Genomic DNA, 53512 nt, shown 5'->3' with positions numbered 1-53512 from the left:
GTTTTAAAACAAGAATATTAGCAAAAATTACAGCATTAACTTTAGTTCAATATATCAATAAATTCATCTTTGATAGACCAATAAATAATATTAAAAATCAAATAATTTAATTACACCCAACGGGTTAATATATAAAAATTATAATTCTGTTTTTATTAAATGTCAACAAAAGGGCTACTTTAAAGAAGATTTACACGCTATAGCTTATAGCGCATCAATATGGCGTTCAAAAAACAAAATTTGATGTAAAGTTTTTTTGAAAAGTTTGTCATCTATAAAGGCCAAGCCTATTTTTTTTGTAAATAAAAAAAGACTTTACATTTCTGTAAAGTCTTTCTAATAAAGCTCCCCCTCTTGGGCTCGAACCAAGGACCCTCTGATTAACAGTCCCTTCAAGTTATGTTGTGTATACTTGCTTTTTGTTTCTTTTTATCTGAATATCAGTTAAATAACAATTTTCCATTTTCTTTTGTTTTCTGATTTTTAGCTTTTATAATGACAAATGTTTTACAAATGTTTTACAAGGATTTAATCAAATTACTGATTGAACTTTATGTAGAATTCATTTTCAGGGTAAATTTCCATATTCCAAAGTAAATCCCAAAACAAACTTGATAGCTGTAAAGCTCCTTTAAAATCTTCACGCCGAATAAAGATGTGTATATCATCCCAAAAATAAATGACAATATCATTTTGGGGAATATTTATGTAATTAGTAGTATGCCAATTTATTGCAATAAGCTCTTCTTGCTCAAAATAAACAGCAACTTTATCCAGCCATTTTTTGACTTTTTTTACAGAATTTGAAATGGTATCAAACTCCTCAACTTCATCAATATAAAATGATTCTAGTATTTGGAGATCAACTATTCGTTTCATGTACTTATACCTATCAATAAACTCAATTTCTTTTTTATATCTTCCGCTTAAGTCAGCATACGTTAGAGGTTCCAACATTCCTTTTCCATTATCAAATTCCTCAATACAATATTTTATTGCTCTTTGATATAAGGCTTCATTATTTATTAAAAAATCTCTGATTTCATTTACATTTGAAATATAGGGGTACGCAAATTTGGATAATTGAATTTCGTAATCTTTTATTTCATTCAAAATTAAAATCTTTTCCAAGTCCATTTTAGGCGGTAATTTTTTGAATATAGGTGTTGTCTTTTACTCTTTAATATTGTGGTATTCCAACATGGTTTGCAATCTAGTATTGAAAGGCTGTAATTCCTCAGTACAAAATTTGTTTTTATACTTAGTTATTAAAGGATTAAAAGTTTCTTCTAATACAATAAATTCTTTGAAATCACTAAGTTCAATTTTAATTCCTAATTCTTTTGACACAACTATTTTATCTCCTTCAATTTTGCCTTCTTCCCATTCAAAATGGGAGCAATAAAAATGTTCTGCATATTGATAGACGTTTTCATAATCAAGCAGCCATTCTATGACCTCTTCATCATTTTCTTGGTCTAAGAGTTTGTATCTGTTATTGGCTTCAATTATGGTTTGTTCATGTTCTAAAAAACTAACTAAACTTTTAAATTCATGAAAAACCCAAATCAACTCTTGCATACAAAAATCATTATATGACTGTTGCGCTATAGTTTTATAGTGGTTTTTGTACCAAGAGACATATTCCGCTTTTTTAGGAATATAGTTTGATGATGGGGTTATTTCATTAAGAATTTGAAGGTAAATATTGGTTATTATAGTCATGCTCATTAATCTTTACTTTTTAGTGAAATTTTAATATTTTAGTTCAGTATACCTTCGATAGTGGTATTGTTAAAATTTTCTGAAATTTCATCAAAAATCAAGTTGTCTAATCCATGAATTCTATTGGTAAATTTAAAAATATAATCAAGATTCCATTTTATTGATTTATTATAGCTTAAACGATGCCAACCCCATTTATCTTCAAATCGTTCTATTAATTCAATACTCCAAGGCAACGAAGGATTAGAGCTTAAATCATCCCAATTCCATCTGTCTTCATATTTTTCTAAAAGTTCTACACTCCATGGTAATGATAGATTTTCACTTAAACCAAATATAATAGCTTCAAAATATTCATTATTATCGTTAATACCAAAAATCCATTTATCTTCAAATCGTTCTATTAATTCAATACTCCAAGGCAATGAAGGATTAGAGCTTAAAGAATACCATTCAATATATTTTTCATAACGTTCAATTAATTCTATAGTCCAAGGGAAATTAGTGAGTTTACAGAAGTAATGTATACGATATTTAAATTTCCATGTTTTATTATTCTCAAATATTTCAATCAATTGGTTGCTCCATGGCAAAAAAGGATTTTCTGCCAAATGTTGCCAATCCCATTTATTTTTATATTTTTCAATTAATTCAATACTCCAAGGTAATGCACTATTTCTAGTTAACATTCGCCAATCCCATCTATCTTTATAAAGCTCTATCAAATCAATGGTCCAAGGTAATAACTTATTAGAGCTTAAAGTAGACCAAGCCCATTTGTTTTCATATCGTTCAATTAATTCTAAACTCCATTCAAAAAAACTACTTCTGCTCAAATTTATCCAATTCCAGTTATTTTTAAATTCGTCAATTAATTTAATACTCCATGGAATAACACTATTTTTACTTAAACTCTCCCAATCCCATTTATCTTTATATTGTTCTATTAATTCAATACCCCAAGGTAATGATAGGTTAGAACTTAAATTATGCCAATCAGTATTACCAAATCCCCATTTCCAATTATTTTTAAATTGTTCTATTAATTCAATACTCCAAGGTATTGAAGTGTTCTTACTTAATATATTCCAGTTCCATTTATCTTCAAATCGTTCTATTAATTCAATACTCCAAGGCAATGAAGGATTAGAGCTTAAAGAATACCAAGTCAATTTATCTTCATATCGTTCTATTAATTCAATACTCCAAGGTAATGAAGTGTTTTCGCTTAATGTGTACCAAGCCCATTTGTTTTCATATCGTTCTATTAATTTGTATTCCCAAAATAAAGACTTATTATCAATTAAACATTTTAAAAAAAACTCACACCTAAAATGCCATAATATACTTTTTTCAAAAAGTTCAATTAATTTTAAATTCCAAGAAATAGCATTATTCCGCGCCAAAGTATACCAATCACAATTGTTGATCAAAAACTCAATAATTTCAACTTCTGATGGTAATGAAGTATTGTTGGCTAATAATTCCCAATTCCATTTATCTTTATAATACTTTAATAGTTGAATACTCCAAGGCAACGAAGGATTAGAGCTTAAATCATCCCAATTCCATTTATTATTGAATGTTTCAATAATTTCAAAATTCCAAATAATAGAGGAATTTGAACTTAAATTTTTAAAATTTAACCTTTCACAATTTTTGATTATTTGATCTATGTTTAAAGGATAATATTTTGAAATTAAATCAAATAATTTTAGCGGATTATTTTTAAATAATTTGACTATTTTTTCATCTTTGTCTTTAAGATCAAAAGAATAATTTGATAAAAAATCGTGATTTAAAAAATTATTTAGAATAGTTAATCGATAAAGAATGAATTTGTCCCCAATAGAATTTTCTTTAACAATAGGTTTACTTAAAACAAGATTATCTATTTCAGGATTTATATTTATCTTTTTTAAAGTTTCAACTTCAGCTCCAATACAAATAAGATTTTTTTCTTTGCCTTTAACCCATGCATAAGCCCAAAACCTCCCGTCTAAATAAGGAATATCATTATTAATAAAGTCAATAGTAGAACTTGTTGTAACATCTACTAATAATTCTTTTAAAGTTGCCATTTAATAATATTTATACAAACTATTAACAATTAATTTAGCAGATATATAATTAATATTGACTATTCTCTAGACTAAAAAGGAATATTATCAATTTCATCCTCTTCTATTTTTTTTGTGATATAACTATATTCCGAATTTGGATTGGCATCATACATTGCAATGGCTTCTTCTTTTGAAAATCCTTGTTTAATGTATTTCACATATTCTTCACCTACACAATCACAAACTGCTTTGTTATCAGTTTTTAAGAAAGAAAAACAGAATTGTATTCTGTGAATTTTTCCATTATGAGAATCAAGCATCAATCCGGCTTTGGTTTTATCTGTAAATTCTTGTGGCATTCTAGGAAATGTTCCAAGGTTTAATATTACAATATTTTTTCCAAAACTACATCCAATGCATTGATCATAAATAACATCATTAATCTTTGTAGTTTTGATTTTTGTATGATACCATTTTAAAAAGTCTATTTTAGACGCTTCAATAATTTCTAAATTATCATCTTCAATTTCAAATATTCCTTTTTCTTCTAATAGATTTTCAAGCGCGAATATATCTGAATTTTTACTAGCCAATGTAAATTGCTTTATCAATTCTATCGTATCCTGTATAAAAGTAATTTGGTTCATATTATGATTTAAAAAGGAACATTATTAGGTGAACCTGGTTCATTGTATTCATGAAGATAAATTCTTTTGTTCAAACCCTCAATTTTGTTTGCAGTTTTTAAATCAGCACATTCTGCTACTCCAATAATTTTGTCTACATCATTTTCAAATAATAGGTTCATGTAATTTTTACTATTATTACCAACAAGAATATGCCCATAGCAACCTTTATTACATCTATTACAAATACCTAAATTAGGTTTAAGAGAAGTATCTCCTTGTTCTATGAATTTATTGAATGCAATTGCCATGTCTTTCAATAAAAATAATCGTTTGGACTGTTTATAATCCTCCGTATAAATATAAAATTCTTTGAACATTTCTATGTCAAGTCGCATTGTTGCCTCTAATAGCACTTTTTCCAATTCAATCATAGAAATAGACATGAGTTCATTTTCTTCTTTATTCAACATAGTTTTGCTTAGGATTACTTTTCCCTTTTAAAAATCTTTCTCCTTGTTCATTGTCTAAAAATTCAAATGAAAATCCACCAAACCTTGGATATTGTTTAATATAATACGTTTTACCTGGCTTTGCATTTATGACAAATATATCTTCATTGTGGGCAGCTCCTAATGTAGCTCCTGCATGAATAAGTTGAGTATTTCCTATGGTATGTTTGCCTTCTTCTACATCCCAACATAGAAAACCATTGCCCCCTGTTTTTCCAATTAAAACATCATCGCAAAATAATGAAGTTGATACAGCTCCACCAGAAAATCCGGTTCTAATAACATAAATTCTTGCTTTATTATTTTCTAGTGTTTTATTATGGGTGAAGTTTTGAAATTGCTTTGTAGAGGCACAAGAGCATGCAATAAGAATTAATAAAAATAAAATTATTTTTTTCATTTTATAAATGTATTATGTGGTTGTTAAAAATTACTTATAGTTATCATAAATGATAACCAAATAGACAAAAATAGAACAAATTTTGAGTTATCAAATAATACAACTCGAAAAGTTTAATGTCAGACAATTCTCTTCAAATAAATATTGGTCAACAAATCCAAAAACTCAGAGAGTTGAAAGGGCTATCACAACAAGATTTGGCTGCAAAATGCAATTTTGAGAAGAGTAATATGTCTAGATTGGAAGCAGGAAGAGTTAATCCTACACTTTCTACCTTAGAAAAAGTTGCCAAAGCACTTGACGTTTCCTTAGTTGAACTTTTTAACTTCTAAGAGTAACAAAAATTCCCCTTAAAATATCGCAGTTGTAGGCTAATACAATCTCTTTTACTTTATCATTTGTCAATAACTTACCTGTATATTTAAAATAGTCATAATCTATTCCGCTTTTGTCTGTTTTGGTTTCCATATACTCCAACTCAAATTCATGTAAAGCAAACTCTTCCCCAATACAAAATTGGTTTAAAATAAAATCTTCCATTGTAAATAAGTTGATTTATGCCCTATCAATATTGATATGACAAATGTAGTTATGAATTATAAGAGTTTAGGAGAGTTGCAAATTTGCAAGAGGAGTTTTAAAACATTTCTGGAGTTAATCGGTCAAAATTATTCCAAATGATGTCTTTTGTATTGAACAGAACAACTCTTTCTTCTTCTCCAGAACCCGATACAATGTAATATTTGGCAAAAGAAGCATCCATAATTTTATAAAATGCAGATTTAATTCTGGATAGGTGGGTGTAAATAGCTTTTGTTTCTATATTAATGACATCATCTATACTCTTAGACATTTTATCATAATCCAATTGGTTTGAAACTGAAGTGTAAATAGTAAGCAACTCTTTTCTGTAGTTGCTTAGTTCTTTTAAGTTAATGCCTTCAGGATGCTTTAGAAACAAGAAATAGATTGCTTTGGTTAAATGGCTCATCTCTACTTCTTTTTTAAAATATGGGAGTTGAATTTTATTTTGATAATCAATTTCTATTTTACTAATGCTATTAAAATCAATCTTTTGTGATTGTTTATTAAGTAAGTCTTTTAACACCGGAATTAGAAATAACAACTGACCACTATCTTTTAGGTCCGCTAATTTATTTTCTAACTCTTGAACAACTTCTTTAGCATCATCATCTAGCTGTTCTGTATAATCTATAGCCGGAAGGAAACTGGCAATCATATTATCCCCAAGACTATAGTCTACCCAATTATCAGTCACTATATACTTTATTGCTTCCTCAAAAAACAATTCATAGTCATGATTTGAGTTAGAATAGAAATAATCAGAAACTCCAATAACTCCTTTGTCATATTTAAAAAAAAGCAAACCTGAATTAATGTTACTTTTAAAATCAAGTAGATTTAAAAATTCCTCTGACTTTATTTGTGATGGAACATATTCATTTTTATCACTAATAAAGTTAATCTCCTCCTGAAAATTATTAAATACTTGACTTAACATTTTTTCATTGAAGTGTTCAGTAACTCTCTCAGGAAGTAGATAGTAGTTAAGTTGAGGGAAGTAATAAGAGATGAGCTCTTGTATATTAGTAGAGGAGCTTGAAATTAATGGAAAATAAATGAAATTAAGGTCATTTGCTGCAAACTTAGATTTAAGCATTTTGAAATTTCTCCTGATATACAGACTAAGCTCTTTGTTTTGCTCCTTTTCAAAATAAATAACATAATTGTCAGGGATTGTGAATTTATCCCCTAATCCAAGATTTCCAAATAATCCAGATTGTTCAACAACTATGTTTTTATTTTCCTGCATTTAAAATTATCATTTAAAGCAACTAATATAAAAAAGCTATTAATAATATATGGCTTTATAAATGAAAAATTGAAAATCATTCAAATTAAGGGCTATTTAAACAACCTTACGCTTTCAACTTAACTTTCCTTCATTAGAAAAGCTATAAAAACCATTTTTTGTTATAATCAAATGGTCTAATAAGTTTATCTCTAGTAAATCCGAACATTTAGCAATACTCTTGGTCAAAGTAATATCAGCTTCACTTGGCAGCAGTTTGCCGCTTGGGTGATTATGACACATTATAATTCCAGAAGCATTGCATTTTAAAGCTACTGCAAAAATTAATCTTTGGTCAACTATAGTTCCAGTAATGCCTCCTTTAGATAAAGGATAAATACCTAGCACTTCATTGGCTCTGTTTAATAACAATATTTTAAACTCTTCTTGCAATTCTATTGTGTCTAAATTCCATGAAGCTAATAAAACGTCATAAGCCTCTTCCCCTGATTTAATTTTTACTTTAGGAGTATCACTAGTGCTATAGGCTACTTTTATTTCAGACACATTTAATAGCGTTTTTTTCATTTCTGGTTGTAATTAGGTTAAAAAATTAAAAAAGTAAATAACCTATGCCTGATTATAGACATAGGTTATCTTTCTAATGCACTAATTGACCATTAGTTGAGAAGGAATTACCTTTTGGGGCATTGCTCATAAACTCCTCAATGGTAGTTTTGCTTTTCTCTGCAGTTTGAATAGGAGCTTCTTGCTCAACGTATTCAAATCTGTGTGATAGAGTAATGACTTCACCTGTGGCTTTGATGGTGTACTCATACGCTTCACATTCTACTTTTCTAACAGATCCCGGAAGTTCTGTTCCAATTAATGATTGACAGGTTAGCTCATCAAATGTGCAAGACATATTTGCTTTTCTTGCAGTCATGTACAATTTACCTGTTTCTTGGGATTTTACTACTTCAATCCCACCTTGAAGTTCTAGAGTGAAGAATACTTTTCCTTCCTCTGTTGTTCTTTTTTGATAGTTTACAATTCTTACCATCTTTTCTAGTTTTTGAGTTAAACATTAAGATTTTGCACAACACTTTTCCAGATAAAAACTCTTGGCTTTCAACTCAAGATAAATATACCTGCAGAAAAATTTTGTACTTGACACAACACCAGGGGGGTATTGTAATCACTCAGAATTGGTGGGGGTTTTGAGACAGGGAAGGTTGTGCGAAAAAATTTTATAAAAATTTTTGAATAACTCTACAAAAATATTTATTAGGATATTCAATTATTTTTTATATCTTTGTAAAAAATTTGAAACATTCTACAAAATAGTATAGATGCAGAAACAGTTAAAAGATATTGCTAATATAAAGTTTGGACTTTATGTAAAACCACTAGAAAAGGGTTTTGCTAAATACCTGCAAGCTAAAAACTTTGATGATTTTGGCAATCTTCAAAGTGATATAGATGCATTTGTAAATATAGACAATAAAAATGAAAGTCACCTTTTAGAGGATGGTGATGTGCTTTTTGTGGGTAAAGGTTTTAGAAACTTTGCTTGGACTTACAACAAATCTATGGGACCAGCAATTGCTTCTTCTATATTCTATGTAATTAGAATAAACAAGGAAAATGTAAATCCCGATTATATTACAACATTGTTTAATTCTCAAAAATACCAAAGTCAGTTTCAAAGTATGGGTGCTGGTAGTTCTATTCCATCTATTAGAAAAGGTGAACTAGAAAGTATTATGATTGACATACCAAAATTAGAAATACAAAATAATATTGCTACAATTAGTGCCTTACATTCAGAAGAAATCAAATTATCAAATCAAATTATAGAACATAAAAAAGCCTTGTTTCAAGGTATAATTAATAAAATCGTAAAATAGATTACTATGGAAAATAAAATCACACAAAAAGAAATTAATCAAATCGTTTGGAAAGCTTGTGACACTTTTAGAGGTGTGCTTAACAGTAATCAATACAAAGATTATGTATTAACTATGTTGTTTGTAAAGTATGTATCTGATGTATGGAAAGACAAAAAGAGTTTCTATGCTACAAAATACAACGGTGACGAAACTCGTATGGAACGAGCTTTGTCTAATGAGCGCTTCAAACTTCCAGAGAACGCAACCTTTGAATTTCTTTTTGAAAACAGAAACGAACCTAATTTAGGTGAGCTAATCAACACTTCATTAGAACGTATAGAAGATGCTAACAGAAGTAAATTAGATAGAGTTTTTAGAAGCATCGATTTTAATTCCGAAAATAATCTAGGGCAAACTAAAGATAGAAACAGAAGACTTAAAAATTTGTTGGTTGATTTTGCAGCAATGGATTTACAGCCTTCTCATTTAGATGGTAACGATATTATTGGTGATGCTTATGAATATCTAATTTCGATGTTTGCAGGTGAAGAAGGCAAGAAATCGGGCGAGTTCTACACACCTAGCGAAGTATCTACCCTATTAGCAAAATTATTAAATCCACAACCAGGAGACCGTATCTGTGATCCAGCGTGTGGAAGTGCATCGTTGTTGATAAAAATGGCTAAAGAAGTAGGAAGTAACAACTTTGCCTTGTACGGTCAAGAAGTAAACGGAAGCACTTGGGCATTGGCTCGTATGAATATGTTTTTGCACGAAATTGACGATGCTACTATCGAATGGGGAGATACTTTAAATAATCCTCGTTTACTTGAAGGAGACAATTTAATGAAGTTCAACATCGTTACCGCAAATCCTCCATTTTCATTAGACAAATGGGGTGCTGAAGCAGCAGTTACAGACCTACACAACCGTTATCATAGAGGAGTTCCTCCAAAAAGTAAAGGCGATTACGCTTTTATTAGCCACATGATTGAAACTACTTATGAAGACACAGGACGTGTTGGGGTTATTATGCCCCATGGTGCTTTATTCCGTGGCAGTAGCGAAGGTAAAATACGTCAACAATTAATAGAAGAAAATCTTTTAGAGGCAGTTATTGGATTACCTGCTAACTTATTTTTTGGCACAGGTATTCCTGCATCTATTTTAATTTTTAATAAAGCAAAAGGAAACAATACAGACGTGTTGTTCATTGATGCAAGTAAAGGTTATGAAGCCGGTAAAAACCAAAATAGATTACGTGATAGTGATATTAAAAAAATAGTTGATACTTATTTCAACTTCAAGAAAGCTGAACTATTAAATACAGAAAATGGTGTAGTTATAGAAGATAAATATGCATTCAGAGCTACTTTAAAAGACATACAAAATAACGATTACAACTTAAACATTCCACGTTATGTAGATACCTTTGAAGAAGAAGAAGCCATTGATGTAAAACAAACGCAAGAAACCATTGTAGCCTTAAAGAAAGAGTTGGTGACTGTGGAAGATAAAATGAATAAGTACTTAACGGAGTTAGGATTTTAATTTTCAAAAAGAATGAATAACAACGATACAACACCAACAATAAGCCATAATAACAGGCAGGTTCCGAACGGTTATAAAAAAACCGCTATTGGAATTATCCCATCAGATTGGAAAATAATGACGTTAGGAGAACTTTCTGATATTAAGACAGGAAAGAAAGACAATCAGAATAAGGTAGATGATGGGCTTTATCCTTTTTTTGTAAGGTCAAAAAATATTGAGAGAATTAATTCGTATTCTTATGATGGTGAAGCTATACTTATACCGGGAGAAGGTAATATTGGTGAGATATTCCATTACATAAATGGTAAATTTGATTATCATCAAAGAGTTTATAAAATAAGTGACTTTACCGATGAAACAACAGGTAAGTTTATTTTCTATTACTTTCAGGTGTTCTTCCTAAAAGAAACTATCAGACATTCGGTAAAAGCTACAGTTGATAGTTTAAGACTACCTACTTTCACTGAAATGGTTATTCATCTTCCACCATTATCAGAGCAACAAAAAATAGCTGAAATATTATCAACTTGGGATGATGCAATAAATACTTGCAAAAAAACAATAGACACAATAAAAGATAGAAATAAAGGACTTGCTCAACAATTATTATCAGGTAAAATTAGACTAAATAGGTTTAGTGTGAAGTGGAATAAAACTGAATTGGGGAAAATCTCAAAAAGAGTTACTACAAAAAATGAAGAGTTAAATGATACTGTAGTAACTATTTCAGCTCAAAGAGGTTTTATACTTCAAGAAGATTTTTTCAATAAAAGAGTTGCTAGTGATACACTTTCAGGGTATTTTTTGTTAAAAAAAGGGCAATTTGCATATAACAAAAGTTATTCTAATGGCTACCCAATGGGTGCTTTCAAAAGACTAAACAATTTCGAGAAAGCTGTTGTAACAACGCTATATATATGTTTTGAACTACTTGAAAATGTAAACTCAGATTTCATGGTTCATTATTTTGAAAATGGCTTTATGACAAATAAATTAATGAAAGTTGCAAAAGAAGGTGGTAGAGCACACGGTTTATTAAATATTGGTTTAGATGATTTTATGAATTTAGAATTGACAATCCCATCTTTTGAAGAACAAACTGCCATAGCACAAGTTTTAGAAACAGCTGACCAAGAATTAAAAAGTTACGAAGCAAAATTAGAAGCCTTGCAATTACAAAAGAAAGGCTTGATGCAACAGTTGCTAACAGGAAAAATAAGAGTGAATGTAAATTAAAAATATACGATATGGATTTTGAAGTTTATTGTGATGAGAGTGGTCTTGAGGCTTTAAATCAAAAAAAAGCTCATCTTTTTATGGCTATTGGTGGTGTTTGGATGCCTTCAGAAAACCGTAAAGAATTCAAAGAAGGAATTAATAAAATCAAAGAAAAACACAATATTAGTGGCGAGTTAAAATGGAATAAAGTATCTCCTGCTTATTTTGACTTATACAAAGATTTAATTGATTTTTTCTTCACCACAGAATACATCCGCTCAAGAGTGTTAATTGTTGAATCGGATAAAGTAGATAATATCAAATTTAACAATGCAGACGCTGAATTAGGATTTTATAAATTCTATTATCAATTATTGCATCATTGGATTTATGACTTCAACAATTACAGCATTTTTGTTGACTTGAAAGTTAATAGAGATAAGAGCCGAATAAAAACTTTAGAAAAAAAATTAGATCTTGCTAACCTTACTTCTGACATTAAGTACATCCAAGGATTACCATCCCATGAATCTGTAGGGATTCAATTAGCTGATTTTATCACAGGATTAGTTGCAGCCAAATTTAATAAAGAGATTGTTAGTGAAGCTAAAAAAGGATTAATAAGTCATATTGAACACAACTATTTAAAGAAAGAAATTAACCACACTCCAAAGTACGAGGAAAAATTTAATGTATTCAAAATTAATTTACAAGGAGGTTGGTAATGGCTTACAAAAAGATAAAATCACATTTGATGTCAGAGACAGATTTGAGGCAGCTCTGGAATGATGAGTATTGCAAAGTTGATGTTTATACTCATGATGGAATACTTGTACAGTTCTACCAAGATATGTTTGATCATTGTTTTTACGAAAGTTATGATAGGGGGGCTAGAGATAAATCCATACTTTCATTAAACCGACTAGAAAAGATATTATGGATTAAAGAAGCGCTATTAGATAAAACTGCAGTTTTAAAAAAGGGGTGGGACAGAAAAACTAAAACATATACAGATGACAGAAGACTTACTATTGTAAAAGACAATTATATAGTAGTTATACTAATATTCAAAAACAATAAAGCAAGATTTGTAACTGCTTATGAAGTAAACGATGATGATAATTTAGACTTAATATTAGGAAGTCCTAATTGGTAGAAATAAAAAAACGCTGATTAGCTGGTTCAGCGTTTGAGACCTTTGTAGATTCCCTACTCAAGGTAAAGAACAGTGCAAATATACAACTTTATTAACATAAAGCAATAGTTATACCAAAAAAAGCTATTTATACAGATAAATCAATAGATATGAGTACTCCATCTTTTATAGAAGACCACATAGCACAACTACCTGCATTAAAACTTTTAATGAACATAGGTTGGCAATATCTTACTCCTGATGAAGCTCTTGAAGCTAGAGGAAATAGGACTTCTAATGTATTGTTAGAAGATATTCTAAAAGAACAATTGCGTAAAATAAACAAGATTGAATACAAACAAAAAGAGTTTGAATTTACAGATACAAATATAAGTAATGGTTTACTTGCATTAAGAGATTTACCTGTTCAAGATGGATATATTGCAGCTAATAAAGCTTATTATGAACTAATAACATTAGGAAAAAGTCTAGAACAAACAGTTTTAGGCGACAAAAAGAGTTTCTCTTTTCAATATATTGATTGGAAAAACCTTGAAAATAACACCTATCATGTTACCGAAGAATTTAGTGTATTACGTTCAGAAAGAAACGACCATTATCGTCCGGATATAGTGTTATTTATAAATGGTATCCCTATGGTTGTTATTGAATGTAAAAGTCCAATAGTAAAAGAACCTATTGACAAAGGAATAGAACAACACTTACGCAATCAACAAGATGATGGCATACGTTCATTATATCTATACAGTAACATACTATTGTCTATTGCTGTAAACGATGCAAAGTTTGCAACTACTGCAACGCCTAAAGAGTTTTGGAGTTTTTGGAAGGAATTATTTAAAACAAAAGAAGAACAAACACTTTGGGAAGAAACTATTTCAAATATCAAAACAAAAGCAGTAAACAAAGACGATTGGAATAAATTAATAGATTGGCACGAAAAGAGAAATGAGTTTATTGCAAATGTGGTCGATAATTCAGAAACCGTTACAGAACAAGATAAATTATTATTCAGTTTTTGCCAACCAAAACGAATATTAGATTTAATGTTCAATTATATAGTATATGATGATGGAGTTAAAAAAATAACAAGGTATCAACAATACTTTGGTATCAAAAACACACTAGCACGTTTAAATACTAAAACAAATAATAAATATACAGGTGGTGTAATTTGGCATACACAAGGAAGCGGAAAATCATTAACAATGGTTATGCTAGCCCAATTGATTGCGGCACATCCAAACATTAAAAACCCAAAAATCATATTAGTTACTGACCGTATAGATTTAGATAGCCAAATAACGGAAACATTTCAAAAGTGTCAATTTCCTATAGAAAATGCTGAAGTAGGTGCATCAAAAGAAATCATCAAAAAATTAAAAGGTGAAAAGCTAACAGATAAGGAATTTGATAAACTCAAGAAGGACAAAAGTTTATTAAATCTTATTGCAGAACCTGGCGATGCTGTAATCACTACTTTAATACACAAATTTAAAGCAGCGGTAGATGCTTCTGTAACACCTTTTCTGTCTTCTGAAATTTTTGTATTAGTTGATGAAGGACATCGTAGTCAGTACGGTTCTTTCAATGTAAGAATGCAACAAGTTTTTCCAAATGCTTGTTTTATAGCTTTTACAGGAACTCCATTGATGAAAAAAGAAAAAAGTACCGCCAATAAATTTGGTGGCTTAATTGATGTTTATTCTATCAATGATGCAGTTGCTGATGGTGCTGTTGTTCCACTTCTTTATGAAGGAAGACACAATTTAATTGAAGTAAATGACAATCCAATTGACAATTATTTTAATAAAATCTCCGAGCCATTAACACCCTACGGAAAAGCTGCTTTAAAAAGAAAATATAGTAGTAAAAACATGCTGAATAAGGCTGACCAAATCATTTATGCAAGAGCTTGGGATATTGTGGAGCATTTTGTAGATAATTGGCAAGGAACTGTTTTTAAGGGACAATTGGTAGCACCTAATAAAGCAACAGCAATTAAATATAAAGAGTATTTTGATGAAATAGGAAAAGTAACGTCCGAAGTCATTATTTCAGCACCTGACACACGTGAAGGAGAAGAAGATGCATTTGATAAGGTTGATGATAAAGTAAAAGCGTTTTGGAAGGCTAAAATGGATAAATATGGTACTACTGAAAAGTATGAGAAATCAATTATTAGCGCATTTAAAAAACAAGATGAACCCGAAATTATTATTGTTGTAGATAAGTTATTAACTGGCTTTGATGCTCCTAGAAACATTGTTTTATATATAACAAGGTCTCTAAAAGAACATACATTACTACAAGCAATTGCAAGAGTAAACAGATTACATCCCGGTAAAGATTATGGATATATCATTGATTATTATGGAAATCTTGAAAACTTAGACAAAGCTTTAGAAACTTACTCAGGCGACAATGCTTATGATGAAGAAGATTTAGTAGGTACATTTACAAATATCAATGATGAAATTAAAAAGCTTCCACAAGCACATTCAGAGGTTTGGGATATTTTCAAAACCATATCTAATAAGTATGATGAACCAGCCTATGAAGTGCTGTTAGCAGATGAAGAAATAAGACATAACTTTTATGAAAAGGTATCAATATTCGCAAGGTTACTGAAATTAGCATTGTCTAGTTATGAGTTTGAAACAAAAACACCTGATAAGGTAATAGCGAAATACAAAAAGGATTTAAAATTCTTTTTAGAATTACGAATTTCAGTCAAAAGAAGATATTCAGACGAAGCAGATTATGCCTCTTACGAACCACAAATTCAAAAGTTAATAGACAAACATATTACAACTGAAGGTGATATGTTAAAAATAACCGATTTGGTAAACATATTCGATAAAGAACAAAGAGAAGCAGAAGTTGAAAAACTAACAGGTAAAGCTGCAAAAGCAGACCATATAGCTAGTAGAACAATTAGAGCAATTAATGTAAAAATTAATGAAGACCCAATTTATTATAAAAACTTATCAGCTTTAATCCGTGAGACAATTGAAACATATCGTTTAGAAAGAATTACAGAGGCAGAATATTTAAGAAAGGTTAAAGAGTTTGAAGCTGAATTTTTAAGCGGTAAAAGAAACAATGTTCCAGAGGCTTTAAATGGTAATGATACAGGTATTGCGATATATAACTTAGTAAAAGAAATATTGAAAACTGAATTAGCTTCTAAACCTGAAATCGCTTCAGAAATCGCATTAGAAATTGACACTATCATCCGTTCAATTGTTTATGAAGATGATATATTGATTATTGATTGGCAAAACAAAACGGATATAGAGGGTAAAATTAAAATTGCTATCGATGATTATATTTTTGATTTAAAAGCAAAATATGATTTAGAGATTACTTTCAAACAAATAGATGATCTAGTAGAACAAGGATTAAGTATTGCAAAAATCAAATTTGTATAATGATAGCTAAAACCAATAATATTAAATACGGCAAAAAGGAAATAAGCTATGAACTAATTTTTCAAGACAGAAAAACATTAGGTATAAAAGTATTTCCCGAAGGTTCAGTAAAGGTATATGCTCCATCAAATACAAGTAATGAGAAGATTGAAGAAAAGGTAAAGGAAAAAGCACGTTGGATATTAAAACAACAAAATGAATTTTTATCCTATCATCCTTTAACTCCTGCTAGAAAGTATATTAATGGAGAAACACATTTATATCTTGGCAGACAATATATATTACAATCAGAAATAGGTCAAACAAATCAAGTAAAGGCATACAGAGGTAAATTAGTGATACAGCACAAATCAAATACAAAGGTAGAAACGGTTGTGAAAAAATGGTATAGAGAAAAAGCAATGGAACATTTCAATTCAGTCTTAAATGAAAAAATAAACCTCTTTACTAAATATGATATTGAAAAACCTTTAGTAGAAATACGCTCAATGAGTAAACGTTGGGGCAGTTGCACAGTAAAAGGAAAAGTAATATTAAATCCAGAACTAATCAAAGCACCTAAAGGAAGCATTGAGTATGTTATGATACATGAACTGTGTCATTTAGTACATCACAATCATACCAAAGCATTCTATGAATTACAAGAAAAAATAATGCCCGATTGGAAAAAGTGGAAAGAAAAACTTGAACATAGTTTGTGCTAATAAAAAAATAAGAGCAAAAATTAAAAATCTATTTGCAATTTATGAAACAATTCAAAGCAGGATATATAGTAGATACAATCAGTAATTTAATTACTGATAATTTTAAGTCATCAAATTATTTTAATGAAAAAGGAAATGATGAGATTAATAAGGTAAAAGGTTTGCTTCAAAATCTTAGTGCTTTTGATGTACAATTTCCATATAAACATAAGATTGATTACTGCAATATTCATCCTGTTTTAGCAACCATTAATAACATTATTACAAGAGGTCTGCCAACCAAAGCACCTCTAATAATAGAAGAAAAATTTGTAGAAATAAATTTAATAAATGCCAATAAAGAAGAGTTCGAATTCAAATATAATGAACCAATAAAAAAAATTGAATATCAAACTATTTTTGAATTATTACATCTAATTGAACCAAAGCTTCAAATAAATAAAATGAATTATGGGGGTTCTCTAGGAAGCCATCTAGAATGGCAATTTATTGAACAACATCCATTTTTAATTCAAATTTTACAATCGCAAAGAGATTTTGCTACATTGACTCCATCTATGTCAGGTGGTCGTTCAGTCGATTTTAGTTTTACATCTCCATACTTGCACTGGAATTCAGCCAACAACACTTTAAAAAATGTAACTAGAATATTTGAAATAGATGGTCCTCATCATTTATTAAATGAATATGTGTATTATGACAATAAACGAGATATTGCAGCCGAGGAAGTTGATGCAAAAACCTATCGTTTCACAAAAGAAGAGATTCAAAAAAATGAAATTTCTTTTGAAGCATTAATTAGCAGAGATATCTATAAGATATTTGAAAAAAACTTCTATCGTAATCATAATGATTTTATTGAAGAATACAGCTTAATTTATATCCCGTTGGCAGTTGCAAGAATTCAAAAAGTATTGATTGAACATTTTATTGCAAATCAAGATTTGTTAAACGAAAAAACTTTAAAAGTTGCAATAATAGAAAGAGATTTGCCTTGTGGAGCATTAGCAATAAAAGGTTTAGAAGATTTTTTTACAAATATAAATGCTATACTAGAAGATAATGATAAATTAACTTTACCAAAAATAGAATTGAGCATTTTTGAAAATGAAAAATGGGTGATTAATCAGAAGTTACACTGTGGTCATAAGCCTAAAAATGAATCTTTTTTTGGATCAAACGATTTTGACATCATAATAGATCATTGCATTTTAAAGCGTTCCCAAATTTATAAGGAAAAAGAATATTCACTTCGTGATGCAATAGTAATCAATTCATCACACTACTTTGATAATTCAGCAAATAGTGGTAGAAAAGTATATTGTTCAGATTTATTAAATTATGTTGCATTAGTTCAAAAAGAAAATGATGGTTCCTATTCTCCTATTAGAAAATATGAAAAAAATATCAACTTTTTTATTCAAAACATCTTCCGAAAAATTAGTTTTAGAGAAGGACAATTGCCTATTATTTCAAGAGCTATTCAACAAAAACCTGTTATTGGATTATTACCTACCGGTGGTGGTAAATCATTAACCTATCAACTACCTGCTTTTTTACAGCCTGGTTTGTGTTTAGTAGTTGACCCGATAAAATCTTTAATGGAAGATCAAGTAAGGGTGCTAAAGGAGAGTTGGATAGACTGCTGTGAATACATAAATTCAGCGATAACAACTCAAGAAAAATTCAAAAGAATCATTGATTTTCGTTTAGGAGAAACACTTTTTTTCTTTGTTTCACCAGAGCGTTTTATTATGAAAGATTTTAGAAGCGTCATAAAAAATATTGATGGCTCTAAATTGGGACTAGGATTCTCTTTTTGTGTAATTGATGAAGTGCATTGTGTATCAGAATGGGGACATGATTTTAGATATACTTATTTAATGTTGGGTAAAAATGCTCAGAAATTCTGTAAAATAAAAAATCATGATAAAAAAGTAACGCTAATTGGACTGACAGCTACAGCTTCATTTGATGTACTAACCGACATTGAAAGAGAATTACAAATAAAAAATGATGATAATGATGTGGCAAATGCCATAATTATGATAGAAAATACGATTAGACCGGAATTGTTTTTTAAAATTATTGATGTTACTGATAAAGACAGAATTAAAACCCTTAATGAAAATTTTTCTAGCTTAGGGAAGCAACTTTTAACTATCAATAATCAGGAAATCTTAACCAGATCCCAACTACAACATTTTCAAGATTTTGAACCTAAAGATTTTGCTTTAAGAAATCAGAAAACAAATGAATTTGAAAAAGATAAAGAAGGCAATTTTATTTTTAAATACAACCCTAAGCTTTTATTAGACGCAGATTTAAGTCAATATCAAACAGATGATTTTTATACAATTACATTTTGTTCAGTTAAAGGGACAAGTGTTTATGAATCGGGAGAAAATATTGGGGAATTCATTAATAAAAAAGGGGTGAGATATGTTCATGAAAAATTACAATCCAAAAGCAAAGGTTATTATTATGCCAATGATGAATATGAAGTAGATCCAGAAATTCAAGATTACTTTCTAAATTTCACCACTAAAAATGGTTCTATTCATCATATGGTTTGTACAAAAGCTTTTGGAATGGGTATTGATAAAAGCAATATCAGAAGTACTTATCATTTTAATTATTCGAGTTCACTTGAAAGTTTTGTTCAAGAATGTGGTCGTGCTGGTAGAGATAAAAAAGTAGCATTAGCTAATATACTTATTGATACTAATTACATAGCTTTTTTTGATTTGAAAAAATTCTTTGAAGAAAATTCAAAATTAATTGACAAAAAAATTCGTTTTATTCTTAGGTTATTATTGTCTAATAACTTTAAGTCAAAAGCAGCTTTTATTGAATTTATTAAAACTACAGACTTCAATTATAAAAAGAAAGATGGTGAGCTTATTTCATTTAATGAACAACAAAAAGAAAGAATTCGCACTTTAATATTGAATAATATTGAAAGTGATAATTCTTGTTTATATGAAAAGTATGTTGACAGAGATATTCATAATTATTTTTATAGTTTATCATTCAAAGGGGTTGATTTTGAAAAGACTCAGATAAAATTTTTATTTACAGAACCTGAGTTTAGTGAAAAATCACCATTTAATGAACAAAAAACTTTAAAAGAAACTTTTAATGAAACAACTAACGACACTTTTGAATTTGTAATAAATCACAATAAACTATATGAAGATGCCGCAAATAATAAAATAGATGAAATTAAAGCAATGTTTTTCATTACAGGTAATTCATTTGACAAAAAAATAAAAGAAGTACTTAATAAATCTTTAGACTTAGAGGAATTACTTTTCAATATAGACAAAGAAGACATCAAACATTATGAATTTATTACTGAAGAAAACAAAAAACGATTAGAAGTAATATTCTACAGAGACCGGCATACTGGCGATACAGGCAGACTAATTTATAGACTTCATTCTATGGGTTTACTCGTTGATTACACCTATGATTATAAAATAAAAATATATAACTGCACCTTTCAGAAAGAGAAAAATATTGATGTTTATATAAGTAACATTGAAAGTTATTTACGACGTTATTTATCTGAAAATTCTACATTAAATAAGATTAAAGAATTAAAAGAAAAAATATCATTCCAAAAAGAAAGTTTTGTAGAAGACCTTTTAGAGTGTCTATATTTCTTAGCTGAATTCTCATATAAAGAAATTGCAGAAAAAAGAAAAAGAGCAACTGATGAAATTCAAGATACCCTAATTAAAGCCATTGGCTATGACGATTGGTTTGAGCAAAACAAGTTTATCAAAGAACAAATTTATTTTTATTTCAACGCAAAATATGCTAGAAAAGAATTTATAATTGGTAATGAAAATTATTCATTATTAGAAGATTATAATAACTATTCGGAAAATAAAATAAATCCAAACAGTATCTTAGATAAATATTTAGAAGTGTTCAAATTAGAAGGCACAGAACAAAATAATTACAAGCACATGATGGGATCTTGTAAAAAAATAATGCAATCGCTTTCAGTTTCGGATTTAAATAAAGAATGGGTACTTCGATTGTTAAAAGCATTTTCAATGTATGCAGTCAACAATTCTGCTTACCGTTCTGAAGCAAACATGGAATTAAAAAATGGTTTTGAAAAATTATATAATGATGAAGTATATCATAACAATGACTATAATAAAATAGAAGAAATTTTTAAAAATTATTTCAATATTTTACTTAAAAATGTAGACGAAACAAACCAATCATTTCAAGATATAAATTTAATAAGGAACATACTTTTACAAAAATTGCAATACAAAGGAATTGATGCATTAGTAACAAAATATAAAGAGTTTTAAAGATGGGAAAATACAATACAGAAGAAATTCTTAGAGAATCTCAAGAAAACGTAAAAAAATTAAACGAGAAATTAAAAGACATAGAATCATTACATAATGAAATCAAAGAATCTGTAAGTCTGAGTCTTAAAAATCCAGTTCTTTTCAAAGAACTTGCAGAGAAATTAAATAATTCTGCTGAATTATATTTGACTAAAAACAATACGATATTTGACCAAAAAATTGTTGAAATTTCTAGTAAAATAAATCAGTTAGGTTCAGAAATAACACGATTAGTCGAAGTAGATTTCAATACTTTATTCAGAGATTTAGAAACAAAATTTTTAGAGAATTCTAAAGTAGAAATCGGCAAAGAATTAAAGAAATTTGATGAGAAAGCAACTAATCTTCAAAACAAGATCGATGATTTAGGCAAAGAAATTACTCGACTATCTAAAATAGATTTAGAAGAACACTTTAATAAACATCAAAATAAGTTATCGGAAGTTTTCATTTCAATTAATGGGATAAATGGGATACTAACAACCATTTCTCAAAATATAAACAAGATAATTCAAAACTTTGGTGATATTGAACAAGTACTTTCTAAAAACCAAAAAGAAACAAATAAAAGTTTTGATTTAGTTTATGAAAATCAAGAAAAAAACAAAAAAGAACTACTTTCAAAATTAGAAGAATCTGATGCTAAATTGAATTCAATTATTTCTCAAAATGAACTATTAAAAAAAGAACTAAATTTCAATAAAAAGTTAATTTTATTAATAGCATTATTGATAGTAATTTCTTCCATAATAATTATAAAATGGAAGTAGAAAAACTTAAATTAATACAACAACTAGAAGAAATGGGTGAGGTAGTTTTTGTAAAAAGATTTGAAGACCCAAGAGATGCTTTTGCGCATTATTTTTCTATACTCGATATAGAAGGCATAGATAGATTGCTTAGTGATAAAAATTATTATGATGGTGCTACTAAATTGGAGTATTTAAAACTTATTGATGAACATTTTATAAGCCTCAAAAAAAATGGAATTTATTCGTTAAGTATTATCCCTGGCAAATGCAATGGATGTAAAAATGGTTGTTTAGGTTTTACTTTTTTAGATGAAAAAGAAGGTTTTTATTCAGACTTTATAATTGAAACTAAAAATACTGAAATAGTAAACTTTATGGAATGTTTTAATTTAATAAATGATGTTGAGATTAGTAATAAAAAAGAGCAAATTACAATCAAACCGTTTAAGTTAGATAGCGATAGATATAATACTCCATTTTAAGTTTAAAACAATCCCCAACTCCTAACTAGAGAAGTTGGGAAATTATCAACTCAAAAACCAAGCGTAGTTAGAATTCCTATCACTTAGTGCATTTGAGATGCCTTTACTAAAATCAAAGGCATTCACCCCTCTTTCAAGGAAAGTGTCAATATAGCTGGACTTATTAGAACCAGTCAACAAATTATAAAACTCCCACATACTAATATCTCCATTAGCATTTCTACAGAAGCTTTCATCCTGGTAATAATCTTTGGCTACGGTGTTGATGTGACCATCATTTAAGAGAAATTCAGGTATTAAAGATTTTTCTTTTTTAGGCAAGTAATTGTAAAGCCTACTTTTGCCAATAATTTGAGCAAAATCTCTTTCTGTCAAACTATAGTCTAAAAGATTTTTCATTGTTTTTAGATGCTCCTGAGCTTTGTATTTGGCTATAGTTTGGATTATTTTATCTTCCAAATCAAGAACCGTCATGGCTCTAATTTCACTCTGGTAGCCATCAGTAGAGATACAAAGGTTACAACATACCATATTCTGAAAGCCAATAAAAAATTTGAACTTTTCATAAGTTTTCTTGTTGTATAGGTTTTCCTGATTATAGGCTCTGACTCCACCAATTGTCAAAGCCAATTTATTACCATTAATGGTTTCTGTAATACCTGGAATTCTAATAATAAAAGCCATTCTTTCAAAGTAAGATGTTCTCTGATATTCTTGCAGGTCTTTAGCAGGAATATGCAATGCATCAGGAGTTCTACCTTTAATTTGATGGCTAACTCTTATCTCAGGAGTTTCAATTGTTTCTTTTGGGAAAACAGTATCTATCGCACTAATAACCGTTTCAATAAATTCTTGGTGTGATATAGTTATCTCATTATCTTTTGTAAAGACTGGTATTACACATTTCTCTTTTAAATGAGAGAAGCCAATACTCTCGGTATTAGCCTCAATAAATGGTGATTTTATAATAATTTCAGGATTACTCCTAGAAGTAAAAACTATATTTTCTTCTGGCAAGAGTATTTCTGCATGGTGGACTGTTTTAACTGGTGTGAGGGTAAGTTCCGTTTCCATTTGTAGATGTATTAGTTATTAGATTATTTAAAAGATTTTTCTTGTTTACAAATTCTTGTTCCATACTCTTGGCTAAATCAAGGTTGTTTTTATACAAATCTGATAGTTCTTGTATTGTCATACATTCTACTATTTTCTGCTGCATTTCGGATTTTGTTATGGTGCTATTACACCATTCTAATATCTTTTTACCTGTATGAGTATTGATAAGAAATTGGGGTTTACCTTCAAACAGTAATGTCCTGTCTTTTGATGCTAATGCAAAGTGCTTGCTATCAATATCAAAAACAATAGTGAATTCATAGCTAATTTCATCTCTTTGTATAGCTTTCAAACCTACTTTCTCCGGAACCATTTTTCCATTTTTTTCACTGATAACATAATCTTGTTTTACTCTCATGGTAGCAATAACGTGAGCATTGCAGTTAAGAATTTTGTCTACAAATGCTTTTTGCATCGGAGTGATTTTGCTCCAATTGGTAAAACTATTCCCTGGCAATGATGCATGGTAGTCAATCAAGAAATCCCAACAATGGCTAGTGCTGTCCAAGATGATAACTTCAATTCCTGCATTGATACAAACATCAATAGCCTCTATATAGCGTTGTGGTGAGTGTGGTATTTCTAAATTAAGTACATTATAGCCTCCTAGATGCGCATAGAGGTTAGCAGAACCATTTTCTGTGTCAATGACTGCTACTTTACTCATGTCTCCATTTGTGAGACCCTGAGCTATTAGAATGGCACTCATCGTTTTTCCAGAACCTGATGGTCCTTGTAAAGCCATTTTTATCTTGGCTTTACTTCTTTTTGATTTTTGTAATTGCATGATTTAACAATTTAAAGATTAATATTTAGTTTTATAAAGTGGTTACTAAAAAAGCGACTATCACAGTGACAAAGTGATAATCGCTTTTGAAAAGTTTTTTTGAAAAATCTGAATACTAAAGAAAGAAGTTTAAAGACTAGTGATTTAATCTAGTTTGAAAATTACTTTTTAACACAAAATGTCACTGTGTCACTTTTAAATACTTTCATTTAGTTATTTTCTTTTTCTTATTTAATATTGAAAGCTAATCTTCCACATTACTTTCATTACGGATTAAGTTGCTTATATTCAATTCAACAAATACATTCCCATTGCTTTTGTAATGGTTAGTAGGTATTTGATAATAATTACAATACTTATCAATCCATTTTTTAAAAATAATAGGTGTTATACGTTTTCCTGTATTTGGCTTTTTATTGTTGAAGTTGTCGAACAGTTTGTTTTTGTCAATGATGAGAATTTCTGTTGAACCCTGCTTTAAATAGAATTCAGGTTTACTGATGATAGAATCCATAAAATCCATAAAATCAATACTTGTTTCAAGTTTTAATCTATTGAAGTCTATGTTGATAGATTTTGGCTCAATAAGTCCGTATTTTAGATAAAATTGAAGAATCTTGACAATAAAGTTATCAAACTTAACCCATTCATCTTTATTCCAATCTCTAAATAATTGATGCCCAAATTCCTCTTCAGGAGTTAATACATTTTTAAAATAGGATGACACTTCATATTCTACTTTCCTTCTCTTTTCTGCGTTTCCACCACCACCTTTGACCACATAATTTGAAGAAATTAAAATTTTTGGGCTATCACTACTAGGAATAACTACTGCATTTTTATATTTCTTTTCAAAACATAAGTCTCCTGTGATTAAAGGGTAAATAGCTTCAAAATCAAAATCTTTTCTAACATCATCAAAAAAAATTATTCTATGATGATTGTTTAAACCTGAAAGTCTAAACTTATCCGATATTTTAATTGTTTTTCCATCTATAAACAACATTGGTAAAACTTGTTCGATGGCTTTTGCAATTAATGATTTTCCTGTACCTCCATTAGCTTCATCAAATTCAACATCAATTTCTGAATCCATTAGTATTATTGCTTTAGATAATGAAGGATCCTTATAAGAGTGAATTAAATAACCAATTATTGAGTTGATACTTCTAAATCTATCCTCATCTTCATTGGCAATTTTATATAGAAATTTAAAAAAAATGCTTTCTCGAAAATCATCAACAATAAAATCTCTTTGAATGATTTCTTTTTCCCAAACAAAACCTAAAAAGTCTTTATATTCAATGAAGTCAATATTGGTTTTTGTTACTTTTAAAATAACATTCTTATAAAATAAATAACCAACTTCTTTGTTTCCATTATTTCTTTTTACATCAATGGTTTGAAAAGATTCAAAGTTTCTTTTCACAATGAATTCTGATTTCAAAAAAGCATCCCAAATATCATCTTTTTGTATGTACTCAGTATACTTACGAACTTCTGTCCTTAACATGTGTTCTTTAACCTCGCCTACAATAGAATTATTCTTGATTAAAACTAAAATGTAATTACCACTTTCATCTACAACTTTCCGGTAACCAATTTTTTCCCAAAACAGAATAAGCATTTTGTTATTAATGCTTATTTCTATTCTCCCGTTCTTTACTTCTTCTTTGAAAAATGGAATTACACCCTCATAACGGTCATTAAAATTACCATCAGGATTAAGCAGATTGTTTGTCTCCATAAGTTAAATTGTAAATTGAAATTGGTTCCATTAATAATTTTTCATTTGCATTGTCTATGACATCATTTTCAAAATCCTTTAAATAGGCAGAAGTGATGGCAATGTTTTGGTGTCCCATTGATTGACTTATCAAATCGGTAGATACTCCTAGTTGCTTAAGGTTTGTGGCATAACTATGTCTAGCCACGTAACTGGTCAGCGGCTTATTAATACCTACAATTCCTGCTATGAGTTTAAGGTCACTATTAAATCGCTTTAATTTTTTAGCTTTACGATTCTCAATTTGAATTGGACTTAAATTATCGTTAAGTAAAATTGGAAAAACATATCCGGTATTACTTTTTGCCTTTTTGTAATAAGATAAAATCTCACTCACTGGTTCAAGTATTTTGATAATAAATCTACCTTTCGTTTTAGACCTGGTATAGATGATTTTATCATCAATAATATTTTCCCAACGTAATTTCATCATGTCGAAGTAATTCATCCCACGAGTGTAGTATGAAAATACAAATAAATGCTTGGCTTCAACTAAATGCGGATATGCTTCTTCATCAAGATTTTCAATCAATCTAACTTCGTCTCTCGATAATGCTTTTTTGAAACCTTTGCCTTTTAACTTTGAAACTTTGTATACTTTGAAAGGATAGTACTTTTCATCAACAACACCTTTTTTAATAGCATCATTGAAGACTGCTCTGAGTTCTCTCATTCTAACACCAATTCCTCCATCATTACTTCCAGTAGACCTCAGATGAGTTTCGTATTTATCAAGCATCTCAACTGTTATTTCCTTGAAGAGTATTCTTTGATTTTTACAAAATCGGAAGAATGAATTTTTGGTGTCATGATGAGCACGCGCATTACCTGTTCTTCCTGCTAGGTTTAAATCTTTGATTTTATCTTCCCAAAATTCCAGAACAGTTATTTTACTTGACTCTTTACCTCTAAATTTTTCTTCAAATTGATTTAGTGTAAAATCAACTTCATCAATATTGAATTGGTCAATAATAGCCCAAGCTTTTTGTTTAAGTTTAGACAGAACAAGGTTCTTTTGGATATGGTTAGACATGCTTTTATTGAATTGGGATGATTTCTCATCCCAATTTGATTTCTCACAATCCATACCTAAAGTAATAATCTTGACTTTTCGGTTTTTAATGATTCTCAACACAATTGGATATAGTCCATTTTTGTTTTGAGCATCACGAAGTATGATACTAATTTTTGCCATAGTGTTGAAGCTTAATTGTTATTTCAAATTTTTTAACCTTGTCTTCGCCCCATATACTAATTCCTTTATAAGTCTCCACGATGTATTTTATGCTTTTAAACCTGTCCTTGCAAAATCGTGATAATTTATAATCTATAAATTTTGTAGATAATGGTTTATCACATTCAAATACCATCTTGAATTTGAAAAATTTGAAAAAATTGGAATTATTTAAATCTCTTAATATGTAAGTTATCAAATCATCGATATGTCTAGTGGATAAATTAAATTGAACAATACCCTCTTGGTTTTCTGAGAATAAATTAGTTAATCCACTTTTTAAACAGTTAAATTCTATTTCTAGATTAGATGATGCTTTAGATATGATTGGTGAAGATCTTTTTGAAACTTCATCATTCATATATAATCTTTGGCTTTCAAAGGCACATAGATTATTAGAATAGAGCATAACACTCCCATTTTTCCCATAAAAAGTTATATACTTAATCATTACTTTTAGTTTTTAAAGGGTTAGACAAATAACATTCAGTGTTGGTTTCAAATTCAGAACTCGGTGGTATTCTATTTTTAAGCAACCAATCTTCCAAATCGGACTTTTTAAAAAAGATTCTTTTTCCCCCCGGAATGTAATGGGGAATAATTTTTTGACTTGTCATTTTGTACATAAATGACTTTGAGGCACTGAGGAATTTTGCTGCCTCATTTAGAGATAAGATCTCTTCATTGTGTTTTTTCATAGTTAAAAGAATTACTTGCCAATTCGTTTTGGCTTCTGCAAAGGTTTAAAACTATGAGGGTGACTAAGGGTTACGGTAGGGTTACGGTAGGGTAATTTATATTAGAAGTTTTATATCAAATCATTGATAATATCATCTATAAAATCGTATTGATAAAAGTTGAATTTTAATTTACTTTTAGAATGTTTAATGTTTTTTAGAGTTTCTCCGTCCTTGCCTCTAAAAACATAACAAATCTTGTCATTGTAAATTTTTCCACTACTTTCTGTAATGAAATTTTCTTCCTGAAGCCTATTTATAAAATAAACCAATGAAGTCTTACAATTTTCACCATTATCTGTTAAGTGCATCCATTTTAATCCATATTTGACTTCTCCATTCGAAAAAGCATTGAAAAAATCAGATTTATTGCATTTTATCAATTTGTATTTAACTACAACTAATCTGTATAATTTTATTAAAGAGTTTTTTCTGTATTCGTTATCTTCATTGTCCCAGAGGAAAGATTGATTAGAATACTTAAAATCATTACTTCCAAAACTATCATATTGTGCAACAAATCTGGATAGTTCCAAGATAGCATCTTTAATAAATAGATAATCAGAATAATAAGTTAAACTACTCAATTCTAGGTTTGTTAATATGTTTCGAGAAATTTCAAGAAATTCATTTATTGGATGACCTAGATTAATTATGTGACTAACAGCAATTATAAAGTTGGATTTAGCTTTATTTTTTTCTTGAATAATCTTAATCTCAAAATATGACTCAAAATCATATAAAATTTCCCCTATGACATCTGGGTTCCCATAATAATCATAATATTGCCCTAAATAAGTAATTTCCCCCTTTGTCCTGTCGATTTTAGTATAAGACATTCCATGTTCATTAATGAAGTCATTAATAAATTGGTTGATTAAAATTTTTGTTTTATCAATTTCAAGTAAATCTTGAAAATAGCTAAAAGGGATTATATTATGATTAACATCCATTATCCAAAAATATATTTGTTTTACAAATGTATGACATGTAAAAACAAAAAAGACCTCACATCTCTGTGAAGTCTTTTCTTTAGTAGCTCCCCCTCTTGGGCTCGAACCAAGGACCCTCTGATTAACAGTCAGATGCTCTAACCAGCTGAGCTAAGGAGGAAGATGTTAAATCATTTAAGCGGTTGCAAATATAGAACGAATTTTATTTTCTGCAAATAAATAACAAATAAAATTTAAAAAAATATTATTTGTTTACAATAGCTTTGTAAATGTCATTACCATTAGCAAAAAGCAACAATGAAATAAGTAAAACAAACCCAACCATTTGTGCTTTTTCAAGAAACTTGTCGCTTGGCTTTTTACCTGAAATCATCTCGTATAATAAAAACATTACATGGCCTCCATCTAAAGCAGGTATTGGCAATAGGTTCATCACACCCAGCATGATAGATAACAAAGCTGTAATGCTCCAAAACACTTCCCAACTCCAACTGTCAGGGAAAACATTATAAATGGCAGCAAATCCTCCTACTCCTTTATAAGCTCCAGTGTTAGGATTAAAAATGGCTTTCAATTGTTTCCAATATCCAGATAATTGGTCAACTCCTTTTTGGATGCCAATGGGAAAGGACTCAAAAAATCCATAACTCTCTTTACTAAATTTATAATAGCCCAGTTTTTCTAAATTGTCTTCTTTTAAAGCACCAAAGCCAACACCTAATTTCCCATTTGCATTAATATTGAGGGTAACTTCTTTTTCTACATTATTGCGAAGTACCACTGCTGCCATTTTCTTCCCTTTATTTGCCTCTAAATAAGTGGTAACCTCGTCAATATAGCGCATGGGTTTGCCTTCAATAGAAATTAAAATATCTTTAGCTTTCAGTTGCTCTTTATTTGGAGAGTCGTCTGCAAAGCCACCAACTACAAATGGCATTCTTAAACCGATGACACTTTTTTTATCAGCATCAATGAAGTTTCCAATGAAGTTATCAGGAAGTGTAACTGTTTTTTCTTCACCATTTCTTATAACGTCTATTTGTTTTGCTGTTAAAACTTCACCACTTATTGCAGGAACAAAACGCTCCACTTTTTTACCATCAATAGCAATAAGTTTATCTCCAGTTTTTAGTCCTGCTTTTTCAACAACTGGATTGGTTACCCAGATCCCGTCTTTAATATTTTCGTTTTTAATGTAATAATCCCCATAAACGTAGGACATCCCAATATAAATAATAAATGCCAAAATGAAATTTACCGTTACACCGCCAAGCATAATAATTAATCGTTGCCAAGAAGGTTTTGAACGAAATTCCCATGGTTGTGGTGGCAAGGCCATTTGTTCCTTATCCATGCTTTCATCAATCATCCCAGAAATTTTTACATAGCCACCAAGCGGAAGCCATCCTATGCCATATTCCGTTTCGCCAATCTTCTTTTTGAGTAACGAATACTTAACGTCAAAGAACAAATAAAACTTTTCAACTCGAGTTTTAAATAATTTAGCAGGAATAAAATGTCCTAATTCGTGCAGAATAATTAGTATAGATAAACTCAATAAAAATTGAGATAATTTAATTACGATTTCCATAGTAAACTGTTAATTTCTTTTAAACGCACAAAAGTAAGGTTTTCACTTAACCTCTGCATATAATATTTGTTTAAGATGATTTTTTTATGAATTTTTTATGAAAAAAGGTATCCATTGGTCGTTGATTAAAACTGTAAAGTAACGTTTAGTAGTTTTTTTACTAAAATAACTTTGTCTTTAACTATATAGTCAAAAATGATTGACAACTATTTCACAAAGTAGTTTGCGCTTTATTTACTTTTTTGCAACCATAAACTCAAATTTTGTATTGATTATAAATTCGAAAGGTATTCTAAAACATTTCACTAAATTTGCGGACTTATAAAGAGAAACGTCATGTTACAAATTAGTTACATCAGAGAAAATAAAGACAAAGTAATCCTTGCATTAGCTAAAAAGCATTTCGATGCAAAGCCAATTGTAGAAGAAGTTATTCAATTAGACGAAAATAGAAGAAGTACGCAAGTAGCTTTAGACAATACTTTAGCTGAAGCCAATAAACTTTCCTCAGCTATCGGCGATTTGATGAAAAATGGCGAAAAAGCAAAAGCTGAGATTCTTAAACTAAAAACAGCGCAACTTAAAGAAACCAGCAAAGAACTTTCGGAAAAGTTAGATGGCTTTGCTTCTGAGCTAACCCAAAAAATGTATCTTTTGCCTAATCTGCCTGCTGCTATCGTGCCAGAAGGAAAAACTCCCGAAGAAAACCTCAATGTTTTTCAAGAAGGTACTATTCCAGTTTTGCATGAAGGCGCCCAACCTCATTGGGAATTAGTGAAAAAATATGACATCATCGATTTTGAATTGGGCGTAAAAATTACTGGCGCCGGATTTCCTGTTTATAAAGGAAAAGGAGCAAAATTGCAGCGTGCGCTCATTTCGTATTTCTTAGATAAAAATACCGAAGCAGGTTATCAAGAAGTTCAAGTACCACATTTAGTAAACGAAGCCTCAGGCTATGGAACCGGTCAATTACCTGATAAAGAAGGACAAATGTATCATGTAGGCATTGACGATTTATATTTAATCCCAACAGCCGAAGTTCCAGTAACTAATTTGTTCCGTGATGTAATAGTGCAAGAAAATGAATTACCAATTCTTTGTACAGGTTATACACCATGTTTCCGCAGAGAAGCAGGAAGTTATGGTGCACACGTTCGAGGTTTAAATCGTTTACACCAATTTGATAAAGTAGAAATTGTTCGAGTAGAACATCCTGATAAATCATACGAAGCCTTGGAAAATATGGTAGAGCATGTTAAAGGAATTCTTCAGGAACTAAAATTACCATACAGAATTCTACGTCTTTGTGGTGGCGATATGAGTTTTGCATCAGCTTTGACTTATGATTTTGAAGTGTTTTCGACAGCGCAAGAAAGATGGTTAGAAATTTCTTCGGTTTCCAACTTTGAAACTTTTCAAGCCAACCGTTTGAAGTTACGCTTCAAAGGAAAAGATGGGAAAACACAACTAGCACACACCTTAAACGGCAGTTCATTAGCGTTACCTAGAGTTTTAGCCGGAATAATTGAAAATTATCAAACACCAGAAGGTATTGTAATTCCTGAAGTTTTAAGACCTTACACTGGCTTTGATATTATAAATTAATAGTTAACCTTTTGTAAATAATGTACCAAATTGACACAAAATAACGTTACTTTGGTACATTAGTTTTTTAAATACATGAAGAAATTCTTTTCCATAACACTATTATTTTTTTCACTAGTTGCTTTTGCTCAAAACGAACAATTGGCCAATAATTATTTTGACCGTGGCGAATTCGAAAAAGCGCTTGTGAGTTATGAAGAATTGTTAAAAAAGCAAGCTGGTAATTTTAATTATTTTCAAAAAGTAGTTGAATGCTATCAACAACTACAGCAGTTTGACAAAGCCCAAAAAGCGCTTGAAGAAAGACTAGAAAAATACAAACAAAGTAATTTGATAGTAGAATTAGGGTTCAATTATCAACTGCAAAAAAATCAAGACAAAGCCAATAAATTTTATGACCAAGCTATCAGTAAAATCAAAAAAAATGCAACAGAAGTTTATGGTATTGCTTATGTTTTCGAGAGAAAGTCATTATTTGATTATGCATTAATGGCGTATAAAACTGCAATCGAAACCGACTCAAAATTAAGCTTTAATGTTCAAATGGCATTGCTTTATGGCCAAATGGGAAATATTGATTTAATGATAGAAACCTATCTTTTTGAAGCCTATTTAAATCCACAAAATCTTCCCATGATTCAAAACCAATTATCGCGTTTTATGACCGAAGATGCCGATGCTAATTTTAATGAATTGTTAAAAAAGGCCTTATTGGTCAAAGCGCAAAAAACACAAGACATTTTTTGGAACGATTTCCTGAGTTGGTATTTTGTGCAACTTAAAGAGTATGGTAAAGCATTTATACAACAAAAAGCAATTTATAAACGCAATCCAGATTCGTTTGGCAATATTGTCAACTTAGCGCAAATGGCAATCGAAGATAATGATGAAACATCGGCGAAGGAAATTTTGGATTTTGTAATTCAAAACACTAATGATTTGGAGTTGTTAATTCAGGCAAATTCCTATTTGGTTAAGATGAAAATTGATCATTCTTTAGAAAAAGATTATCCCGCTATTACTGAAGAATTGGATAAATTAATCAAGGAGTTTGGCGTAAGTCCATACACGCTTTCTTTATTAAAATTACAAGCTAATTTCAGTGCTTTTAAACTAAATAATCCTGAGAAAGCAAAGATTATTTTGAAAAACGCAATGGAAATGCCTCTCGATAGATATCAGTTGGCAGAAGTCAAAATGGAGTTGGCAGACATTCTTTTGTTTGAAGAAAAATTCAATCAAGCTTTGATTTATTATTCACAGGTTGATGAAGACATGAGTGGCGATGTGATAGGTCAAGAAGCCAGTCTAAAAACGGCCAAAACAAGTTATTATAAAACCGATTTTCAGTGGGCATCACACCAGCTAAAAGTACTAAAATCAGCATCATCACAATTAATTGCCAATGATGCGCTGGATTTATTCCTTTTAATCAGTGACAATACTGTGGAAGACTCTACACAAGTGGCTTTAAAAAAGTTTGCACGTGCTGATTTTCTTTTGTATCAAAACAAAAAAGAGTTGGCACTTTCTCAATTTCAAATGATTTTAAAAGAACATAAAGGCGAAGAAATTGAAGCGGTTACTTTGCTTAGAATTGGGAAAATATTTGAAAAAAAAGGAGATTTTAATGCCGCTTTAGAAAATTATAATGCAATCGTTACCAATCACAAGGAGTCGATTTACCTTGACGAAGCACTCTACTTTTCTGCTGAAATATATAATTCGCAGCTACAAGATGCCGAGAAAGCAAAGCCATTGTATGAGGAAATGATCTTCAAACACCAAGATAGTATTTATTACGTCGACTCGAGGAACAAATACAGAAAACTGAGAGGAGACACAAATCTTTAGTGTTCAGTGTTCAGTTATTAGTGTGCAGATTGTAAAAATAAATTTCAAAAATCAATCCCAATTCCTAAATAATTATGATACTCTACAACGTAACAATAAACATTCACGAAAGTGTTCACGACCAGTGGATGATTTGGATGCAACAAAAACATATTAATGATGTCTTGGCTACAGGAAAATTTACCTCGGCTCGCATGGTGAAAGTTTTGATAGAAGAAGAAATGGGCGGAACGACTTATTCTATTCAATACACGACAGATAGCAAAGAAACGTTGCAAAAATATTATGATGAAGATGCACCACGACTGCGAGAAGAAGGACATCGTTTGTTTGGTGATAAAATGTTAGCGTTCAGAACAGAGTTGGAATTGATTTCGGAACATTAAGAGATTATAAAAACCTAGCGACTTAGTGTCTTCGCGGCAAAAAATAAATTAGATACTGAAATAAATTCAGCATAAATGGAAAAAGTAAAAGCCAAAAAACACCTCGGGCAACATTTTTTAACTGACGAAAGTATTGCCAAAAATATTGCCGACACATTAGCATTTGATGGCTACGACACTGTTTTGGAAATTGGTCCAGGAATGGGAGTTTTAACAAAGTATCTTCTTGAAAAACCAACCGATACCTATGTTATTGAAATTGATAAAGAATCTGTAGAATATCTAAATTTACATTATCCAAAATTGCACGGAAAGATAGTTTCCAAAGACTTTTTAAAATACAACATTAACGAAGTTTTTGAAGGGAAACCATTTGCAATTATTGGCAATTTTCCTTACAATATTTCAACACAAATTGTCTTTCGATGTTTAGAATTACGCGAGCAAGTTCCAGAGTTTTCGGGGATGTTTCAAAAAGAAGTTGCCGAACGTATTTGTTCTAAAAAAGGAAATAAAGTGTATGGCATTCTCTCTGTTTTAGCGCAGGCTTTTTACGATGCCGAATATTTATTTACGGTTGATGAACATGTGTTTAATCCTCCGCCAAAAGTAAAATCGGGTGTTTTACGTTTGCGTAGGAAAGCAAATTTTCATTTGCCTTGTAACGAAAAATTATTTTTTAGTGTAGTAAAAATAGGTTTTCAGCAACGCCGCAAAACATTAAGAAACAGCTTAAAATCCTTCAATTTATCCGATAATTTGAAAGAAGACACTATCTTTGACCTCAGGCCAGAGCAACTTTCTGTAGAACAGTTTGTAGAACTTACTCAAAAAATAGAAGCCAATGCAGTTTAAAATCAGCAAAGAACTCTTATCGCAAATTGAGCAACTCATCCATCAAAAAAATGACCAAGAACTGGAAATTTTATTGAATGATATGCATCACGCTGATATCGCGGAGATTTTTGATGAATTAGAAATTGATGAAGCTATTTATATTTTCAAAATTTTAGATAGTGAAATCACGGCAGAAATTCTTACCGAATTGGAGGAAGATGTTCGTGAAAAAATTCTTCATGGCCTTTCGGCAAAAGAAATTGCCGAGGAATTAGATGAGTTAGATACCGATGATGCGGCAGATATTATTGCAGAACTTTCACAAAGTAAGAAAGAAGAAGTAATCTCTGAACTTGAAGACGTCGAACACGCAAAAGACATTGTGGACTTGTTGCGCTATGACGAAGATACTGCTGGTGGTTTGATGGGGAAAGAGTTGGTTAAAGTAAATGAAAATTGGAACGTATTAACCTGCGTCAAAGAAATGCGAATTCAAGCAGAAAACGTTACAAGAGTACATTCGATTTATGTGGTTGATGATGAAGGGCGATTAAAAGGTAGATTGTCTTTAAAAGATTTATTGACTACTTCTACCAAAACACCCATCAGTCAAGTTTATATCAAAAAAGTAGATTATGTAAAGGTAAATACGCCAAATACAGAAGTAGCTCGCATTATGCAAAAATACGATTTGGAAGCTATTCCGGTTGTAGATGAAATGGGCAGATTAGTGGGTCGTGTTACCATTGATGATATTGTTGACGTTATTAAAGAAGAAGCCGATAAAGATTATCAATTAGCTGCTGGTATTTCCCAAGATGTGGAAGCAGATGATAGTATTTTGGAACTAACAAAAGCCCGTTTACCATGGTTAGTTTTAGCGCTTTTTGGGGGATTTATTAGTGTAACTTTACTTGAAGGTTTTCAAAGTGCCATGACAAAATATGGTGAATTATTCTTTTTTACGCCATTAATTGCGGCAATGGCTGGAAACGTAGGAGTACAATCATCTGCAATTATTGTGCAAGGTTTAGCAAATCATTCCATAAGTGGATCAATCATTAACAGATTGCTAAAAGAAACATCGCTCAGCCTACTAAACGGATTAATTCTTGCAAGTTTATTATTTTCAGGAAGTCACTTTTTACTTGGCGTGGACATAAAAATTGGAGTCATAATTACAGTAGCATTAATTTCTGTAATTATAATGGCGTCACTGATTGGAACATCAATTCCATTAATTCTAAATAAATTTGGTATTGATCCTGCATTAGCAACAGGACCATTTATAACCACAAGTAATGATATTTTCGGAATTTTGATTTATTTTTCTATAGCTAAATTAGTATTAGGATTTTAGAATAAAAAAAACCTTTCATTTCTGAAAGGTTTTGTACCCGGAGTGGGAATCGAACCCACACACCTAAGTACACGAGTTTGAGTCGTGCGCGTCTACCAATTCCGCCATCCGGGCAATATTTGAATGAACTATAAAAAACTAATTTTTAGAAAAAATTAATTAAATACTTTGCCATCCGAGCTAAGGATTAAATGACAACTATATTGCCATTTGGATGTTGATTATTATCAATTTGTGGGTGCAAATGTAAATAATTTTTCTTCATCGAGTAATAAAATTAGTTAAAAATATCCTTTCACAGTCGGATTTAATTCCTAAATTTGCACCTCGTTAAAACGAACAACAACTAACTAACTACATCCGAGGCAATTAATACTTGAAGCTGAGAATAACATTGAAGCCAATTGTAAAGAGCGCATCGGATAACAACAACTAATTACAATGTCGCATTTAGAACCAGAAGCAAAGATATTTGCATGTTCACAAAGCGTCTACTTAGCGGAGGAAATAGCTAAAAACTATGGTGTTCCGCTTGGTAAAGTTACGTTCTCAAGATTTAGTGACGGTGAATTTCAACCTTCTTTTGAGGAATCAATTAGAGGATTACGCGTTTTTATTGTCTGTTCTACTTTTCCTAGTGCAGATAATTTAATGGAATTATTATTAATGATTGATGCTGCAAAAAGAGCGTCAGCCAGACATATAACTCCTGTAATTCCTTATTTTGGCTATGCAAGACAAGATAGAAAAGATAAACCAAGAGTTCCGATTGGAGCAAAGTTGATAGCCAAATTATTGGAAACTGCTGGTGCAACCCGAATTATGACTATGGATTTACATGCCGATCAAATTCAAGGGTTTTTTGAAAAGCCAGTTGATCATTTGTTTGCATCGACCATCTTTTTACCCTATGTTAAAAGTCTACAGTTGGACAATTTGACAATTGCATCTCCCGATATGGGTGGTTCAAAAAGAGCTTATGCTTATTCTAAGTTTTTAGAGTCTGATGTGGTGATTTGCTATAAGCAAAGAAAAGCAGCCAATATTATTGACACTATGGAGTTGATTGGCGAGGTAAAAGGAAGAAATGTGATTTTAGTTGATGATATGATTGATACTGGAGGAACATTAGCAAAAGCGGCGGATTTAATGATGGAAAAAGGAGCATTGAGTGTTAGAGCAATTTGTACACATGCAATCCTTTCGGGTGATGCTTACGAAAAAATTGAGAAATCTAAGCTATTAGAATTAATTGTTACCGATTCCATTCCGCTGAAGAAAGAGTCGAATAAAATTAAGGTGGTCAGTTGTGCACCTCTTTTTGCAGAAGTTATGCAAATGGTACAACACAACAACTCAATAAGCGGAAAGTTTTTGATGTAACTCCTGAAGCTTATTATCATTGGAGATTTTGAAATTGAATTTTGAAGTTGACAATAATTTTGAAATGAATTTTTAATTATTAACTATAAATATTTTTACATGAAATCGATTACGATTAAAGGATCAGAAAGAGAAAGCGTAGGCAAAGTAGCTACTAAAGCCTTACGTGATGCTGGAATGGTTCCTTGCGTTATTTACGGAGGAAGTCAACCAGTACATTTTGCAGCAGAAGAAAAAGCATTCAAAAACTTGGTTTACACTCCAAACGCACACACAGTTGTAGTTGATTTGGGCGGAAAATCAGCCAATGTAATTCTTCAAGATATTCAGTTTCACCCAGTTTCTGACAAAATTTTACACATTGACTTCTTTGAATTAAATGAAAACAAAGAAATTATCATGGAAGTTCCTGTGAAAGTTACGGGTACATCTCCTGGGGTTTTGTTAGGTGGTGATTTACGACTTAACCAAAGAAGATTAAAGGTAAAAGCCTTACCAAAGCACTTACCTGATTATGTTGAAGCAAACATTTCAGAATTAGAAATGGGTAACAAATTATATGTTACTAAATTGGAAGCTAAGAATTTCAAATTGATGCATCCAGACAATACAGTGGTAGCGCAAGTGAAGATTTCACGTGCTGCAATGAAAGCTGCTCAAGAAGCTGCAAAAGCTGCAAAAGCGCCAGCAAAAGGAAAGAAAAAATAATTTTCAATACTTTATTAACGAAAGCATCAGTTCACACTGGTGCTTTTTTTGTGACCTATAGTTTCAGTTTGTCACAATTTTAATTTAGATTACTTTTGCCAAATGAAATGGTTAAAAAGATTGTTCGCTCAAAGTCTAACTTCAGAAAATACAGTAATTACAAAAGCTGAGATTGAGCAAATACCAAATAATGATGTAAAAGAAGTGAGTAAAAAATACCTTATTGTCGGACTGGGAAACATTGGTGCTGAGTATGTCAATACCAGACATAACATTGGCTTTAAAGTTTTAGATTATGTAGCTCAAAAAGAAAGTCTCTCTTTCGAAACGGCCAAGTTAGGCGCAATTACAGAATACAGTATTAAAGGAAGAAAACTATTGTTATTGAAACCCAATACCTATATGAATCTCAGTGGTAAAGCGGTAAAATATTGGATAGAAAAAGAAAATATACCTAAAGAAAACATCCTTGTTATTACAGATGATTTAAACTTACCTTTTGGGACCATTAGAATCAAAGCAAAAGGTAGTGATGGCGGTCATAACGGATTGAAAAACATTCAACTTTTACTTAGCACCACTGAATATCCTCGTTTTCGATTTGGAATTAGCGATGAATTTAAAAAAGGACAACAAGTGGATTATGTTTTGGGAGAATGGAATGAAGCAGAAAAAGTAAAACTCATGGAACGCTTTGTTATCGCTAAAGAAATTATAGAGTCATTTGCACTAGCAGGTTTGAGTAATACCATGAATTCATTTAACGGAAAATAAAACGGACTGTTTTTTGGTACACCTTTTTTATGATGAAATACTATTTTAAAAAAATAATGCTTTTTCCTTTAGCTTTTGGATTGACTTTTTGTTCCTCTCAAAAGTCTACTATCAAAAATAATCCGGTGGTTATTGAAAAGTCATGTCCTGATGACGGAATATGTACTGTAGAAATACTAAGAAACAAACGAATGGAAATCAAAAAAGATGATTTTGGTTCGATATATTATCAAACGGTTGACTCTCAAGAAACTTCAGTACTTGTTTATCAATACAATCGAAAAGTAGAAAAAGGGTTGCAGGACGGAAATTATAGAGAAGAAATAGTTTTTGAAATAAAAAAGACGGATAAAAAACTCCTTCTACAAGACTTTAAGTTACAGCAAACAAAAATGCTTTACGGAAGATTTTGTTTTTGCAAAGGTGAAACAGGTTATTATGAAGTAACAAAGGGAACTTTAAAACTCAATCAAGTAAACAATAACATTAATTTTGATTTAGATTTCATTGTTACCGAAGTACCACAAATCATTACAACAATCCACACTGCAGTAAAATAAAAAAAGTCCTGTGAAAATAATCACAGGACTTTTTATAAGATGTAAAATTATATTTAATTTACAATAATACGTTTTACTACTTTAGTATCGCCATTAGTAACAGAAACTAAATAAACGCCCGATTGAATAGTGTTTAAGTCAATGTTTTCATTGAAGCTTCCAGTATTTGAAAATTCATTTTTATAAATCTGTCTTCCTCTCATATCAAAAATAGCTACAAGAACAGCTTCACTATTGTTCGATGTAAATTGAATTGTAAAATTCCCACCATTTGGATTTGGATACAACGAAAAATTTTGTAATGTATTTTCTCTTATACTAAGCGTTGAACAAATATCTACACTCCACGCGCTTATTGAACCACCATCGAGATTAAATCCATCTGCAACAGTAAGTAACCATGTTCCTGTAGAATTTTCTCCATTAAAAGCTGAAAGTGGACTGTCTGGTGCAATTATCCCCGAAATTCCAGCAGGATTTGGTCCAGGATTGCATGTTAAGGTTCCGCCTGCGTCATCAAAAGTTGCTACGACATTGCTATTACCATTTTGAGGATCACATTTAGCAGTAAATAATTCAACTGCAGTTCCAGCTGGACTTGTTAAGGTTACCGTTAAATCATTTACCCATGTATGCGGAATATTTAGATTGACATTCACATCGCTTATGATTCCACCAGAAATAATATTTAAAGTCGAAGAAACTGTTGGTGTTCCTGATGCTGAAATTGGAATAGGAACATTTGTTGAAGCAAAGTTCCCGCAACTTACTGAACCAGTTGTAAATTTAAAAGGAGCACTAAATGGACCATTGCCACAAGCAGTATTTTTTGGTAAAACTCTCCAAAAATAATCTGTATTGATGTTTAATCCAGTTACATTAAATGATGTTGTCGATGTAGTTCCTGAACTAAAAATATTGGTAAAAGCAACATCAGTAGCTACTTGCACATCATAAGCGTTTGCATTTGCATTGGCTGACCAACTTAAAGGTAATGTAGTTTGCTGATTACTTGCATTATTTGTTGGCGAAGATAATACCATGGCAGGAAAAGTTGCGCTAAACAGATCTAAGTAAAAAGAAACTGCTTTTGTCGTTGCACCGGATGTTGCATTAACAGTAATTGAATAAAATCCTGCTGGACTTGATGCTGTGTTTCCAATTGTCATTACTACTGTACCATTTGCATTTATCGAAGAAGGCGAAAATGAAGCTGTAGCAGCAGTAGGCAATCCTGTAGCGGTAAAAGTAGTAGCGGCTGTAAATCCTCCAAGTGCCAAATAGGAAATATCAAATGAAACGTTACTTCCTTGACATGCAGCTTTGTTTTGTTGTTCTGCAATACCTGAAAAAGCTACAGAAAATGTTGAAGGCGCGGCGGTAATAGTAAAGTTTGTATTAGAAATATCATAAAAAATATGCTTATATCCTCTGACCATAATTCTTTTTGTATTACCTGTGTTATTAGGAACTGTAATTACTTGTGAACCGTCGTTTGGCACTTTACTCGCAAGAAGAATCGGATAAGTTAATCCTCCATCATTGGATAACAAAATATCTACAAAAGTAGCATTGATGTTATTTCCTGTTGTTCCTGCAACTGTCCATGTTACTGTTTGATTAGAGCCTGCAACCCATGAAACAGCCGTATTTGGCACGTTCACAAGAAAAGGACCAACGCTAGCAGTGGTCACTACCATGTCATCTCGACTGGTTTGTCCACCGTTAGGAGATCTATTATCTCTCACTGTAAGAGCAAAATTCATAGTTCGTGCTACAGATGGCACAACTTCCCACGAAGGAGTTAAATTATTTGCAATGACGCTTGTTAAAACGGGCATAAATCGTTGTGGAGAAGCAGATGGAATAGTAGACCTAAAATTTGGACCTGTTGCAGAAGTTGCCACTGGCGCTTGCGTTGAAGCTTCATTGTTTGTTTGTTCCCAGCAATAGGTTAGAGCATCATTATTAGCATCTGTTGCACCGCCAGTTAATATAAAAGCAGTTGACCTTGGAATAGTATAATCTAATCCAGCATCAACAACTGGAGCAAAATTACCATTTGGAGTAGAAATAGGACAGGTCGTTCCTTGAATTACGGCTTGCGCTTCTGCTATGCTAATGAAACTAAAATGATCATCAGAGTTTGACTGCACATTTGGTGGGCAAATTCCAGCATATGCCATAATAGTTGAGCCACTTCCTGGTTCTACGGCTGTGCCATCATTTCTATTTCCGCCACAAGCGTTGTTAAATGTATGATTACAACCAAACTGGTGGCCAATTTCATGAGCAACATAGTCAATATCAAAAGGATCGCCAACTGGAGCTTGTAAACCAGTAATTCCACTAGCTTTTTGAGCATTATCACAAATTACTCCTAATCCTGCTAATCCACCACCACCAGTACTTACTGTATGACCAATATCAAAATTAGCAGTACCAATTATATTTGTGATTACATTTTGACTTTGTCCAATAAGCACTCCTGCGTTATTGTTGTTAAATGGATCTGTTGCTGCATTTGTATAAATTATAGCCGTGTTATTGGCTACTAAAACAAATCGTACTGATAAATCGCGCTGGTAAACTAAGTTAATTCTGTTTACGGTTGTAACAATAGCTGCTTGTGCTAGCGCAACTGTTCCTCCATGAAATGCAGCATATTCGCCTGTACAAGCAACTGCTAATCTATAAGTTCTAAAAGTACTATCGTTTAGCAGCTCTAAAGTAGTGTTTCTTTTTGTTGTACCTGAACGTGATTTATTGGTTTCTTCGGTCACGCCACATTCAAAAATTCTTGAAGATGTAATATCAGATTTTCTGTAAACAATAAAGTTATTTAAATCTGTTGTATAGGTATCAATATAAATACTGCTTGAATTTCCTGAAACAATCATGGCATGAAGTCCAAAAGCGGTGAAACTAACTCGCATACTCGCAGTTTGGTCGTCAATTCCTAACGCATAGTAAGTTTTAATATCAGGAAACTGATCGGCTAATCCTTTTTCCATAATTGGCGATTCATAAAACTCATAACTGTTAAATCCTCCATCAGGGTTGGGAAAAGACAAAACTACGTTTGAATTTTGTCCAGAACTATCTAATGGAGCTGAAACTAATTGATTTTTTAATGCATTCAAATCAAGTGAATATAACTGATATTTCGTGGGCAAACTTGCTCTGCCCATTTTTGATAAACCTGCCAATCTTTCTTCAGAAACTTTATTCCATAAATTAGATTGTCCATAGCTATTTGAAAACAAAACGATAGCTAGTACTAAAAATATTTTTTTCATTTTTTTAACTTTACTTTTCCAAATATAGCATATGTTTTCAAAACTTGTTAAATTCTTTTTTTGACTTTTTTAATGATTTTAAGACTTAAAAAATATAACAGTAACCTTTTTAAAACATACTAAAAACTATAATGTTCTGCTTTCACGTAGCCAATATTTAGTTCTTTTTACCAAATAGAACATCACTGGAACCATTACTAAAGTTAGAACGGTTGCATAAGTCAAACCAAATATAATAGTCCATGCCAGTGGCGACCAGAAAATTACATTATCACCGCCCATGTATAGGTGCGGATTTAAATCGGTTATTAACCCGAAGAAGTCGAAGTTCAACCCAATAGCAAGCGGAATTAATCCTAAAATTGCAGTTAGAGCAGTTAATAATACAGGGCGTAAACGGTTTTTTCCGCTTTCGATAATTATTTCTTTAATTTCAACGATAGTTAAATCATCATGACTTTCAACATTCTTTTCAGCTACTTTTTTATCTAAAAGTAAAACAAAGAAATCCATTAATACAATTCCATTTTTCACCACAATTCCGGCTAAGGAGATGATTCCCATCATGGTCATTAAGATAACAAAATCCATATTGGCGATGACGTAGCCATAAAACACACCACTGAAACTTAGGAGTACGGTAAACAAAATCACAATGGTTTTTGAAACTGAATTAAACTGCAATACAATAATGATGGTAATTCCGGCCATGGCAAGAAACAAAGCATACATCAAGAAACTTTGATTCTTTCCTTGCTCTTCTTGAACTCCCGAGAAGGAATAGGAAATTCCTTTTGGCAATTGATAAGATTTTAATTCTGTACCAATTTGCTTTGTAATTTCATCACCATTATAACCCGTCAGTACATTGGAATAAATAGTCATTATTCGCTTATAGTTCTTTCTTTTGATTTGGTTATAGGTTTTGCTTTTCTCCGTTGATGAAACTGCCGAAATTGGCACTTGCATCATTTGACCATTTGCCTGATTCCTGAAGGTTAACGCTTGATTGAAAAGGATATTTTCATTTTTGCGTTGGTCTTCTTGCATACGAACTACAATATTGTAATCGTCGTCACCTTCTTTGAAAGTTGATATTTCTTGACCATAAACGGAACGGCGCAAATTAAAACCTAATTGTCCTGTTGAAACGCCCAAACTTCCGGCATTTACTCTGTCTACTTTTACCTCTAATTCTGGACTTTCTTTATTAACATCCACATTTAATCTTTCGATACCTGGAATTTTTTTAGAGTCAATAAAAGCAATCATTTTGTCTGCTTCTTTTAGCATTTCTTGATAGTCAGCGCCAGCAGAACCCGTTAATTGAATACTTATAGGATAACCCGCTGGTGGACCATTGGCGTCTTTTTCTACCGTTACCGTTGCACCAGCAATTGCTTTTACTCGTGTTCTAATTTCATCTAAAACATCGGAAGTATTTACATCTCTTCGAAATTTAAATTCTGAAAAATTAACGGTAACTTTACCTTTAAAGGGTGTTTCGTTGGCCGAACCAGCATCGACATTTGGATTTCCTGCACCAACACCAACTTGTGAAACGATGCTTTCCGCCAAATAGTTTTCGTCCGTTGAAGGATCGATATATTTTTTCATTATATCAATCACTTGCTTTTCTACAAATAAAGTGGCTTTGTTCGTTTTTTCAATATCTGTTCCTTGTGGATATTCAATATAAGTAATTACCTGTCTTGGAATGTTATCTGGGAAAAACAATACTTTTCTTGGGAAAAGACCTAATAAGAAAATAGATAGAAATAGCATTGCAATAATTCCTCCAAGTGCAAACCATGAATTTCTTCCGGACAGTATTTTACTTAAAAAGCGTTGGTATTTTTCTTCTAATCTTGGGAAGAAACTATGTTGAAAATCTTGTGTCCATTGGTACAATTTCCATTTGTACAACCACATCAGTCCTAAAGAAATCAAAGAAAAGTGTCCAATTCCTCTCGCAAATTTTGAGTCGTTGATATTTCCGATGATTACAAATAAAACGCCTATAATTCCTAAGATAATGGTATAACGCTTTGCCGATTTATTGGTAACATTTTTATCTTCAATATCCATCGAACCACCAGTCATAGCGGCATTTACAACCATTGCTACAAAAAGTGATGCTGTCAAAGTTACGGTCAGTGTTATTGGGAAATAAATCATGAATTTACCCATAGTTCCTGGCCAAAGTGCAAAGGGTAAAAACGCCATCAAAGTTGTTGCTGTTGATGAAATAACTGGCCAAGCAATTTCGCCAATACCTACTTTTGAAGCTTGGACTCTCGGCATTCCTTTTTTCATATTGGCAAAAACGTTATCAACTACCACAATTCCGTCGTCAACCAATAATCCTAATCCCATCACTAAACCAAAAAGCACCATCGTATTTAATGTCAACCCAAAAGCTGCCAAAATCGTAAAGGCAATCATCATCGAAAGAGGAATGGCTGCTCCAACGAACAAGGAGTTTCTTAATCCCATGGTAAACATCAATACAATCATTACTAACACAATTCCAAAAATGATGTGGTTTGATAATTCATCCACTTGGTGTTCTACACGAGATGATTGGTCGTTAGTCAATTCAACCGTTAAATCTTTTGGCAAATAATCTTGATGAGCCAATTCGAGTTTTTCTTTAACTTGTTCAATCGCCGAAATCATATTTTGACCCGAACGTTTTTTCACGTTGAGCATCACTACTTCTTTGCCTTTTTCACGAGCATATGTAGTTTTTTCTTTTTCTTTGAAGGAAACGACAGCAACATCTTTTAAATAAACGGTTCCGCCATTGTGTTTGACCACAATATTTTCTAACTCTTTCGGGTCTTTAATTTCTCCGATAATTCTAATATTGTTTCTGGAACCTTGTGAAATTAAATTTCCACCCGAAAGTGTCATATTTTCATACTTAACCGCATTTTGAATATCATCAAATGATACTTGTGCCGCAGTCATTTTAAAAATATCAACTGCAATTTCCACTTCTTTGTCGTCAACACCAAGAATGTCAACTTTCTTTACTTCGGGAATTTCTTCAATATCGTCTTGTAATTTTTCGCCATACTTTTTCAGCTGTTGCGTAGTGTAATTCCCTTTTAAATTAATATTTAAAATAGGCACTTCTTCTGAAATGTTTAGCTCAAAAACACTCGGTTCTACTTTGCTTCCGTTATCAAGATTTGGCCAATCGGTATCGGCTTTTACAATATCTACTTTGTCTTTGATTTTGGTTTTGGCCTCTTCAATAGCAACTTTATCACTAAACTCGGCGATAATCATTCCATAATCTTGAAATGAACTTGCGGTTACTTTTTCAACGCCACTAATGTTTTTGATTTCCTTTTCGAGTGGTTTGATAATTAATTTCTCCACATCTTCTGCTGAATTCCCTGGGAAAACCGAAGAGATATATACTTTATTTTCAATGATTTCTGGGAAATCCTCACGAGGCATGGTTACATAAGCAATCAAACCAGTAACAGTAACGAGCAAGGTAAAAATATACACCGTTACACGATTATCTATTGCCCAACTCGATATTCCAAATTCTTTATTTTTGTGTGACATATTTTTTAGTTTAAAGTTGTTTAATTTGTTCAAAAGTTTAGTACGACTGTCTTTTTTAAACAATCCTAAACCCTAAACAATCTTAAACGATTTTTAAAAGTTTAGTTTCATTCCTTCTGAAATATTGTTTACGCCTTCGGTTACAATAACATCATTTTCGTTTAATCCGCTTATTATTTCAGTAACATTATCCGATGATTTTCCAATTTCAACTACCACTTTTTTAGCAGTACCTGTTTTGCCATTGCTTCCTTCAACAGTGTAAATAAATTTATTTCCTTCGCCATCTTCTTGAACGACATTCGTTGGAACTACTATTGCAGTTTTATTGGTGTAATCAATTATTTTTAATTTCGCTACTTGATTTGGACGCAACATGTTATCAGGATTTGGAATGCTTACTTCTATGCCAAAACTTCTATTATTTGGATTGATAAAATTGCCCACTTGTCTTACTTTACCAACATATGTTTTTCCTAGCGATGTTAAAAAAACATCAACTTCGGTTCCTACTTTTAGTTTTCCAATGTAAGTTTCAGGCACAGAAGTCGACACAAACATATTTCCCAAATTTACAATTCGCATTAATCCTTGTGCACTTGGCGCAACGACTTGGCCTTTTTCAACAAAAACTTCATCAATTGTTCCCGAAAACGGCGCGCGAATTATAGTTTTAGACAATTGAGCTTTGATTTGAGCCACTGCTTTTTGGGCAGAAATCATCTGTGTTTGTGCTTGTAAATATTGAATTTCTGAGCCAATTTTTTTGTCCCAAAGATTTTTTTGTCGTTCAAAAGTTGTTTTTGCTAAGGAGAATTGATTTTCGGCATTGGCTAACTGTTGACTCATTCCTGCATCATCAACTCTCCCAAGAATTTGTCCTTTGGCTACTTTTTGTCCCGCTTTTACATTTAGTGAAGTTAAAAGTCCACTAAACTCTGGCTGTATCAAAATATTTTCTTTAGTATCTACACTTCCTTGAATTTCTAAATAGTGATTAAATAAGGTGTCTTTTAAAGTGGCAACGCTTACCAATGCTTCTTCTTTTTTTACATCTAATGTTGCTAACGCTTCTTCAATTTTGGTAATATCAGCTTGCAATAATGCCTTTCTTTCTTGAAGTGCTTTTACATTTTTAGCACTTACTAATTGGTCGATAGAATTGGCGTTTTCTTTATTACTACAGGATAGTATTGACAAAGATAGTATGGCAATGACGATTATTTTTGTACTCATGATTGTCGTATTTTTTTCTTGGGAATTGTAAATATTCGATTTCATATTGATGATAGATTAGTTTTTATTTAGTATTTTTTCTAAGGTTGCTTTTTTATTAATAATCTCAACCATAGATTGGAGATAAGCTTGCTGCTTTGAGTAGAGTTGTTGCTGTGCATCAGTAAAATCAAAACTTGAGGAAAGGCCTTCTCTAAACTTTATTTGTTGTTTATTTTCTATTCTTTCTGCTAAACTCAGGTTACTTTTGGACGTAGCATATTGTTCAATGCTGTATTCGAACTCGCTTTTGGCTTTTTCGTATTGTAATTTCAATTTTTGTTCCGTTTCGGTGAGTTGCGTTTTTGCTTGATCTAAAGCAATTTTAGCCTGCTGCGTTCTTGAACTTCTGGCTAAACTGCTAAATATTGGGATGTTCAAACCAATTCCAAGGTTGGAGAAATTCAACCAGTTTTGATTATTAGTAAAAAAAGTAAATTGATTACTAAAGGAGTTATAACCATAGTTTATACTTGCGGCTAGTGTAGGTAATGCTTTGCTTCTTTCAAGTTTGTACTCTAATTTTCGTTGTTCTTGAAAATTTAGAGCCATTTGATAGTTGATGTTTTCTGAAACTACAAATTCATTTTTAGAAAACGATAAGTCTAAATTTGAAGTAGAAAGATTATCTAATTTATCTGTTAATTTGATTTCAGCATTAATGTCGATACCTAGATTTATTTTAAGAAACTTATAAGCCACATCAAGTAAACGTTTATTATAGTTTAGAGTACTATTAATCGAAGTAAGTGTAATTTGAAGCTGCTCTACGTTTTCTTCTTCAATTAATCCGTTTTTGAAGGTTTCATTGGTGTCGAAAAGTGTTTTTTCTAAAGTGGCTTTGTTTTTTTCTAATATAGCAATGCTTTCTTCTGCTAACAAAACGTTTCCATAAGAGTTGATTATCATTTCTCTTATTTCGCTATCAGTTTTTAGTTTGGCATTTTGATAAAATTTCATGTACGTTTTTGAAGCTTGTAGTGCTACAATGTATGAACCATCAAAAATTAATTGGCTTAACGAGGCATTGGCAACCATATTGTGCTTTGTTCCAAAAGCTACTGTCGCAAATTCGCCTGGTGTTCCGCCAAAAAATTCAGCAGGCACAACCGTTTGTTGTAATACAAAGTTGTTTTGATAGCTCACATTTGCATTAAGTTGAGGTAAACCCATAGCGGTTGTTTCCCATTTTTTTTCTTTTGATGCATCAATATCTCTTTTTGCATTGATTGCAGCATAATTATTTTGTAAGGCATGATCAATGGCTTGTTGCAGACTAAATGAGTAATTCTGTTGTTTTTCTTGGGCTTGTAAAACACTTACAATCAGTAGAAAGGTTAGCAATACTTTGTTTTTCATTGATATTTATAAATTAGGGTTTTTTAATTGTTTTTCTAGTTCTTCAATTCCTTTTGGAGTTGCAATTGCGCGAGTGTGATATTCTAATGCTTTTAATTCGAGTTCGTAGGCATCTTTCTCAAGCATAGTGTTTTCGTTGATAGAAAATATCAAAGTATAATAAAACTGCACCGCCGATTTTATATCAGTATCATTTCTATAAATTCCGCCTACAATTCCTTTTTCAATATTTTGTTTAAAAACTTGGCTGCAATCTTCAATTTCAGTAGCCATCATTTTTTCGTAAATTTCAGGATAATGTTTTTTCAATTGATAGGCAGGTGAGTGGTCAAACGATTGAAACATTTCTTTAAACATTTTTCGCAATTCAAAGTTTTCTTCGATAGCATTATAATTCTTCGAGATGATTTCATCCATCATGCTATGAATTTTTTGGTGCACAACTTCTGTTCCCTCTTCGATAAGTTTTTCCTTATTGCTAAAATATTTGTAAATGGTCTTTTTGGAAATACACATTTCGCAGGCAATATCATCCATAGTAACACTCTTGAAACCAAGTTTCAGGAACATATCGGTTGCTTTTTTGATGATTTTGTCTTTCATTTTTATTGTTTTCGGGGACAAATATATTCAGGAAACTTTAAATACTAAAATAGTTTCCTTTGTATTAACCTAAATTTAACATTAGATAAGCATTTGACAAAATGTGTTTTTGAATTACATTAGCAAAAAAAAATCATGCAAGCGATATCTCACTATCAAGGTCTAGTTTCAGCGCATTTCAATTCATTGTTATTCGAAAAAGAACCGAAGAATTTATATGAACCGATTCAATATATTATCTCGTTAGGTGGAAAAAGATTGCGTCCAGTTTTGACCTTGATGGCGACTGAAGTTTTTGATACCGATTGTAAAAAAGCATTAGCTGCTGCCACTGCGGTTGAGGTTTTTCATAATTTTTCGTTAATTCACGATGACATTATGGATGATGCGCCTTTGCGAAGAGGAAACGAAACAGTGCATGAGAAATGGAACATCAACACCGGAATTCTCTCGGGTGATGCGATGTTAATTTTGGCTTATCAATATTTTGAGGAATATGAACCAAAAATATTTCGGGAATTAGCCCAACTTTTTAGTAAAACAGCCCTCGAAGTATGTGAAGGACAACAATACGACGTTGATTTTGAGACGCGCGACGATGTTACCATTCCGGAATATTTAAAAATGATTGAATATAAAACCGCGGTTTTGGTTGGCGCATCGATGAAAATGGGTGCAATTGTGGCTGAAACTAATGAAGAAAACAAAAACTTCATCTACGATTTTGGACTGAATCTCGGCTTGGCATTTCAGCTGCAAGATGATTATTTGGATGCTTTTGGGAATCCAGAAACATTCGGAAAACAAGTGGGTGGCGATATTATCGAAAACAAAAAAACCTATTTATATTTAAAAGCATTAGAATTTGCAACACCTTCACAAAAAGAGCAATTACTGCACTTGTTTTCTATTCAACCAAACGATAATACGGATAAAATAAATTCTGTTAAACTTTTATTTAACGAAACTGGTGCAAGTGCAGCCACACAAAAAGCGATAGTTGATTTCACGCTTCTTGCTTTTGAAACTCTTGAAAAAATGGATATCGAACCAAGCAAAAAAGAAATGCTCAAATCGTTTGGCGAGAAATTAATGAGTAGGAAAGTGTAACTCAAAATGAATTGGTTCCAACGGTTATCGATATTCCAGTCATCGGAACAAAAAAAAGGTAGCACTTTTTTTTACGCTTATTTCTTTCCTGTTTTTACTGTTATTGCACTTTGGATAGATTCCACCAGTTTTTCTAACATTTATTTTGATGGTAGAAATCTGACTAATGTATTGGCGATACTATACTTCTGTTTGTTTTTTAATTCGGCACAATCCTATTTGAGAAAGCTCATGTTTACCATGGTTTTTTTATCCTATTTAGGAGAACTAATTTTTTGCAAACTTCTTGGAATGTATAATTACAGAACAGCAGATATCCCGCTTTATGTCCCATTTGGTCATGCCATTGTTTATGCGTCAGGATTTGTTTTTGCTGAGAACTCATTGATAGTTCGAAACACTATTTTGCTCAAAAAAATTTTTTTTACATCCTTCGCAATTCTTTTTTTAGGTGTTGGACTGGTTTTAAATCATTGGTTTTCAATTATTTTTGGATTATTATTCTTTGTATTAATGCGAAGAAAAAAATGGCAAAACGTTTATTATACCATTGCTCTTTGTGTTATCTTTATCGAATTAGTTGGCACATTTTTTAAATGTTGGACTTGGGTTCCAAAAACGTCTGGATTAATTCCTGCAGCAAATCCGCCGATGGGCGCAGTATTTTTTTATGCTGGTGGCGATGTGATTTTAGCAAAAATTGTTAGCTATTGGAAAGAATAAAATAATAGTAATTAAATAAGCATGAATTTTCCAGTTCCCATTTCAACAGATGACCTATTGTCATATGCACAACAAGAACAACTGTATTCTAGTTTAATCAATCAAATTAATAAAGACTTTAATTTGGCCAATGAACCTATCGATTTTCCACAAAGTACCTCGCCTCAAGAACTCAAAATTCAACTTCATGAGAAATTATATCGTTTAATTCAATATAAATTTGCCGAATATTTAAACCTACTTTACATTATTGATGTTCCCGAAGATGCCGTTAAACAATTGGACGGTTCCTATTTAGTGGAACTTTCAGAGCAGGTCGCCTTTTTAATTTTAAAACGCGAATGGATGAAGGTTTGGTTTAGGAATAAATATTAAAAGAATACCCTCACAAAAGGCATAAATGCTTCTCCATACAAATCGATATTTCTATCAAAAAGTAAATTATATCTAAAACCCAGTGTCACATTATCGGTTCGATAACCCGCACCAACAAACAAACCAGTGTACCAAAAATTTTCGTTAAATTGCTCGGTTAATTGTACATAAGTATTATTCACATTAACTTCTTCTAACTCTAGCGAAAGCTGAATTTCTGGCAAAGGATTGTATAGTCCAATTAAACTACCACCAAAAACATTCGACGAAAAAAAATTTTCTTGGTCAATGTAGCTATATTGAAGGGCAACACCAGCAGCAAACTTTTGGTTAAAATTATAAATGGCGCTCGGTGCAATCGTAATATTTGTAAAATCATTGCCTAATGACAAGCCAAAACCTCCGCCAAATTGCACATGACTCCAAAAACTGCTTTTGGGTTTCATATTTGCATCATTCTGTGATAAAACTTTAAAAGGTAGAACAAGAAAAATTAAAATCAAAAACACTTTGGAAACAGAAGTAAAAGTATACCTGACCATACGTTTGTATATTTATTTAGCGTTATAAAAGTATTAAAATCATTGATACATTATAACAAATATCATACTTTTGCGTAGAATTTTTTTATAAAAATCATTTACTTACAAAAAATATGGACAGGTTTTCCTTTTTGAATGCAGCACATACTGAGTTTTTTGCCGAATTATATGAACAATACCTTCAAAATCCTGATAGTGTAGAACCAAGTTGGAGAGCTTTTTTTCAAGGGTTTGATTTCGGAATGACCACTTACAAC

Annotated in this window: 48 protein-coding genes, 2 tRNA genes and 1 pseudogene (1 of these 51 only partly in view); 25 read left to right on the top strand and 26 right to left on the bottom strand. The window is 31.3% G+C overall.

Translation table 11 applies throughout. The annotated features are described in order from the left end of the window. Nucleotides 1–110, top strand: a pseudogene (locus WFZ85_RS04425) (IS982 family transposase); the annotation flags it as partial. 427 nt (nt 111–537) lie between these two features. Here WFZ85_RS04425 and WFZ85_RS04420 read toward each other — a convergent pair. From WFZ85_RS04420 to WFZ85_RS04395, 6 genes are all read right to left on the bottom strand, one after another. Continuing rightward, nucleotides 538–1137 (bottom strand): hypothetical protein, encoded by a 600-nt coding sequence (locus WFZ85_RS04420; protein ID WP_342695073.1) that lies wholly within the window; start codon nt 1135–1137, stop codon nt 538–540. 36 nt (nt 1138–1173) lie between these two features. Next, the gene (locus WFZ85_RS04415) at nt 1174–1731 is read right to left on the bottom strand and encodes a hypothetical protein (protein ID WP_342695072.1); all 558 of its coding nucleotides are present in this window, start codon (nt 1729–1731) and stop codon (nt 1174–1176) included. Nucleotides 1732–1763: 32 nt separating this feature from the next. After that, a complete protein-coding gene (locus tag WFZ85_RS04410) occupies nt 1764–3806 on the bottom strand; it encodes a hypothetical protein (RefSeq protein WP_342695071.1) in 2043 nt (680 codons plus the stop codon). Nucleotides 3807–3877: 71 nt separating this feature from the next. Next, nucleotides 3878–4435, bottom strand: coding sequence for a hypothetical protein (locus WFZ85_RS04405; RefSeq protein WP_342695070.1), 558 nt, complete (start codon nt 4433–4435; stop codon nt 3878–3880). Nucleotides 4436–4443: 8 nt separating this feature from the next. After that, nucleotides 4444–4887 (bottom strand): hypothetical protein, encoded by a 444-nt coding sequence (locus WFZ85_RS04400; protein WP_342695069.1) that lies wholly within the window; start codon nt 4885–4887, stop codon nt 4444–4446. Next, complete coding sequence (locus WFZ85_RS04395) at nt 4877–5326, bottom strand: DUF2846 domain-containing protein (protein ID WP_342695068.1); 450 nt, start codon at nt 5324–5326, stop codon at nt 4877–4879. The genes WFZ85_RS04400 and WFZ85_RS04395 overlap by 11 nt, the downstream gene beginning before the upstream one ends. Before the next feature lie 116 nt (nt 5327–5442). On the opposite strand from WFZ85_RS04395, the gene WFZ85_RS04390 reads away from it, so the two are divergent. Next, the gene (locus WFZ85_RS04390; protein ID WP_342695067.1) at nt 5443–5658 is read left to right on the top strand and encodes a helix-turn-helix domain-containing protein; all 216 of its coding nucleotides are present in this window, start codon (nt 5443–5445) and stop codon (nt 5656–5658) included. On the opposite strand, the gene WFZ85_RS04385 is transcribed toward WFZ85_RS04390, so the two are convergent. The 4 genes from WFZ85_RS04385 to WFZ85_RS04370 all read right to left on the bottom strand — a co-directional run bounded on the left by WFZ85_RS04385 (nt 5648) and on the right by WFZ85_RS04370 (nt 8202). Further along, nucleotides 5648–5866, bottom strand: coding sequence for a hypothetical protein (locus WFZ85_RS04385; protein WP_342695066.1), 219 nt, complete (start codon nt 5864–5866; stop codon nt 5648–5650). The genes WFZ85_RS04390 and WFZ85_RS04385 overlap by 11 nt on opposite strands. Before the next feature lie 97 nt (nt 5867–5963). After that, a complete protein-coding gene (locus WFZ85_RS04380; protein WP_342695065.1) occupies nt 5964–7160 on the bottom strand; it encodes a hypothetical protein in 1197 nt (398 codons plus the stop codon). 114 nt (nt 7161–7274) lie between these two features. Beyond that, on the bottom strand, nt 7275–7727 hold the full coding sequence (locus tag WFZ85_RS04375) for a JAB domain-containing protein (protein ID WP_342695064.1): 453 nt from the start codon (nt 7725–7727) through the stop codon (nt 7275–7277). 73 nt (nt 7728–7800) lie between these two features. Next, complete coding sequence (locus WFZ85_RS04370) at nt 7801–8202, bottom strand: hypothetical protein (protein ID WP_342695063.1); 402 nt, start codon at nt 8200–8202, stop codon at nt 7801–7803. 289 nt (nt 8203–8491) lie between these two features. On the opposite strand from WFZ85_RS04370, the gene WFZ85_RS04365 reads away from it, so the two are divergent. The 10 genes from WFZ85_RS04365 to WFZ85_RS04320 all read left to right on the top strand — a co-directional run bounded on the left by WFZ85_RS04365 (nt 8492) and on the right by WFZ85_RS04320 (nt 22710). Continuing rightward, nucleotides 8492–9049 (top strand): restriction endonuclease subunit S, encoded by a 558-nt coding sequence (locus tag WFZ85_RS04365; protein ID WP_342695062.1) that lies wholly within the window; start codon nt 8492–8494, stop codon nt 9047–9049. 6 nt (nt 9050–9055) lie between these two features. Then, nucleotides 9056–10582 (top strand): type I restriction-modification system subunit M, encoded by a 1527-nt coding sequence (locus WFZ85_RS04360; protein ID WP_342695061.1) that lies wholly within the window; start codon nt 9056–9058, stop codon nt 10580–10582. A 12-nt stretch (nt 10583–10594) separates the two neighbouring features. Beyond that, nucleotides 10595–11821 carry a restriction endonuclease subunit S gene (locus WFZ85_RS04355; protein WP_342695060.1) on the top strand — a complete coding sequence of 409 codons (1227 nt, stop codon included), beginning with the start codon at nt 10595–10597 and terminating at the stop codon, nt 11819–11821. A gap of 11 nt (nt 11822–11832) precedes the next feature. Further along, nucleotides 11833–12528, top strand: coding sequence for a DUF3800 domain-containing protein (locus WFZ85_RS04350; RefSeq protein WP_342695059.1), 696 nt, complete (start codon nt 11833–11835; stop codon nt 12526–12528). Between the two features lie 29 nt (nt 12529–12557). Next, the gene (locus WFZ85_RS04345) at nt 12558–12959 is read left to right on the top strand and encodes a hypothetical protein (RefSeq protein ID WP_342695058.1); all 402 of its coding nucleotides are present in this window, start codon (nt 12558–12560) and stop codon (nt 12957–12959) included. A gap of 149 nt (nt 12960–13108) precedes the next feature. Beyond that, on the top strand, nt 13109–16393 hold the full coding sequence (locus WFZ85_RS04340; protein WP_342695057.1) for a type I restriction endonuclease subunit R: 3285 nt from the start codon (nt 13109–13111) through the stop codon (nt 16391–16393). Further along, nucleotides 16393–17097, top strand: coding sequence for a M48 family metallopeptidase (locus tag WFZ85_RS04335; protein ID WP_342695056.1), 705 nt, complete (start codon nt 16393–16395; stop codon nt 17095–17097). Before WFZ85_RS04340 ends, WFZ85_RS04335 begins: the two co-directional genes overlap by 1 nt. A 41-nt stretch (nt 17098–17138) precedes the next feature. After that, nucleotides 17139–21434 carry a DEAD/DEAH box helicase gene (locus WFZ85_RS04330; protein ID WP_342695055.1) on the top strand — a complete coding sequence of 1432 codons (4296 nt, stop codon included), beginning with the start codon at nt 17139–17141 and terminating at the stop codon, nt 21432–21434. A 2-nt stretch (nt 21435–21436) separates the two neighbouring features. Next, nucleotides 21437–22246, top strand: a complete 810-nt coding sequence (locus WFZ85_RS04325; protein WP_342695054.1) for a V-type ATP synthase subunit I domain-containing protein — start codon at nt 21437–21439, stop codon at nt 22244–22246. Beyond that, nucleotides 22237–22710, top strand: a complete 474-nt coding sequence (locus WFZ85_RS04320; RefSeq protein WP_342695053.1) for a hypothetical protein — start codon at nt 22237–22239, stop codon at nt 22708–22710. The genes WFZ85_RS04325 and WFZ85_RS04320 overlap by 10 nt, the downstream gene beginning before the upstream one ends. 45 nt (nt 22711–22755) lie before the next feature. Here WFZ85_RS04320 and WFZ85_RS04315 read toward each other — a convergent pair whose 3' ends face one another. The 9 genes from WFZ85_RS04315 to rseP all read right to left on the bottom strand — a co-directional run bounded on the left by WFZ85_RS04315 (nt 22756) and on the right by rseP (nt 30914). Beyond that, on the bottom strand, nt 22756–23784 hold the full coding sequence (locus tag WFZ85_RS04315) for a DUF3871 family protein (protein WP_342695052.1): 1029 nt from the start codon (nt 23782–23784) through the stop codon (nt 22756–22758). Next, nucleotides 23753–24613, bottom strand: coding sequence for an AAA family ATPase (locus WFZ85_RS04310; RefSeq protein WP_342695051.1), 861 nt, complete (start codon nt 24611–24613; stop codon nt 23753–23755). Before WFZ85_RS04310 ends, WFZ85_RS04315 begins: the two co-directional genes overlap by 32 nt. Nucleotides 24614–24857: 244 nt before the next feature. Further along, complete coding sequence (locus WFZ85_RS04305; RefSeq protein WP_342695050.1) at nt 24858–26360, bottom strand: primase-helicase family protein; 1503 nt, start codon at nt 26358–26360, stop codon at nt 24858–24860. Then, entirely contained in the window at nt 26338–27594 is a 1257-nt protein-coding gene (locus tag WFZ85_RS04300) for a site-specific integrase (protein WP_342695049.1), read from the bottom strand. The genes WFZ85_RS04305 and WFZ85_RS04300 overlap by 23 nt, the downstream gene beginning before the upstream one ends. Then, nucleotides 27581–28042, bottom strand: a complete 462-nt coding sequence (locus WFZ85_RS04295) for a hypothetical protein (RefSeq protein WP_342695048.1) — start codon at nt 28040–28042, stop codon at nt 27581–27583. The genes WFZ85_RS04300 and WFZ85_RS04295 overlap by 14 nt, the downstream gene beginning before the upstream one ends. 34 nt (nt 28043–28076) lie before the next feature. Further along, nucleotides 28077–28331, bottom strand: a complete 255-nt coding sequence (locus tag WFZ85_RS04290) for a helix-turn-helix transcriptional regulator (protein ID WP_342695047.1) — start codon at nt 28329–28331, stop codon at nt 28077–28079. Between the two features lie 110 nt (nt 28332–28441). After that, the gene (locus tag WFZ85_RS04285) at nt 28442–29323 is read right to left on the bottom strand and encodes a hypothetical protein (RefSeq protein ID WP_342695046.1); all 882 of its coding nucleotides are present in this window, start codon (nt 29321–29323) and stop codon (nt 28442–28444) included. An 86-nt stretch (nt 29324–29409) separates the two neighbouring features. After that, nucleotides 29410–29483: transfer RNA gene (locus WFZ85_RS04280), tRNA-Asn, on the bottom strand. Between the two features lie 84 nt (nt 29484–29567). After that, complete coding sequence (rseP, locus tag WFZ85_RS04275) at nt 29568–30914, bottom strand: RIP metalloprotease RseP (protein WP_342695045.1); 1347 nt, start codon at nt 30912–30914, stop codon at nt 29568–29570. Between the two features lie 336 nt (nt 30915–31250). Between rseP and serS the strand changes: the two genes are divergently transcribed. The 5 genes from serS to mgtE all read left to right on the top strand — a co-directional run bounded on the left by serS (nt 31251) and on the right by mgtE (nt 36959). Then, nucleotides 31251–32522 carry a serine--tRNA ligase gene (gene serS / locus WFZ85_RS04270; RefSeq protein WP_342695044.1) on the top strand — a complete coding sequence of 424 codons (1272 nt, stop codon included), beginning with the start codon at nt 31251–31253 and terminating at the stop codon, nt 32520–32522. Between the two features lie 75 nt (nt 32523–32597). Continuing rightward, complete coding sequence (locus WFZ85_RS04265; protein ID WP_342695043.1) at nt 32598–34376, top strand: tetratricopeptide repeat protein; 1779 nt, start codon at nt 32598–32600, stop codon at nt 34374–34376. A gap of 74 nt (nt 34377–34450) precedes the next feature. Further along, on the top strand, nt 34451–34762 hold the full coding sequence (locus WFZ85_RS04260) for a DUF4286 family protein (protein ID WP_342695042.1): 312 nt from the start codon (nt 34451–34453) through the stop codon (nt 34760–34762). A gap of 75 nt (nt 34763–34837) precedes the next feature. Next, nucleotides 34838–35617: a 16S rRNA (adenine(1518)-N(6)/adenine(1519)-N(6))-dimethyltransferase RsmA gene (gene rsmA / locus WFZ85_RS04255; protein WP_342695041.1), complete on the top strand. Its 780-nt coding sequence runs from the start codon at nt 34838–34840 to the stop codon at nt 35615–35617. Continuing rightward, the gene (gene mgtE / locus WFZ85_RS04250) at nt 35607–36959 is read left to right on the top strand and encodes a magnesium transporter (RefSeq protein WP_342695040.1); all 1353 of its coding nucleotides are present in this window, start codon (nt 35607–35609) and stop codon (nt 36957–36959) included. The genes rsmA and mgtE overlap by 11 nt, the downstream gene beginning before the upstream one ends. 34 nt (nt 36960–36993) lie before the next feature. On the opposite strand, the gene WFZ85_RS04245 is transcribed toward mgtE, so the two are convergent. After that, nucleotides 36994–37073 (bottom strand) — tRNA-Leu (locus WFZ85_RS04245). Between the two features lie 327 nt (nt 37074–37400). Here WFZ85_RS04245 and WFZ85_RS04240 point away from each other — a divergent pair. From WFZ85_RS04240 to WFZ85_RS04225, 4 genes are all read left to right on the top strand, one after another. Next, entirely contained in the window at nt 37401–38342 is a 942-nt protein-coding gene (locus WFZ85_RS04240; protein WP_342695039.1) for a ribose-phosphate pyrophosphokinase, read from the top strand. A gap of 99 nt (nt 38343–38441) precedes the next feature. Beyond that, complete coding sequence (locus WFZ85_RS04235) at nt 38442–39050, top strand: 50S ribosomal protein L25/general stress protein Ctc (protein WP_342695038.1); 609 nt, start codon at nt 38442–38444, stop codon at nt 39048–39050. Nucleotides 39051–39152: 102 nt separating this feature from the next. Beyond that, entirely contained in the window at nt 39153–39824 is a 672-nt protein-coding gene (gene pth, locus WFZ85_RS04230) for an aminoacyl-tRNA hydrolase (RefSeq protein ID WP_342695037.1), read from the top strand. A 29-nt stretch (nt 39825–39853) separates the two neighbouring features. Next, nucleotides 39854–40384: a hypothetical protein gene (locus WFZ85_RS04225; protein ID WP_342695036.1), complete on the top strand. Its 531-nt coding sequence runs from the start codon at nt 39854–39856 to the stop codon at nt 40382–40384. A gap of 53 nt (nt 40385–40437) precedes the next feature. On the opposite strand, the gene WFZ85_RS04220 is transcribed toward WFZ85_RS04225, so the two are convergent. From WFZ85_RS04220 to WFZ85_RS04200, 5 genes are all read right to left on the bottom strand, one after another. Further along, entirely contained in the window at nt 40438–43683 is a 3246-nt protein-coding gene (locus WFZ85_RS04220) for a zinc-dependent metalloprotease (protein ID WP_342695035.1), read from the bottom strand. 126 nt (nt 43684–43809) lie between these two features. Further along, entirely contained in the window at nt 43810–47268 is a 3459-nt protein-coding gene (locus tag WFZ85_RS04215) for an efflux RND transporter permease subunit (protein WP_342695034.1), read from the bottom strand. Between the two features lie 93 nt (nt 47269–47361). Further along, nucleotides 47362–48504, bottom strand: a complete 1143-nt coding sequence (locus WFZ85_RS04210; protein ID WP_342695033.1) for an efflux RND transporter periplasmic adaptor subunit — start codon at nt 48502–48504, stop codon at nt 47362–47364. Between the two features lie 57 nt (nt 48505–48561). Continuing rightward, on the bottom strand, nt 48562–49902 hold the full coding sequence (locus tag WFZ85_RS04205) for a TolC family protein (RefSeq protein WP_342695032.1): 1341 nt from the start codon (nt 49900–49902) through the stop codon (nt 48562–48564). Nucleotides 49903–49908: 6 nt separating this feature from the next. Continuing rightward, nucleotides 49909–50505 carry a TetR/AcrR family transcriptional regulator gene (locus WFZ85_RS04200; protein ID WP_342695031.1) on the bottom strand — a complete coding sequence of 199 codons (597 nt, stop codon included), beginning with the start codon at nt 50503–50505 and terminating at the stop codon, nt 49909–49911. 135 nt (nt 50506–50640) lie between these two features. Here WFZ85_RS04200 and WFZ85_RS04195 point away from each other — a divergent pair, with 135 nt between their 5' ends. The 3 genes from WFZ85_RS04195 to WFZ85_RS04185 are packed head-to-tail and all read left to right on the top strand — an operon-like array spanning nt 50641 to nt 52713. Next, nucleotides 50641–51615: a polyprenyl synthetase family protein gene (locus WFZ85_RS04195; protein ID WP_342695030.1), complete on the top strand. Its 975-nt coding sequence runs from the start codon at nt 50641–50643 to the stop codon at nt 51613–51615. A gap of 6 nt (nt 51616–51621) precedes the next feature. Further along, a complete protein-coding gene (locus tag WFZ85_RS04190; protein WP_342695029.1) occupies nt 51622–52338 on the top strand; it encodes a hypothetical protein in 717 nt (238 codons plus the stop codon). Nucleotides 52339–52359: 21 nt separating this feature from the next. Continuing rightward, complete coding sequence (locus tag WFZ85_RS04185) at nt 52360–52713, top strand: hypothetical protein (protein ID WP_342695028.1); 354 nt, start codon at nt 52360–52362, stop codon at nt 52711–52713. On the opposite strand, the gene WFZ85_RS04180 is transcribed toward WFZ85_RS04185, so the two are convergent. Further along, nucleotides 52710–53159 (bottom strand): hypothetical protein, encoded by a 450-nt coding sequence (locus WFZ85_RS04180; protein WP_342695027.1) that lies wholly within the window; start codon nt 53157–53159, stop codon nt 52710–52712. The genes WFZ85_RS04185 and WFZ85_RS04180 overlap by 4 nt on opposite strands. Nucleotides 53160–53368: 209 nt before the next feature. Here WFZ85_RS04180 and WFZ85_RS04175 point away from each other — a divergent pair, with 209 nt between their 5' ends. Then, nucleotides 53369–53512, top strand: partial view of a 2-oxoglutarate dehydrogenase E1 component gene (locus WFZ85_RS04175; RefSeq protein ID WP_342695026.1) — the start only. 2628 nt of this gene lie beyond the right edge of the window; only the first 144 of its 2772 coding nucleotides appear in the window; it begins with the start codon at nt 53369–53371; its stop codon lies beyond the right edge, outside the window.

Origin of the sequence: Flavobacterium aureirubrum (genome assembly GCF_038739835.1) — a bacterium.
Lineage (GTDB): Bacteria > Bacteroidota > Bacteroidia > Flavobacteriales > Flavobacteriaceae > Flavobacterium > Flavobacterium aureirubrum.
The sequence above is the reverse complement of the archived record's forward strand: the minus strand, read 5'-3'. Positions and strand labels throughout refer to the sequence as shown.

Coding starts and splice junctions, on each gene's coding strand:
- WFZ85_RS04285 (WP_342695046.1), bottom strand. CDS start 29,323: ATGGATGTTAATCATAATATAATCCCTTTTAGCTATTTTCAAGATTTA.
- WFZ85_RS04320 (WP_342695053.1), top strand. CDS start 22,237: ATGGAAGTAGAAAAACTTAAATTAATACAACAACTAGAAGAAATGGGT.
- WFZ85_RS04385 (WP_342695066.1), bottom strand. CDS start 5,866: ATGGAAGATTTTATTTTAAACCAATTTTGTATTGGGGAAGAGTTTGCT.
- WFZ85_RS04420 (WP_342695073.1), bottom strand. CDS start 1,137: ATGGACTTGGAAAAGATTTTAATTTTGAATGAAATAAAAGATTACGAA.
- WFZ85_RS04210 (WP_342695033.1), bottom strand. CDS start 48,504: ATGAGTACAAAAATAATCGTCATTGCCATACTATCTTTGTCAATACTA.
- rseP (WP_342695045.1), bottom strand. CDS start 30,914: ATGGAAATCGTAATTAAATTATCTCAATTTTTATTGAGTTTATCTATA.
- WFZ85_RS04315 (WP_342695052.1), bottom strand. CDS start 23,784: ATGGAAACGGAACTTACCCTCACACCAGTTAAAACAGTCCACCATGCA.
- WFZ85_RS04350 (WP_342695059.1), top strand. CDS start 11,833: ATGGATTTTGAAGTTTATTGTGATGAGAGTGGTCTTGAGGCTTTAAAT.
- WFZ85_RS04330 (WP_342695055.1), top strand. CDS start 17,139: ATGAAACAATTCAAAGCAGGATATATAGTAGATACAATCAGTAATTTA.
- WFZ85_RS04360 (WP_342695061.1), top strand. CDS start 9,056: ATGGAAAATAAAATCACACAAAAAGAAATTAATCAAATCGTTTGGAAA.
- WFZ85_RS04415 (WP_342695072.1), bottom strand. CDS start 1,731: ATGAGCATGACTATAATAACCAATATTTACCTTCAAATTCTTAATGAA.
- WFZ85_RS04235 (WP_342695038.1), top strand. CDS start 38,442: ATGAAATCGATTACGATTAAAGGATCAGAAAGAGAAAGCGTAGGCAAA.
- WFZ85_RS04240 (WP_342695039.1), top strand. CDS start 37,401: ATGTCGCATTTAGAACCAGAAGCAAAGATATTTGCATGTTCACAAAGC.
- WFZ85_RS04345 (WP_342695058.1), top strand. CDS start 12,558: ATGTCAGAGACAGATTTGAGGCAGCTCTGGAATGATGAGTATTGCAAA.
- WFZ85_RS04225 (WP_342695036.1), top strand. CDS start 39,854: ATGATGAAATACTATTTTAAAAAAATAATGCTTTTTCCTTTAGCTTTT.
- WFZ85_RS04300 (WP_342695049.1), bottom strand. CDS start 27,594: ATGGCAAAAATTAGTATCATACTTCGTGATGCTCAAAACAAAAATGGA.
- WFZ85_RS04195 (WP_342695030.1), top strand. CDS start 50,641: ATGCAAGCGATATCTCACTATCAAGGTCTAGTTTCAGCGCATTTCAAT.
- mgtE (WP_342695040.1), top strand. CDS start 35,607: ATGCAGTTTAAAATCAGCAAAGAACTCTTATCGCAAATTGAGCAACTC.
- WFZ85_RS04395 (WP_342695068.1), bottom strand. CDS start 5,326: ATGAAAAAAATAATTTTATTTTTATTAATTCTTATTGCATGCTCTTGT.
- WFZ85_RS04335 (WP_342695056.1), top strand. CDS start 16,393: ATGATAGCTAAAACCAATAATATTAAATACGGCAAAAAGGAAATAAGC.
- WFZ85_RS04180 (WP_342695027.1), bottom strand. CDS start 53,159: ATGAAACCCAAAAGCAGTTTTTGGAGTCATGTGCAATTTGGCGGAGGT.
- pth (WP_342695037.1), top strand. CDS start 39,153: ATGAAATGGTTAAAAAGATTGTTCGCTCAAAGTCTAACTTCAGAAAAT.
- WFZ85_RS04405 (WP_342695070.1), bottom strand. CDS start 4,435: ATGAACCAAATTACTTTTATACAGGATACGATAGAATTGATAAAGCAA.
- rsmA (WP_342695041.1), top strand. CDS start 34,838: ATGGAAAAAGTAAAAGCCAAAAAACACCTCGGGCAACATTTTTTAACT.
- WFZ85_RS04400 (WP_342695069.1), bottom strand. CDS start 4,887: ATGTTGAATAAAGAAGAAAATGAACTCATGTCTATTTCTATGATTGAA.
- WFZ85_RS04325 (WP_342695054.1), top strand. CDS start 21,437: ATGGGAAAATACAATACAGAAGAAATTCTTAGAGAATCTCAAGAAAAC.
- WFZ85_RS04200 (WP_342695031.1), bottom strand. CDS start 50,505: ATGAAAGACAAAATCATCAAAAAAGCAACCGATATGTTCCTGAAACTT.
- WFZ85_RS04375 (WP_342695064.1), bottom strand. CDS start 7,727: ATGAAAAAAACGCTATTAAATGTGTCTGAAATAAAAGTAGCCTATAGC.
- WFZ85_RS04370 (WP_342695063.1), bottom strand. CDS start 8,202: ATGGTAAGAATTGTAAACTATCAAAAAAGAACAACAGAGGAAGGAAAA.
- WFZ85_RS04365 (WP_342695062.1), top strand. CDS start 8,492: ATGCAGAAACAGTTAAAAGATATTGCTAATATAAAGTTTGGACTTTAT.
- WFZ85_RS04220 (WP_342695035.1), bottom strand. CDS start 43,683: ATGAAAAAAATATTTTTAGTACTAGCTATCGTTTTGTTTTCAAATAGC.
- WFZ85_RS04355 (WP_342695060.1), top strand. CDS start 10,595: ATGAATAACAACGATACAACACCAACAATAAGCCATAATAACAGGCAG.
- WFZ85_RS04310 (WP_342695051.1), bottom strand. CDS start 24,613: ATGCAATTACAAAAATCAAAAAGAAGTAAAGCCAAGATAAAAATGGCT.
- WFZ85_RS04190 (WP_342695029.1), top strand. CDS start 51,622: ATGAATTGGTTCCAACGGTTATCGATATTCCAGTCATCGGAACAAAAA.
- WFZ85_RS04205 (WP_342695032.1), bottom strand. CDS start 49,902: ATGAAAAACAAAGTATTGCTAACCTTTCTACTGATTGTAAGTGTTTTA.
- WFZ85_RS04340 (WP_342695057.1), top strand. CDS start 13,109: ATGAGTACTCCATCTTTTATAGAAGACCACATAGCACAACTACCTGCA.
- WFZ85_RS04260 (WP_342695042.1), top strand. CDS start 34,451: ATGATACTCTACAACGTAACAATAAACATTCACGAAAGTGTTCACGAC.
- WFZ85_RS04410 (WP_342695071.1), bottom strand. CDS start 3,806: ATGGCAACTTTAAAAGAATTATTAGTAGATGTTACAACAAGTTCTACT.
- WFZ85_RS04215 (WP_342695034.1), bottom strand. CDS start 47,268: ATGTCACACAAAAATAAAGAATTTGGAATATCGAGTTGGGCAATAGAT.
- WFZ85_RS04390 (WP_342695067.1), top strand. CDS start 5,443: ATGTCAGACAATTCTCTTCAAATAAATATTGGTCAACAAATCCAAAAA.
- WFZ85_RS04295 (WP_342695048.1), bottom strand. CDS start 28,042: ATGCTCTATTCTAATAATCTATGTGCCTTTGAAAGCCAAAGATTATAT.
- serS (WP_342695044.1), top strand. CDS start 31,251: ATGTTACAAATTAGTTACATCAGAGAAAATAAAGACAAAGTAATCCTT.
- WFZ85_RS04185 (WP_342695028.1), top strand. CDS start 52,360: ATGAATTTTCCAGTTCCCATTTCAACAGATGACCTATTGTCATATGCA.
- WFZ85_RS04380 (WP_342695065.1), bottom strand. CDS start 7,160: ATGCAGGAAAATAAAAACATAGTTGTTGAACAATCTGGATTATTTGGA.
- WFZ85_RS04265 (WP_342695043.1), top strand. CDS start 32,598: ATGAAGAAATTCTTTTCCATAACACTATTATTTTTTTCACTAGTTGCT.
- WFZ85_RS04290 (WP_342695047.1), bottom strand. CDS start 28,331: ATGAAAAAACACAATGAAGAGATCTTATCTCTAAATGAGGCAGCAAAA.
- WFZ85_RS04305 (WP_342695050.1), bottom strand. CDS start 26,360: ATGGAGACAAACAATCTGCTTAATCCTGATGGTAATTTTAATGACCGT.